At 68.1% G+C, this 56965-nt stretch carries 52 protein-coding genes (2 of these 52 running past the window's edge); 30 read left to right on the forward strand and 22 right to left on the reverse strand.

Annotated elements, in window-relative coordinates; genetic code table 11:
- From kdpB to ACN22W_RS12865, 6 genes are all read right to left on the reverse strand, one after another.
- On the reverse strand, positions 1-328 hold the start of the coding sequence (gene kdpB / locus ACN22W_RS12840) for a potassium-transporting ATPase subunit KdpB (RefSeq protein WP_419684683.1). The gene continues 1757 nt to the left of window position 1, outside the view; 328 of the gene's 2085 nt are visible here — the first part of the coding sequence; it begins with the start codon at positions 326-328; its stop codon lies off the left edge, out of view.
- A gap of 54 nt (positions 329-382) precedes the next feature.
- Positions 383-2188 (reverse strand): potassium-transporting ATPase subunit KdpA, encoded by a 1806-nt coding sequence (gene kdpA / locus ACN22W_RS12845; protein WP_193098777.1) that lies wholly within the window; start codon positions 2186-2188, stop codon positions 383-385.
- Entirely contained in the window at positions 2185-2277 is a 93-nt protein-coding gene (gene kdpF / locus ACN22W_RS12850; protein ID WP_006752209.1) for a K(+)-transporting ATPase subunit F, read from the reverse strand. The genes kdpA and kdpF overlap by 4 nt, the downstream gene beginning before the upstream one ends.
- 300 nt (positions 2278-2577) lie before the next feature.
- Complete coding sequence (locus tag ACN22W_RS12855; RefSeq protein ID WP_419684689.1) at positions 2578-3552, reverse strand: quinone oxidoreductase family protein; 975 nt, start codon at positions 3550-3552, stop codon at positions 2578-2580.
- Positions 3553-3723: 171 nt separating this feature from the next.
- A complete protein-coding gene (locus ACN22W_RS12860; RefSeq protein WP_129512633.1) occupies positions 3724-4116 on the reverse strand; it encodes a methylglyoxal synthase in 393 nt (130 codons plus the stop codon).
- Positions 4117-4168: 52 nt separating this feature from the next.
- Positions 4169-4948 (reverse strand): SDR family oxidoreductase, encoded by a 780-nt coding sequence (locus ACN22W_RS12865; RefSeq protein WP_129512634.1) that lies wholly within the window; start codon positions 4946-4948, stop codon positions 4169-4171.
- Positions 4949-5177: 229 nt separating this feature from the next.
- Between ACN22W_RS12865 and upp the strand changes: the two genes are divergently transcribed.
- The 13 genes from upp to ACN22W_RS12930 all read left to right on the forward strand — a co-directional run bounded on the left by upp (position 5178) and on the right by ACN22W_RS12930 (position 16829).
- Entirely contained in the window at positions 5178-5828 is a 651-nt protein-coding gene (gene upp, locus ACN22W_RS12870) for a uracil phosphoribosyltransferase (RefSeq protein ID WP_419684692.1), read from the forward strand.
- 217 nt (positions 5829-6045) lie between these two features.
- On the forward strand, positions 6046-6774 hold the full coding sequence (locus ACN22W_RS12875) for a YebC/PmpR family DNA-binding transcriptional regulator (protein ID WP_006478227.1): 729 nt from the start codon (positions 6046-6048) through the stop codon (positions 6772-6774).
- Between the two features lie 104 nt (positions 6775-6878).
- Entirely contained in the window at positions 6879-8159 is a 1281-nt protein-coding gene (purD, locus tag ACN22W_RS12880; protein WP_129512635.1) for a phosphoribosylamine--glycine ligase, read from the forward strand.
- A gap of 286 nt (positions 8160-8445) precedes the next feature.
- A complete protein-coding gene (gene hemF, locus ACN22W_RS12885) occupies positions 8446-9369 on the forward strand; it encodes an oxygen-dependent coproporphyrinogen oxidase (RefSeq protein ID WP_129512636.1) in 924 nt (307 codons plus the stop codon).
- A 14-nt stretch (positions 9370-9383) separates the two neighbouring features.
- Positions 9384-10109 (forward strand): nicotinate-nucleotide adenylyltransferase, encoded by a 726-nt coding sequence (locus ACN22W_RS12890; protein WP_419687419.1) that lies wholly within the window; start codon positions 9384-9386, stop codon positions 10107-10109.
- Between the two features lie 4 nt (positions 10110-10113).
- On the forward strand, positions 10114-10563 hold the full coding sequence (rsfS, locus tag ACN22W_RS12895) for a ribosome silencing factor (protein ID WP_129512638.1): 450 nt from the start codon (positions 10114-10116) through the stop codon (positions 10561-10563).
- A gap of 19 nt (positions 10564-10582) precedes the next feature.
- On the forward strand, positions 10583-11053 hold the full coding sequence (rlmH, locus tag ACN22W_RS12900; protein ID WP_048249282.1) for a 23S rRNA (pseudouridine(1915)-N(3))-methyltransferase RlmH: 471 nt from the start codon (positions 10583-10585) through the stop codon (positions 11051-11053).
- Positions 11054-11104: 51 nt separating this feature from the next.
- Positions 11105-11737 (forward strand): Maf family protein, encoded by a 633-nt coding sequence (locus ACN22W_RS12905; RefSeq protein ID WP_419684697.1) that lies wholly within the window; start codon positions 11105-11107, stop codon positions 11735-11737.
- An 8-nt stretch (positions 11738-11745) separates the two neighbouring features.
- Positions 11746-13215, forward strand: coding sequence for a ribonuclease G (rng, locus tag ACN22W_RS12910; RefSeq protein ID WP_129512639.1), 1470 nt, complete (start codon positions 11746-11748; stop codon positions 13213-13215).
- A gap of 126 nt (positions 13216-13341) precedes the next feature.
- Positions 13342-13677: a YggL family protein gene (locus ACN22W_RS12915; protein ID WP_419684699.1), complete on the forward strand. Its 336-nt coding sequence runs from the start codon at positions 13342-13344 to the stop codon at positions 13675-13677.
- Positions 13678-13990: 313 nt separating this feature from the next.
- Positions 13991-14953: a PRC-barrel domain-containing protein gene (locus tag ACN22W_RS12920; protein WP_419684701.1), complete on the forward strand. Its 963-nt coding sequence runs from the start codon at positions 13991-13993 to the stop codon at positions 14951-14953.
- Positions 14950-16218, forward strand: coding sequence for an MFS transporter (locus ACN22W_RS12925; RefSeq protein WP_419684703.1), 1269 nt, complete (start codon positions 14950-14952; stop codon positions 16216-16218). Before ACN22W_RS12920 ends, ACN22W_RS12925 begins: the two co-directional genes overlap by 4 nt.
- A 41-nt stretch (positions 16219-16259) precedes the next feature.
- On the forward strand, positions 16260-16829 hold the full coding sequence (locus ACN22W_RS12930; protein ID WP_193098783.1) for an FUSC family protein: 570 nt from the start codon (positions 16260-16262) through the stop codon (positions 16827-16829).
- 48 nt (positions 16830-16877) lie between these two features.
- On the opposite strand, the gene ACN22W_RS12935 is transcribed toward ACN22W_RS12930, so the two are convergent.
- Together ACN22W_RS12935 and msbA are read right to left on the reverse strand one after the other, a co-directional pair.
- On the reverse strand, positions 16878-17270 hold the full coding sequence (locus tag ACN22W_RS12935; protein ID WP_129512644.1) for an RcnB family protein: 393 nt from the start codon (positions 17268-17270) through the stop codon (positions 16878-16880).
- 97 nt (positions 17271-17367) lie between these two features.
- On the reverse strand, positions 17368-19119 hold the full coding sequence (msbA, locus tag ACN22W_RS12940; protein ID WP_419687421.1) for a lipid A export permease/ATP-binding protein MsbA: 1752 nt from the start codon (positions 19117-19119) through the stop codon (positions 17368-17370).
- Between the two features lie 225 nt (positions 19120-19344).
- Between msbA and ACN22W_RS12945 the strand changes: the two genes are divergently transcribed.
- The 3 genes from ACN22W_RS12945 to ACN22W_RS12955 all read left to right on the forward strand — a co-directional run bounded on the left by ACN22W_RS12945 (position 19345) and on the right by ACN22W_RS12955 (position 22478).
- Positions 19345-20097, forward strand: a complete 753-nt coding sequence (locus ACN22W_RS12945; protein WP_412023320.1) for a glycosyltransferase family 2 protein — start codon at positions 19345-19347, stop codon at positions 20095-20097.
- 124 nt (positions 20098-20221) lie between these two features.
- Positions 20222-21064: a glycosyltransferase family 2 protein gene (locus ACN22W_RS12950; RefSeq protein WP_419684706.1), complete on the forward strand. Its 843-nt coding sequence runs from the start codon at positions 20222-20224 to the stop codon at positions 21062-21064.
- Positions 21065-21197: 133 nt separating this feature from the next.
- Entirely contained in the window at positions 21198-22478 is a 1281-nt protein-coding gene (locus tag ACN22W_RS12955) for an O-antigen ligase family protein (protein ID WP_419684708.1), read from the forward strand.
- Positions 22479-22632: 154 nt separating this feature from the next.
- Here ACN22W_RS12955 and ACN22W_RS12960 read toward each other — a convergent pair whose 3' ends face one another.
- From ACN22W_RS12960 to dnaE, 3 genes are all read right to left on the reverse strand, one after another.
- Positions 22633-23811, reverse strand: a complete 1179-nt coding sequence (locus tag ACN22W_RS12960) for a glycosyltransferase family 9 protein (protein ID WP_419684710.1) — start codon at positions 23809-23811, stop codon at positions 22633-22635.
- A 174-nt stretch (positions 23812-23985) separates the two neighbouring features.
- The gene (locus ACN22W_RS12965) at positions 23986-25074 is read right to left on the reverse strand and encodes a glycosyltransferase family 9 protein (RefSeq protein WP_419687423.1); all 1089 of its coding nucleotides are present in this window, start codon (positions 25072-25074) and stop codon (positions 23986-23988) included.
- A 307-nt stretch (positions 25075-25381) separates the two neighbouring features.
- Positions 25382-28915, reverse strand: coding sequence for a DNA polymerase III subunit alpha (gene dnaE, locus ACN22W_RS12970; RefSeq protein ID WP_193098790.1), 3534 nt, complete (start codon positions 28913-28915; stop codon positions 25382-25384).
- A gap of 233 nt (positions 28916-29148) precedes the next feature.
- Between dnaE and ACN22W_RS12975 the strand changes: the two genes are divergently transcribed.
- Positions 29149-30003 (forward strand): sulfurtransferase, encoded by an 855-nt coding sequence (locus ACN22W_RS12975; RefSeq protein ID WP_193098791.1) that lies wholly within the window; start codon positions 29149-29151, stop codon positions 30001-30003.
- A gap of 22 nt (positions 30004-30025) precedes the next feature.
- Positions 30026-30919 (forward strand): tRNA glutamyl-Q(34) synthetase GluQRS, encoded by an 894-nt coding sequence (gluQRS, locus tag ACN22W_RS12980; protein ID WP_419684712.1) that lies wholly within the window; start codon positions 30026-30028, stop codon positions 30917-30919.
- Between the two features lie 189 nt (positions 30920-31108).
- Here the strand turns inward: gluQRS and ACN22W_RS12985 are convergent, their stop codons facing one another.
- The 4 genes from ACN22W_RS12985 to purT all read right to left on the reverse strand — a co-directional run bounded on the left by ACN22W_RS12985 (position 31109) and on the right by purT (position 34966).
- A complete protein-coding gene (locus ACN22W_RS12985) occupies positions 31109-32692 on the reverse strand; it encodes a DEAD/DEAH box helicase (RefSeq protein WP_419684714.1) in 1584 nt (527 codons plus the stop codon).
- A 394-nt stretch (positions 32693-33086) separates the two neighbouring features.
- On the reverse strand, positions 33087-33467 hold the full coding sequence (locus ACN22W_RS12990) for an MliC family protein (RefSeq protein ID WP_129512653.1): 381 nt from the start codon (positions 33465-33467) through the stop codon (positions 33087-33089).
- Positions 33468-33547: 80 nt separating this feature from the next.
- Entirely contained in the window at positions 33548-33733 is a 186-nt protein-coding gene (locus ACN22W_RS12995; RefSeq protein ID WP_412023313.1) for a DUF6726 family protein, read from the reverse strand.
- Positions 33734-33751: 18 nt separating this feature from the next.
- Positions 33752-34966: a formate-dependent phosphoribosylglycinamide formyltransferase gene (gene purT, locus ACN22W_RS13000; RefSeq protein WP_419684717.1), complete on the reverse strand. Its 1215-nt coding sequence runs from the start codon at positions 34964-34966 to the stop codon at positions 33752-33754.
- Between the two features lie 213 nt (positions 34967-35179).
- Here purT and ACN22W_RS13005 point away from each other — a divergent pair, with 213 nt between their 5' ends.
- Positions 35180-35725 (forward strand): META domain-containing protein, encoded by a 546-nt coding sequence (locus tag ACN22W_RS13005; protein WP_419684719.1) that lies wholly within the window; start codon positions 35180-35182, stop codon positions 35723-35725.
- Between the two features lie 177 nt (positions 35726-35902).
- Entirely contained in the window at positions 35903-40468 is a 4566-nt protein-coding gene (locus tag ACN22W_RS13010) for a DNA translocase FtsK (RefSeq protein WP_419684721.1), read from the forward strand.
- Between the two features lie 82 nt (positions 40469-40550).
- Here ACN22W_RS13010 and ACN22W_RS13015 read toward each other — a convergent pair whose 3' ends face one another.
- The gene (locus tag ACN22W_RS13015) at positions 40551-41795 is read right to left on the reverse strand and encodes a lactonase family protein (protein ID WP_419684723.1); all 1245 of its coding nucleotides are present in this window, start codon (positions 41793-41795) and stop codon (positions 40551-40553) included.
- Between the two features lie 163 nt (positions 41796-41958).
- Here ACN22W_RS13015 and ACN22W_RS13020 point away from each other — a divergent pair, with 163 nt between their 5' ends.
- Both ACN22W_RS13020 and ACN22W_RS13025 read left to right on the forward strand, forming a co-directional pair.
- On the forward strand, positions 41959-43788 hold the full coding sequence (locus ACN22W_RS13020) for a glycoside hydrolase family 15 protein (RefSeq protein ID WP_419684725.1): 1830 nt from the start codon (positions 41959-41961) through the stop codon (positions 43786-43788).
- A gap of 212 nt (positions 43789-44000) precedes the next feature.
- Positions 44001-45470, forward strand: a complete 1470-nt coding sequence (locus ACN22W_RS13025) for a polyhydroxyalkanoate depolymerase (RefSeq protein WP_419684727.1) — start codon at positions 44001-44003, stop codon at positions 45468-45470.
- A gap of 81 nt (positions 45471-45551) precedes the next feature.
- On the opposite strand, the gene ACN22W_RS13030 is transcribed toward ACN22W_RS13025, so the two are convergent.
- Positions 45552-46184: a TetR family transcriptional regulator gene (locus ACN22W_RS13030; protein WP_129512661.1), complete on the reverse strand. Its 633-nt coding sequence runs from the start codon at positions 46182-46184 to the stop codon at positions 45552-45554.
- Positions 46185-46435: 251 nt separating this feature from the next.
- Between ACN22W_RS13030 and rsxB the strand changes: the two genes are divergently transcribed.
- Positions 46436-47368, forward strand: a complete 933-nt coding sequence (gene rsxB / locus ACN22W_RS13035; RefSeq protein ID WP_419684729.1) for an electron transport complex subunit RsxB — start codon at positions 46436-46438, stop codon at positions 47366-47368.
- On the forward strand, positions 47365-48009 hold the full coding sequence (gene nth / locus ACN22W_RS13040; protein ID WP_419684731.1) for an endonuclease III: 645 nt from the start codon (positions 47365-47367) through the stop codon (positions 48007-48009). The genes rsxB and nth overlap by 4 nt, the downstream gene beginning before the upstream one ends.
- 75 nt (positions 48010-48084) lie before the next feature.
- Here nth and ACN22W_RS13045 read toward each other — a convergent pair whose 3' ends face one another.
- Entirely contained in the window at positions 48085-49014 is a 930-nt protein-coding gene (locus ACN22W_RS13045) for a DMT family transporter (protein WP_419684733.1), read from the reverse strand.
- 194 nt (positions 49015-49208) lie between these two features.
- Here ACN22W_RS13045 and ACN22W_RS13050 point away from each other — a divergent pair, with 194 nt between their 5' ends.
- Positions 49209-49676, forward strand: coding sequence for a DUF1841 family protein (locus ACN22W_RS13050; protein WP_319022273.1), 468 nt, complete (start codon positions 49209-49211; stop codon positions 49674-49676).
- Positions 49677-49748: 72 nt separating this feature from the next.
- Here the strand turns inward: ACN22W_RS13050 and ACN22W_RS13055 are convergent, their stop codons facing one another.
- Together ACN22W_RS13055 and ACN22W_RS13060 are read right to left on the reverse strand one after the other, a co-directional pair.
- A complete protein-coding gene (locus ACN22W_RS13055; protein ID WP_048249238.1) occupies positions 49749-50108 on the reverse strand; it encodes a c-type cytochrome in 360 nt (119 codons plus the stop codon).
- A gap of 39 nt (positions 50109-50147) precedes the next feature.
- Positions 50148-50507, reverse strand: coding sequence for a c-type cytochrome (locus tag ACN22W_RS13060; protein WP_048249237.1), 360 nt, complete (start codon positions 50505-50507; stop codon positions 50148-50150).
- 245 nt (positions 50508-50752) lie between these two features.
- Here ACN22W_RS13060 and ACN22W_RS13065 point away from each other — a divergent pair, with 245 nt between their 5' ends.
- The 5 genes from ACN22W_RS13065 (at position 50753) to ACN22W_RS13085 (ending at position 55883) form a co-directional block, all read left to right on the forward strand.
- Positions 50753-51595: an AAA family ATPase gene (locus ACN22W_RS13065; protein ID WP_021158556.1), complete on the forward strand. Its 843-nt coding sequence runs from the start codon at positions 50753-50755 to the stop codon at positions 51593-51595.
- Positions 51596-51622: 27 nt separating this feature from the next.
- Positions 51623-52798, forward strand: coding sequence for a vWA domain-containing protein (locus ACN22W_RS13070; protein ID WP_193098802.1), 1176 nt, complete (start codon positions 51623-51625; stop codon positions 52796-52798).
- Between the two features lie 57 nt (positions 52799-52855).
- The gene (locus ACN22W_RS13075; protein WP_419684738.1) at positions 52856-54067 is read left to right on the forward strand and encodes a benzoate/H(+) symporter BenE family transporter; all 1212 of its coding nucleotides are present in this window, start codon (positions 52856-52858) and stop codon (positions 54065-54067) included.
- A gap of 168 nt (positions 54068-54235) precedes the next feature.
- A complete protein-coding gene (tal, locus tag ACN22W_RS13080) occupies positions 54236-55189 on the forward strand; it encodes a transaldolase (protein ID WP_412023305.1) in 954 nt (317 codons plus the stop codon).
- Positions 55190-55430: 241 nt separating this feature from the next.
- Entirely contained in the window at positions 55431-55883 is a 453-nt protein-coding gene (locus ACN22W_RS13085; RefSeq protein WP_129512668.1) for a VOC family protein, read from the forward strand.
- 52 nt (positions 55884-55935) lie between these two features.
- Here the strand turns inward: ACN22W_RS13085 and ACN22W_RS13090 are convergent, their stop codons facing one another.
- Positions 55936-56448, reverse strand: a complete 513-nt coding sequence (locus ACN22W_RS13090) for a hypothetical protein (protein ID WP_343493672.1) — start codon at positions 56446-56448, stop codon at positions 55936-55938.
- A gap of 431 nt (positions 56449-56879) precedes the next feature.
- Positions 56880-56965 carry the 3' end of a monocarboxylate uptake permease MctP gene (mctP, locus tag ACN22W_RS13095; protein ID WP_419684741.1) on the reverse strand. Its footprint extends 1465 nt past the window's final position, so the window shows 86 of its 1551 coding nt (coding positions 1466-1551); its start codon lies off the right edge, out of view — the gene reads right to left on this strand; its stop codon occupies positions 56880-56882.

Consider the following 56965-nt stretch of genomic DNA (forward strand, 5'->3'; position numbering starts at 1 on the left):
TCTTCGCCATCACGTCTTTCTTCGCGCTGCGCAGCGATGCGGCCTGCGCCTTCGAGCGCCCTTCGGCGAGCGCCTCGGCGAAGTTCGCGAACAGCACCGTGAACCACAGCCACAGCGCGATCGCGAGGATGAAGCCCGACGGCGCCTCGGCCTGGCCGGAGAGCGCCGCGATCCACAGGATCGTGGTGAGGATGCTGCCGACGTACACGCAGAACATCACCGGATTGCGGAACTGCGTGCGCGGCGTGAGTTTCTTGAACGAGTCCACGATCGCCGGGCGCAGCAGCGCCGGATCGAACATGGACCGTGTTGCGGAATGTTGAGTCATTGCGATCTCTTCAATCTCTTCAGTCTTTTCAATGTGTCGCCATGCGGGCGCGCTTTACGCGCCCAGCCACATCATCAGGTGCTCGACGCCAGGGCCGAGCGCAAGCGCCGGCACGTAGGTCAGCGCGCCCACCAGCAGCACGGTGCCGAGCAGCAGCACGACGAACAGCGGACCGTGCGTCGGCAGCGTGCCGCTCGTTACCGCGATGCGCTTCTTCGCGGCGAGCGAGCCGGCGATCGCCAGCACCGGCACGATCGTGCCGAAGCGGCCGAACCACATCGCGATCGCGGTCATCCAGTTGTAGAACGGCGTGCCGACCGTCAGGCCCGCGAACGCGCTGCCGTTGTTGTTCGCGGCCGAGCTGAACGCGTACAGGATTTCCGAGAAGCCGTGCGGGCCCGGGTTCGCGATGCCGGCCTTGCCCGCATCGGCGAGCACGGCGATCGACGTGCCCACCAGCACGAGCAGCGGCGTGAGCAGCACGACGATCGACACCATCTTCATCTCGTACGACTCGATCTTCTTGCCGACGTATTCCGGCGTGCGGCCGATCATCAGGCCGGCGACGAACACCGCGAGCAGCGCGAACACGAGCATCCCGTAGAGACCCGAGCCGACCCCGCCGAAGATCACCTCGCCGAGCTGCATCAGCAGCATCGGCACGAGACCGCCGAGCGGCGTCAGCGAATCGTGCATCGTGTCGACCGCGCCGCACGACGCGGCCGTCGTCGCGACCGTGAAGATGCCGGTCTGCGCGATCCCGAAGCGCGTTTCCTTGCCTTCCATGTTGCCGCCCGGCTGCAGCGCGCTCGTCGACTGGTCGACGTGCAGCGCGGCGAGCGTCGGGTTGCCGCCCTGCTCGGCGCTCACCTCGAAGCCGACCGCGACCACGAACGCGACCGTCATCGCCGCGAGCACGGCGATGCCCTGCCGGCGGTCGCCGATCATGCGGCCGAACACGAGACACAGCGCGGCCGGGATGATCAGGATCGAGAAGATCTGCAGGAAGTTCGCGAACGGCGTCGGGTTCTCGTACGGGTGCGCGGAGTTCGCGTTGAAGAAGCCGCCACCGTTGGTGCCGAGCATCTTGATCGCTTCCTGCGATGCGACCGGGCCCATCGCGAGCGTCTGCTTCGTGAGCGGGGTCGGCACCGTCACCGGGTTGCCCTTGTCGTCCTTCACCGGGTTGCCCTGCGCGTCGAGCTTCGGCGCCGCATAGGTGCTCGCCTGCAGCACCGGCACGTCCTCGTACGACTTCATGTTCTGGATCACGCCCTGGCTCATCAGCAGCCCGGCGATGATCATCGACATCGGCACGAGCACGTACATCGTCACGCGCGTGAGGTCGACCCAGAAGTTGCCGATCGTCTGCGCGGTGTGACGCGCGAAGCCGCGGATCAGCGCGATCACGACGACGATGCCGGTCGCCGCCGACAGGAAGTTCTGCACGGTGAAGCCGAGCATCTGCGCCAGATAGCTGACGGTCTGTTCGGGCGTGTAGTCCTGCCAGTTCGTGTTGGTGACGAAGCTGACGGCCGTGTTGAATGCGCCGTCGACCGTCATCGCGCCGAACTGCTGCGGGTTGCCGGGCAGGAAGCCCTGCAGGCGCAGCAGGCCATAGAGGAACAAGGCGCCGAGCGCGTTGAACGCGATCGTCGCGATCGCGTACTGCTTCCAGCTCATCTCGCTGCCGGCATCGACGCCGGCGATGCGGTACAGCACGCGCTCGAGCGGCCCGAACACGCGCACGACGCGCGAAGTGCCGTCCATCACCGCCGTCAGGTAGCGGGCGACCGGAACGGCCGCCGCCAGCAGCACGACGATGAACAACAGCGATTGCAACAGGTTGTTCGCGTTCATTCGATGTCCTCCGCGCGCAGCAGCGCAAAGACGAGATACGCGAACAGCAGGGCCGTCGATGCGCCCGCCAGCCAAAGCATCCAGGTCATGCTCGCCCCCCGCGGCCGTATTGCACGAGCTTCTCGCAACCGGCGATCAAACCGAGGATCAGCGCGGTGAAAAGCACCAGGGCGCCGATAAATACCCCATCCATTTTTGTGTTCTCCGTCATCGAAGTGAGACGACTAGAACCTTATGGGAACGCACGTAAAGGACGGGTCAAAGGTATCGGGGCGGATATAAAAAACGCGTAAACGCGAGGGCGGGAGCGATTCGGGGGCGGGACGGGCGGCGCCGCAGCGCCGCCCGCGAAGGCGCGTGCCGGCATGGCGCCGGCACGGAGGGAACGGTCAGGGAACGAGGATCGTCGAGCCGGTGGTCTTGCGCGCTTCGAGATCGTCATGCGCGCGGCCGACTTCCGCGAGCGGATAGCGCTGGTTGATGCTCGTCTTCACCTTGCCCGACAGGAGCACGTCGAACAATTCGGCGGCGGCCGCTTCGAGATCGGCGCGCTTCGCGATGTACGAGAACAGCGTCGGCCGCGTGAAGAACAGCGAGCCGCGCGACGAGAACTCCTTCGAGTCGATCGGCGGCAGCGGGCCCGACGCATTGCCGAAGCTGACGAACAGCCCGAGCGGCGCGAGGCTGTCGAGCGAACCGATGTAGGTATCCTTGCCGATCGAATCGTAGACGACCGGCACGCCCGCGCCGTTCGTGATCTCCTTCACGCGCTGCGTGAAGTTCTCGCGCGTGTAGACGATCGGATGATCGCAGCCGTGCGCCTTCGCGAGCGCGGCTTTCTCGTCGGAGCCGACCGTGCCGATCACGGTCGCGCCGAGCGCCTTCGCCCATTGGCATACGAGCAGGCCCACGCCGCCGGCCGCCGCGTGGATCAGGATCGTGTCGCCGGCCTTCACCGGGTACGTGCGGCGCAGCAGGTAGTGCGCGGTCAGGCCCTGCAGCATCACCGATGCCGCGTCATCGTAGCTGATGCCGTCCGGCAGTTTCACGAGCCGCTCGGCCGGCATCACGCGCTCCTGCGCATACGCGCCCGGCGGCTGCCCGACATAGGCGACGCGGTCGCCGACCTTGAGCGCCGTCACGCCGTCGCCGACGGCCGTCACCTCGCCCGCCGCTTCCATCCCGAGGCCGCCGGGCAGCGGCTGCGGGTAGAGGCCCGTGCGGAAATACACGTCGATGTAGTTGAGACCGACCGCATGCTGCCGGATGCGGACTTCACCCGCCTTCGGCGCGCCGACCTCGACATCGACCCACTTCATCACGTCCGGGCCGCCGGGCTGGTCGTATCGGATTGCTTTCGGCATCGTTTTGCTCCTCTTCTGTCAGTCAGGGAAATCCGGGGCGTCGATGCGCAAGCCAGCCAATTCATGCCGGAACCTGGCGGCGGGTGCGCGTCGCGACGCACGATTCTCGCGCGCCGCGGCGGTCCGTGCATGGCCCTGCCGTCAGCAGGGGCAATCGGGCGCGGCAAGCGCCTAGCAAACGTCCTGCATGTTGCGCGCCAGATCGTCGAGCAGCATCCGCGCGGTGGCCACGTTGGTCGCGACCGGCACGTCGTGCACGTCGCATGCGCGCACCAGCGCGGTGATGTCGGGGTCGTGCGGCTGCGCGGTCATCGGGTCGCGCAGGAACACGACGATGTCGATGCGGCCGTCGGCCAGTTCCGCGCCGATCTGCAGGTCGCCGCCGAGCGGCCCCGACAGCTTGCGCTCGACCTCCAGCCCATGCGCGGCCGCGATGCGGCCGCCCGTCGTGCCCGTCGCGACCAGCCGGCATTGCGCGAGCGTCGCGCGGAATTGACCCGCGAGCGCGACGATCTCGTCCTTCTTCGCGTCGTGCGCAATCAGTGCGATGCGGGGTTTGCTCATCTCCAGTTCCTTCGTCGTTCGGTTATTGTCGTGATCGTGAATCGGGCGCGCGTCAGAACGTGCCCGGGTACGCGCCGCCGTCGAGCAGCCAGTTCTGCCCGGTGATATAGCCGGCATGCACGCTGCACAGGAACGCGCACGCCGCGCCGAATTCGTCGCGCGTGCCGAGGCGGCCGGCCGGGATGTCCTTCGTGCGCCGCGCGCGCATTTCGTCGACCGTCACGCCCTGCGCCTTCGCCGATGCGGTGAGCGTCGTCGCGATCCGGTCGGTGTCGAACAGTCCCGGCAGCAGGTTGTTGATCGTCACGCCCTGGCCGGCGACCTTGCGCGACAGCCCGGCGACGAAGCCGGTCAGCCCGGAGCGCGCGCCGTTCGACAGCGCGAGCACGTCGATCGGCGCCTTCACGGCCGAACTCGTGATGTTGACGATCCGGCCGAAGCCGCGCGCGATCATCGGGTCGATGGTCGCGCGGATCAGCTCGATCGGCGTCAGCATGTTCGACTCGAGCGCGCGGATCCAGTCGTCGTGCGAGAAGTCGCGGAAGTCGCCGGGCGGCGGGCCGCCGGCATTCGTCACGAGAATGTCCGGCTGCGGGCACGCGGCGAGCGCGGCCGCGCGGCCGTCCGGCGTCGTGATGTCGCAGGCGACCGCCGTGACCGTCACGCCGGACGCCGCGCGGATCGCGTCGGCCGTCGCGTCGAGCGTGTCGCGCGTGCGCGCGACGATCACGAGATTCACGCCTTCGGCGGCCAGCGCTTCCGCGCAACCGCGACCGAGCCCCTTGCTTGCCGCGCATACGAGCGCGGTCTTTCCTGCGATGCCGAGATCCATCGTCGACTCCTGGTTGGCGACGCGCGCCGGCGCGGCCCGGTCGCTTCGGCCCATGACCACGGGCGGGTCAGGCAGGCGAACGGGCGGGCGCAGGCGCGCGGATTGTCGTGAGACGTCGATATTATCCGGATCATGCGGCGCGCCTTGGTAAAATTGCGGGCATAAGCGCACGGCCGGCTTGCGCCCGCCCCCGCCCCCGATCCTCTTTTGCCGTAAAGGCGCCCCCGTCATGAAACAGGACAGCCGTTTCCCGAATCTCTTCATCACCGATCACCCGCTGATCCAGCACAAGCTCACGCACATGCGCGACAAGGACACGTCCACGCGCACGTTCCGCGAGCTGCTGCGCGAAATCACGCTGCTGATGGGTTACGAGATCACCCGCAACCTGCCGATCACGACCAAGCAGGTCGAAACCCCGCTCGTCGAGGTCGACGCGCCGGTGATCGCGGGCAAGAAACTGGCGATCGTGCCGGTGCTGCGCGCAGGTATCGGGATGTCGGACGGCCTGCTCGACCTGGTTCCGTCCGCGCGCGTCGGCCACATCGGCGTCTACCGCGCCGAGGACCACCGCCCGGTCGAATACCTGGTGCGCCTGCCTGATCTGGAAGACCGCATCTTCATCCTGTGCGACCCGATGGTCGCGACCGGCTACTCGGCCGTGCATGCGGTCGACGTGCTCAAGCGCCGCAACGTGCCGGCCGCGAACATCACGTTCGTCGCGCTGGTCGCCGCGCCCGAGGGCGTGCAGGTGTTCCAGGACGCGCACCCCGACGTGAAGCTGTTCGTCGCGTCGCTCGATTCGCACCTGAACGAGCATGCGTACATCGTGCCGGGCCTCGGCGACGCGGGCGACCGCCTGTTCGGCACCAAGAACTGACGGCCTGGGCCACCGCGCGGCGCGCGGCCCGGTCCGCGGCGGCCTGCCTGGCCGTTCGGCCATGCGCGGCGGCCCCGATCCGACGGTCGCCGCGTGATAAAATCTCGATCCACTCGACACGCGCGGCCCCGCGGCTTCATGCCCGCCGAAACGGCCGCCGATTCAACGACACATTGGCACAATCGCCCGCGCAGCGCGCCCGGGCACGGAGAAAGGTATGGCTGGTCATTCGAAATGGGCCAACATCAAGCATAAGAAGGCAGCGGCCGACGCGAAGCGCGGCAAGATCTGGACCCGCCTGATCAAGGAAATCCAGGTCGCGGCACGCCTCGGCGGCGGCGACGTCAACTCGAACCCGCGCCTGCGTCTCGCGGTCGACAAGGCGGCCGACGCGAACATGCCGAAGGACAACGTCAAGCGCGCGATCGATCGCGGCGTCGGCGGCGCGGACGGCGCGAACTACGAGGAAATCCGCTACGAAGGCTACGGCATCAGCGGCGCGGCGATCATCGTCGACACGCTGACCGACAACCGCACCCGCACGGTCGCGGAAGTCCGCCACGCGTTCTCGAAGTTCGGCGGCAACATGGGCACCGACGGTTCGGTCGCGTTCATGTTCGATCACGTCGGCCAGTTCCTGTTCGCCCCCGGCACATCGGAAGACGCGCTGATGGAAGCCGCGCTCGAAGCCGGCGCGAACGACGTGAACACGAACGACGACGGCTCGATCGAAGTGCTGTGCGACTGGCAGGCATTCTCGGCGGTGAAGGACGCGCTCGAAGCCGCCGGCTTCAAGGCCGAACTCGCCGAAGTGACGATGAAGCCGCAGAACGAAGTCGAATTCACCGGCGACGACGCGGCGAAAATGCAGAAGCTCCTGGACGCGCTCGAGAACCTCGACGACGTGCAGGACGTGTATACGAACGCCGTCATCGTCGAGGAATGAAATGCCGGCCGCCGTGCTCCTGTCGCGGCGGCGGCCCGACCGAATCCGCGGCCGGCGCGCCTGAGCGTGCCGGCCGCCCTGTTTTCTAGTCTGCGGGGAATCCCATGAAACTACTCGTCGTCGGTTCCGGCGGCCGCGAACATGCGCTGGCGTGGAAGCTCGCGCAGTCGCCGCGCGTCCAGATGGTCTACGTCGCACCGGGCAATGGCGGCACGGCGCAGGACGAGCGCCTGAAGAACGTCGACATCACGGCGCTCGACGAACTCGCCGATTTCGCGGAAAGCGAAGGCGTCGCGTTCACGCTCGTCGGGCCGGAAGCACCGCTCGCGGCCGGCATCGTCAACCTGTTCCGCGCGCGCGGCCTGAAGGTGTTCGGCCCGACCCGCGAAGCCGCGCAGCTCGAAAGCTCGAAGGATTTCGCGAAGGCGTTCATGAAGCGCCACGGCATCCCGACGGCCGACTACGAAACCTTCGCCGATGTCGCCGCCGCACACGCGTACATCGACGCGAAGGGTGCGCCGATCGTCGTGAAGGCCGACGGCCTCGCGGCCGGCAAGGGTGTCGTCGTCGCGATGACGCTCGAGGAAGCGCATGCGGCCGTCGACATGATGCTGTCGGGCAACAAGCTCGGCGATGCCGGCGCGCGCGTCGTGATCGAGGAATTCCTCGACGGCGAGGAAGCGAGCTTCATCGTGATGGTCGACGGCAAGCACGCGCTGGCGCTGGCTTCCAGCCAGGACCACAAGCGCCTGCTCGACGAGGACCGCGGCCCGAACACCGGCGGCATGGGCGCGTATTCGCCCGCGCCGATCGTCACGCCGCAGATGCACGCACGCGTGATGCGCGAGATCATCATGCCGACCGTGCGCGGGATGGAGAAGGACGGCATCCGCTTCACGGGCTTCCTGTATGCGGGCCTGATGATCGACAAGGAAGGCAATCCGCGCACGCTCGAGTTCAACTGCCGGATGGGCGACCCGGAAACGCAGCCGATCATGGCGCGCCTGAAGAGCGATTTCTCGAAGATCGTCGAGCAGGCGATCGCGGGCACGCTCGACACGGTCGAGCTCGACTGGGACCGCCGCACCGCGCTCGGCGTCGTGCTGGCCGCGCACGGCTACCCGGACGCGCCGCGCAAGGGCGACCGCATCAACGGGATCCCGGCCGAGACCGAACAGGCAGTCACGTTCCATGCGGGCACGACGCTCGGCGACGGCGACAAGCTGACGACGTCCGGCGGCCGCGTGCTGTGCGTGGTCGGCCTCGCCGATTCGGTGCGCGAAGCGCAGCAGCATGCGTACGACACGATCAACCAGATCAATTTCGAAGGCATGCAGTACCGCCGCGACATCGGCTTCCGCGCGCTCAACCGCAAGAACGCGTGACGTTCGCTTCGGCCGCGCCGATAGGCTGCGCGGCCGAAGGGGCCTGTTCCCGCTAATAACGGGCTTGCGCTGGCCACCAGAAGGGCCGAGCGCAAGGATTGCGACGAAGCGAATACTCGACGTATTCGCAAGGAGCATGACGCGGCGATCGGCCCTTCTGGTGGCCAGCCCCAGGGATGGAATTTTGTTAGTTTCGGGAACAGGCCCCTCTGCCGGGGTTCGATAGAATGCCCGGCAGATGCCTTTTTTACGGCTCCCGCTTCGGGCGGGGGCACCCAGTCCAGACATGACCGATTCGACCTACGACGTGGCGCGCGTGCGCACGTACCTCCAGGGCCTGCAGGCACGCATCGCCGACGCGCTCGGCGCGCTCGACGGCACGCCGCTCGCGACCGACGCATGGCAGCGCGGCCCGGCCGAACGCCTGCGCGGCGGCGGCTGCACGCGGATTCTCGAGGGCGGCCGCGTGTTCGAACGCGCGGGAATCGGCTTTTCCGACGTCGCGGGCGACGCGCTGCCGCCGTCGGCGAGCGCGGCGCGCCCGCAGCTCGCGGGCCGCGGCTTCGAGGCGCTCGGCGTGTCGCTCGTGCTGCACCCGCGCAATCCGTACTGCCCGACCGTGCACATGAACGTGCGGATGCTGATCGCGACGAAACCGGGCGAGGAGCCCGTGTTCTGGTTCGGCGGCGGCATGGATCTGACACCGGTTTACGGTTTCGAGGACGACGCGCGGCATTTCCACCAGACCTGCAAGGATGCGCTCGACCCATTCGGCGTCGAGCTGTACCCGCGATTCAAGAAGTGGTGCGACGAATACTTCTTCCTGAAGCACCGCAACGAGATGCGCGGCATCGGCGGGATCTTCTTCGACGATTTCTCCGAGCCCGGTTTCGAACGCTCGTTTGACATGATGCAAAGCGTCGGCGATGCGTTCCTGCAGGCCTACCTGCCGATCGTCGAGCGCCGCGTCGACCTGCCGTACGGCGAGCGCGAGCGCGATTTCCAGGCGTACCGCCGCGGCCGCTATGTCGAATTCAACCTCGTGTTCGACCGTGGCACGCTGTTCGGCCTGCAAAGCGGCGGCCGGACCGAGTCGATCCTGATGTCGATGCCGCCGGTCGCGAACTGGCGCTACAACTGGCAGCCCGAGCCGGGCACGCCCGAAGCGCGCCTGTACAGCGACTTCATCGTGCCGCGCGACTGGGTGTGAGCCCGCGCGCCCCGCTGCCCCAAGAAAAGGACGCGTTTCTGGACACCACCCTCCGCCCCGCCCCGCTGCCGCGTCGTATCGGCTTGCTGGGCGGCACTTTCGACCCGATCCACGACGGCCATCTCGCGCTCGCGCGCCGGTTCGCCGAGCTGCTCGGTCTGACCGAGCTCGTGCTGCTGCCCGCCGGGCAGCCGTACCAGAAGCGCGACGTGTCGGCCGCCGAGCACCGGCTCGCGATGACGCGCGCGGCCGCGGATGCGCTCGTGCTGCCGGGCGTGACCGTGACCGTCGCCACCGACGAGATCGAGCACGCCGGCCCGACCTACACGGTCGACACGCTCGCGCGCTGGCGCGAGCGGATCGGCCCGGACGCGTCGCTGTCGCTGCTGATCGGCGCCGACCAGCTCGTGCGCCTCGACACGTGGCGCGACTGGCGCAAGCTGTTCGACTACGCGCACATCTGCGCGTCGACGCGACCGGGCTTCGAGCTCGGCGCGGCGCCGCCGGACGTCGCGCGGGAAATCGCCGCGCGGCAGGCCGGCGCCGACGTGCTGAAGGCCACGCCGGCCGGCAGCCTGCTGATCGACACGGCACTCGCGTTCGACATTGCCGCGACCGACATCCGCGCGCACCTGCGCGAATGCATCGCGCGCCATGCGCAAATGCCCGACGCGTCGGCCGAGCATGTGCCGGCCGCCGTATGGGCCTATATTCTTCAACATCGCCTCTACCACACCTGATTCCATGGATATTCGCAAACTGCAGCGCGTGATCGTCGACGCCCTCGAAGACGTCAAGGCGCAAGACATCAAGGTGTTCAACACCAGCCACCTGACCGAACTGTTCGACCGCGTGGTCGTCGCCTCGGGCACCTCCAACCGCCAGACCAAGGCCCTCGCGTCGAACGTGCGCGACAAGGTCAAGGAAGCCGGCGGCGACGTCGTCAGCTCCGAAGGCGAAGACACCGGCGAATGGGTGCTGGTCGACTGCGGCGACGCCGTCGTGCACATCCTGCAGCCGGCCCTGCGCCAGTACTACAACCTCGAGGAAATCTGGGGCGACAAGCCTGTCCGGATGAAGCTCGGCGGCGGCAAGGGCACGAACGGCTTCGCGACCGCAAGCGAAGACGAGGACGACGAGGAAGAAGCACCGGCAGCCCGTCCGGCGCGCAAAACGGCCGCCCGCCGCCGCTAAGTCGTCACGAATCGTCCCGATGAAGCTTTTCATCCTCGCGGTCGGCCACAAGATGCCGGGCTGGATCGCATCCGGCTTCGACGAATACACGAAGCGGATGCCGCCCGAGCTGCGCATCGAGTTGCGCGAAATCAAGCCCGAACTGCGTTCGGGCGGCCGTAGCGCCGACAGCGTGATGGCAGCCGAGCGGCAGAAGATCGAGGCCGCGCTGCCGAAGGGCGCGCGCCTCGTCGCGCTCGACGAGCGCGGCCGCGACTGGACCACGATGCAGCTCGCGCAGGCGCTGCCCGGCTGGCAGCAGGACGGCCGCGACGTCGCATTCGTGATCGGCGGTGCCGACGGGCTCGATCCGGAACTGAAAGCACGCGCCGACGTGCTGCTGCGCATCTCGAGCATGACGCTGCCGCACGGGATGGTGCGCGTGCTGCTCGCCGAACAGCTTTACCGGGCGTGGAGCATCACGCAGAATCACCCCTATCACCGCGCATGACGTGTCGTCCTCGAGACGCGCGCCGCGCGCGCTCACCGAGATAACGACACCATGCCGTCCTGCACGTCCCCCGCGCTTTTCCCCACCCTTTACCTCGCTTCGCAAAGCCCGCGCCGCCAGGAGCTGCTGCAGCAGATCGGCGTACGCTTCGAGCTGCTGCTGCCGCGCCCCGACGAGGACGCCGAGGCGCTCGAGGCCGAACTGCCCGGCGAAGCCGCCGATGCGTACGTGCGGCGCGTGACCGTCGCGAAGGCCGAGGCCGCGCGTGCGCGCCTCCTCGCGAGCGGCAAGCCGGCCGCGCCGGTGCTGGTCGCCGATACGACCGTGACCATCGACGGCGCGATCCTCGGCAAGCCGGCCGACGCCGATGACGCACTCGCGATGCTGACGCGCCTTGCGGGCCGCGAACACGCGGTGCTGACCGCCGTCGCCGTGATCGATGCCGGCGGCGAACTGCTGCCGCCCGCGCTGTCGCGCTCGTCGGTGCGCTTCGCGGCCGCGTCGCACGACGCCTACGCGCGCTACGTCGAAACCGGCGAGCCGTTCGGCAAGGCCGGTGCGTACGCGATCCAGGGGCGCGCCGCCGAATTCATCGAGCGGATCGACGGTTCCCATTCGGGTATCATGGGTCTGCCCCTCTTTGAGACCGCCGCGCTGCTGCGTGCGGCGCGTGTCGCCTTCTGAATCCCACCATGAACGAAGAAATCCTGATCAACCTCACGCCGCAGGAAACGCGGGTCGCACTCGTCCAGCAAGGCGCGGTGCAGGAGCTTCACGTCGAGCGCACGCTGTCGCGCGGGCGGGTCGGCAACATCTATCTCGGCAAGGTCGTGCGCGTGCTGCCCGGCATGCAGTCGGCGTTCATCGACATCGGCCTCGAGCGCGCGGCGTTTCTGCACGTCGCCGATATCTGGCAGCCGCGCATCGCGGGCGAGCCGCAGTCGAGCGCGCCGCACCAGCCGATCGAAAAGACCGTGTTCGAAGGCCAGACGCTGATGGTCCAGGTGATCAAGGATCCGATCGGCACGAAGGGCGCGCGACTGTCGACGCAGGTCAGCATCGCGGGCCGCACGCTCGTCTACCTGCCGCAGGAGCCGCATATCGGCATCTCGCAGAAGATCGAGAGCGAGGCCGAGCGCGAGGCCGTGCGTGCGCGCCTGACGGCCGTGATCCCACCGGACGAGAAAGGCGGCTACATCGTGCGGACGATCGCCGAGGACGCCACCTCCGACGAACTGGCCGGCGACGTCACGTACCTGCGCAAGACCTGGGCGACCATCGTCGGCCTTGCGCAGCGGCTGCCGGCGACGAGCCTGCTGTACCAGGATCTCGATCTCGCGCAGCGCGTGCTGCGCGATTTCTCGAACGACGACACGACGCGCATCCAGGTCGATTCGCGCGAGACGTACCAGCGCCTCGCGGAATTCGCGTCCGAGTTCACGCCGGCCGTGGCCCCGAAGCTGCACCACTACACGGGCGAGCGGCCGCTGTTCGACCTGTACAACATCGAGACGGAGATCCAGCGCGCGCTGTCGCGCCGCGTCGACCTGAAGTCGGGCGGCTACCTGATGATCGACCAGACCGAGGCGATGACGACGATCGACGTCAACACGGGCGGTTATGTCGGCGCGCGCAACTTCGACGACACGATCTTCAAGACCAACCTCGAGGCCGCGCACACGATCGCGCGGCAGCTGCGGCTGCGCAACCTCGGCGGGATCATCATCATCGACTTCATCGACATGGAGAACGCCGAGCATCGCGACGCGGTGCTGTCCGAGCTGAAGAAAGCGCTGTCGCGCGACCGCACGCGCGTGACGGTCAACGGCTTCTCGCAGCTCGGTCTCGTCGAGATGACGCGCAAGCGCACGCGCGAATCGCTCGCGCACGTGCTGTGCGAACCGTGCCCGACCTGCCAGGGCAAGGGCCAGGTGAAGACGTCGCGCACCGTGTGCTACGACGTCCTGCGCGAGATCCTGCGCGAATCGCGGCAGTTCAACCCGCGCGAATTCCGCGTGATCGCCGCGCAACAGGTGATCGACCTGTTCCTCGACGAGGAGTCGCAGCATCTCGCGATGCTGATCGACTTCATCGGCAAGCCGGTATCGCTGCAGGTCGAATCGAACCTGAGCCAGGAGCAGTACGATATCGTGCTGATGTAAGGTTCCGCCCATCCCGCCGCCGGCATTGCCGCGCGGCGCTTCGATGCGGCGCCCGGGTCGCTCGCGCATGCCGCGTCAGCACCCGCCGCCGCCCTTTCACACCCCTTTTCGCATTCACGACATACCATGAGCCAAGGCCACAACCGCCGCCAGCGCAAGAAACTCCACATCGGCGAGTTCCAGGAACTCGCGTTCAACGCAACCGCGCATTACCGCAACGAGCTGACCGACCTCGAACGCGGCGAGCTGATCGACGCGTTCATCGATTTCGTCGAAGCGCACGGGCTCCTGACCGTCGCGTCCGCGGACGAAGGCATCGGTGCTTACGTGATCTCCGGCGCACCGCGCGGCACGACGACCGACGCCGATCGCGAGCTCGTGCGTGGCTGGCTGGTCGCACGGCCGGAACTGACCGACGTCAAGGTCAGCGAATTCACCGACGCGTGGTATCCGGACGCCTGATTTTCCGGCCTCTCGCTGTATCGGGCGGCGCCCGCGCCTGTCCGCCTTGAAGGCGGGTCAGGCCGGCGCCGCGTGAGGTACCCTCCCTCTCCGCCCCCGCTGCTCGGCACCCGTATCACCGGTACCGACTCCCACGAATCGCGTCGCGCCGATCCCTACCTTTTCCCGACAGTCTGCCTCCAACGGGCCATCGAAATCGGTCCTGAAAGCAAGACACGTTAAACTCTCACCTCGCGTGGTGCGCCGCCCGCACCCGCCATCCATCGCCAGCCGCGTGCCCTCGGGCCGCCCCCGACCCATGGAGTGAGTGTCAATGAGCGGCGGACTTCCGTTTCCCGCATCCCGCAAGTCGTTTCCGTCCTCGACGGTCTTCCTGATTCTCGCCGCCGCCGCGCTGCTGTCCGGCTGCGGGCTGCTGCCGACCCAGAATCCGCCCGCGCCGATCAGCGAAGCGCTCGTCGAGCCTGTCGAGGAAACGGCCGGCGAGCCGCTGACGATGCCGCCCGTGCCGGCGCCGACGCATCCGGAAGAACCGGAAGCGCCGAAGAAGCCGCACCGCGAGGTGACGCGGCCGAAGCCCGTGCAGCGCCCCGAAACGCCGACACCGCCTCCGCCGCCACCCGCGCCGCTCGTCGCGACGCGCCCGGTCGATCGCACCCAGATCCATGCGCTGCTCGACAGCGAAGTCGCGCGCCGCAACGGCAAGGTGATCGGCCGCGCGGTCGACATGGTGGTCGACGCGGGCGGCAAGCCGCGCGAGATGATCGTCAACCTGCAGGGCTTCATGGGCGTCGGCGACCGCAAGGTCATCTTCCCGTGGAACGTGTTCCGCTTCACGCCGGGCGGCAAACAGGAGCCGATCGTGCTCGACGTACCGTCGGGCGACCTGCCGCCGGCCGCGCGGCCGAAGGCCGTGCCGCTGTCGGGCTCGGCCGCGGCCTCGCCCACGTCGCGGCTACCGATGCTCGACAGCGATGTCGAGCGCCCGAACGGCACGAAGATCGGCCGCATCGTCGACGTGCTGATCGACCGAGGCGCCCAACCGCAGGCCGTCGTGCTCGACCTCGGCGGGCTCGTCAATACCGACCGCCGCTCGATCGCCGCGAGCTGGGGCGCACTGCGCTTCGTCACGCGCGACAAGGCGCTGCATCCGCAGCTCGACCTGAACGACGCGCAGATCAAGGCGTCGCCGCCGTACGCGGCAGACAAGCCGATCGTCGTGGTCTCGCCGCCTGTTGCCCCGGCGTCGGCTTCGTCTGCGAGTGTTGCCCGATGACGATCAAGCATTCCGTCAGCGTACGCAGTCTCCGGTCCCTCGACTGGCTCAACTTCTTCGTTGCAAACGTTCAAACAGGGTTCGGTCCGTTCATCGCGTCCTACCTCGCGTCGCACAAGTGGACGCAGGGCGAGATCGGCATGGTGCTGTCGATCGGCACGATCAGCGCGATGGTCAGCCAGGTGCCGGGCGGCGCGGCCGTCGATGCGCTGAAGAACAAGAAAGGCGCGGCCGCGTGGGCGATCGTCGCCATCATCCTGTCCGCGGTGCTGCTCGCGTCGAGCCCGACGATCGTGCCGGTGATCGCCGCCGAGGTGTTCCACGGTTTCGCGAGCTGCATGCTCGTACCGGCGATGGCCGCGATCTCGTTCTCGCTCGTCGGCCGAGCCGACCTCGGCGACCGGCTCGGCCGCAACGCGCGCTGGGCGTCGATCGGCAGCGCGGTCGCGGCGGGCCTGATGGGGCTCACCGGCGAATATTTCTCCGCGCGCGCGGTGTTCTGGCTGACCGCCGTACTGGCGCTGCCCGCGCTGTTCGCGCTTGCGATGATCCAGCCGACGCACGAAGTGATCCCGCAATCGTCGAAGCCCGACGATCACGGCGACCACGGCGAAGCCGGCGAGCGCGAAACGCTGCTCGAACTGCTGCGCGACCGTCGGATGCTGATCTTCGCGGCGTGCGTCGTGCTGTTCCACCTGTCGAACGCGGCGATGCTGAACCTCGCGGCCGGTGAAGTCACGGCCGGGATGGGCGAGAACGTGCAGCTCGTGATCGCCGCGTGCATCATCGTGCCGCAGGCGATCGTCGCGATGCTGTCGCCGTGGGTCGGCCGCTCCGCGCAACGCTGGGGCCGCAGGCCGATCCTGCTGCTCGGTTTCTCCGCGCTGCCGGTGCGCGCGCTGCTGTTCGCCGGCGTGAGCAGCCCGTACCTGCTCGTGCCCGTGCAGATGCTCGACGGCATCAGCGCGGCCGTGTTCGGCGTGATGCTGCCGCTGATCGCGGCGGACGTCGCGGGCGGCAAGGGCCGCTACAACCTGTGTATCGGGCTGTTCGGGCTCGCGGCCGGGATCGGTGCGACGCTCAGCACGGCCGTGGCCGGCTACGTCGCCGATCACTTCGGCAACGCGGTCAGCTTCTTCGGGCTCGCGGGCGCCGGCGCGCTCGCGGTGCTGCTGGTCTGGCTCGTGATGCCCGAAACGCGCGTCGAGAACGGCGACGCAGCCGCCGACGAAGCGGCCGCCGCATCGCCCGAACAGGCGCACTGAAGGCGGCGCGCCGCCGTTATCCGCTTCTTGGCCGACTCACGATGAATACGATCAGGACACTCAACGAAGCCCGCCAGCAGATCCAGCAGTCGATCTTCGATCTGTTCAAGGGGCTGACCTTCGGCGAACGGCTCACGCAAGGCGTGCTGATGGCCATCCAGGCCGTCTGCGGCGCGTGCCTCGCGTTCGTGATCGGCCGTGCGCTGCACACCGAGCAGGCCGTCTGGGCGGCCGTCACCGCGATCGCCGTCACGCAGCACAACTACTCGGACACGATGTCGCTGTCGCGCGACCAGTTCATCGGCGCGATGATCGGCGGCGTGCTCGGCTTCGCGGGCGCCGCGCTCGGCGGCGATCGCCTCGTTGCCTATGCGCTCGCGGTGGCGCTCACGATCGTCTGCTGCTGGTGCCTGAACGTCGGCAGCGCGGCACGGCTCGGCGGCGTGACCGCGACGATCGTGCTGCTGTTTCCGGGCAACGGCCCGCTGTGGGACATTCCGCTGATGCGGCTGGGCGAGGTCGCGCTCGGCACCGTGTGTGCGCTGGGCGTGTGCTGGGTGATGTCGAGAATCGAGCGGCGCTGGTTTCGCCGCGCGACGGCGGCAAAGTGACGCGGCTGCCGGGCACGCGCCCGGCAGCCGGATGAACGGCGGGAAACGTTACGGGTTGACCTGCAGCACGATGCCCGAGCCGATCTGCACGAGCAGGTGATCGCCGCCGACGCCGACCCACTGATAGCCGCGCGGCGGCGGGTTCAGGTGGTAGCCGCGCCAGTCGTCGATCACGTACTGGCGGTCGCGGAATTCGTTGGGCAGCCGATCGCCCTTGTGCCAGTCGCGGCGCGGCTGGTCGGCCCAGCGCTGCGGCACGTCGTCCTCACGGTGCATCGCCTGGCCGGGCGGCATGTGTTTCGGGCCGTGGCCGTGCTGCATGCCGTGATTGTCACGATTGTCGTGGTTGTCGTAGTTGCCGTGATCCTGCGCCATCGCGGCCGGCGCGGCGAAACCCGCCGCGATCAGCGCGGCCAGCATCATGCTGTGCATCTTCTTCATTGTGCCTTCCCTCCATGTAGTCAGGTCGGACGAAACGACTGGACCTGCCTCATCAAGACTAGCACACGGTGCATGACGCAAATGCGCGCGGCGCGCGTCAGGCCGCCTGCTGCTGGTACTGGATCCGGTGCAGGTGCGCGTACAGGCCGCCGTGGCGCAGCAGTTCGTCGTGACTGCCCTCTTCGACGATCTTGCCGGCCTCGAGCACGAGGATGCGATCCGCGCGCTCGATCGTCGACAGCCGGTGCGCGATCACGAGCGTCGTGCGGCCTTCCATCAGCCGTTCGAGCGCGGCCTGCACGTGGCGCTCCGATTCCGAATCGAGCGCCGACGTCGCCTCGTCGAGGATCAGGATCGGCGCGTCCTTGTAGATCGCGCGGGCGATCGCGAGCCGCTGACGCTGGCCGCCGGACAGCCGCATCCCGTTGCCGCCGACGAGCGTGTCGAGCCCGTCGGGCATCGCGGCGACCGCATCGGCGAGGTTCGCGGCCTCGAGCGCGGCCTGCACGCGCTCACGGTCGGGCGTCTGCCCGTACGCGACGTTCGCGGCGATCGTGTCGTTGAACAGCACGACGTCCTGACTGACCATCGCCATCTGGCCGCGCAGCGCGTGGAGGTCGTAGTCGGCAACCGGCACGCCGTCGACCAGGATCGCACCACCGGTCGGGTCGAAGAAGCGCGGCAGCAGGTTCACGAGCGTCGTCTTGCCGCTGCCGGACGGGCCGGCCAGCGCGATCATTTCACCCGGCGCGACCTTGAACGAGATGCGGTCGAGCGTCGGCCGCTCGGCCGCGCCGTAGTCGAACGTCACGCCGCGGAACTCGATCTCGCCGCGCGCCTGCGGCAGCGGCCGGCCGCCGCCCTGCGGCTCGAACGGCTCGTCGATCAGCCCGAAGATCAGCTCGGCGGCGGTCATCCCGCGCTGCAGCGGCTGGTTGACGTCGATCAGGTGCTTGAGCGGCGAGATCACCAGCAGCATCGACGTGACGAACGCGACGAAGCCGCCGACCGTCGTCTGGTCGTTCGTCGACTGCACGACCGCGATCGTGATCACGACCGCGAGCGCGATCGACGCGAGGAACTGCGTGAGCGGCTGCGCGAGGCCGCCCGAGATCGTCATGCGCATCGCGTAGCCGCGCAGGCGCTTGCTCATCGCGGTGAAGCGGTCCATCTCGTACGTCTCGCCGTTATGCACCTTGACGACCTTGTAGCCGGCGACCGTCTCCTCGACGATGTACGACAGCTCGTTGGTCAGCGTCTGGTGCTCGCGGTTCAGGCGGCGCAGGCGGCGGTTGATCTTGCTGACGAGCCAGCCGATGCCGGGCAGGATCACCGCGACGATCAGCGTGAGCCGCCAGTTCAGGTAGAACAGGTAGCCGAGCAGGAAGATCACGGTCAGCGAGTCGCGCACGAGCGTGACCATCACGCCGGTCAGCACCGACAGGATCTGGTTGACCTCGAACACGATCGCGTTGATCACCGTGCTCGCGGTCTCGCGCTGGAAGAACGACGCGCTCGTGTGGAGCATCCGCTGGAACATCTCGAGCCGCAGTTGCAGCAGGATGCGGTTCGACACGTAGTTGAGCAGGTAATTCGATGCGTACTGCGATACGCCGCGCACGAGCGCGAGGCCGATCACCGCGATCGGCACGTACCATTTCGCGTTGTCGCTGCCGTGCGCGCCGAAGCCGTGGTCGAGGAGCGGCTTGAGCAGCGCCGGAATGCCGGCCTCGGTGGCCGCGACGACGCCCATCGTCATCACGGCGAGCACCACGATGCCGATCAGCGGCCGGATGTACGGCCACAGGCGCTTGAGAACCGTGACCGGCGAGGTGCCGGTGCCGTCCATCGGTTTGCGAAGAGTGTTCTGGGTTTCCAAGGCAATCCTTCTTGAGCCGCGATGCGGCACCCGGCGCGTGACCGCCCGGGATTTCGCCCCTGTCGGGCGGGTGCCTCAAAGGGCCCAACATTATAGCCGCACCGCCCCCGCCGGCACGGCCATGGCCGATGGGGCCCGCAGCCGGGCCGCGGGTATACTGCCGCTCACCGTTTTCTCCGCCTTTCCAACGATTTCATGGCTGAACCCTCCCTCGGCGTCGCCCTCATCGCCCTCAACGCGTCCGCGCGGCTCGCGCAGTGCCTCGATGCGCTGTCGTTCGCCGACGATGTCGTCGTCATCGACGGCGGCAGCACCGACGACACCGTCGCGATCGCGCAGGCGCACGGCGCGCGCGTGATCGTCGAGCGCGACTGGCCGGGCTTCGGCCCGCAGAAGAACCGCGCGCTCGACGCGCTCGGCACCGACTGGATCCTGTCGATCGATACCGACGAGGTCGTCAGCCCCGCGCTCGCGCAGTCGATCCGCGATGCGATCCGCGCACCGGCCGCGCAGGTCTATGCGCTCGACCGGCTGTCGAGCTTCTGCGGCCAGTGGATCCATCACAGCGGCTGGTATCCGGACTGGGTGCCGCGCCTGTTCCGGCGCGGCGCCGCGCGTTTCTCGGACGATCTCGTGCACGAGCGCCTCGTGTTCGATACCGCCGCGCAGCGCCTGTCCGGCAAGCTGATGCACTACTCGTACGAGGATTTCGAAACCGTCGTGCGCAAGCTCGACGCGTATTCGACGGCCGGCGCGCGCCAGCGCCGTGCGGCCGGCCAGCGCGGCGGCTTCGGCAAGGCGCTCGCGCGCGGCGCCTGGGCGTTCGTGCGCACCTACGTGCTGCGGCGCGGGTTCCTCGACGGCCGCGCGGGCTTCATGATCGCCGTGTTCAACGCGGAAACCGTGTATTACCGCTTCCTGAAGCTCGGCCACGAACCGGCGCGCTGAACGCCCGCCCCGCGCGCCGCCGGCACGCGGCCGGCCCGGCGTTACAATGCCGGGCTGCCCGCGCCGCGCGCGCCCGCCCGAGAGGCCGCGCCGCCCGCCACGACGACCACCGAATCCGACCGCCATGTTCTCCATCATCATTCCGACCTGGAACAACCTGCCGTACCTCAAGCTCGTCGTCGACAGCCTGCGGCGCCACTCCGCGTACGACCACCAGATCATCGTGCACGTGAACGACGGCTCGGACGGCACGCTCGACTGGGTGCGCAGCGAAGGCATCGAGCACACCGCGTCGCCGACCAACATCGGCATCTGCCATGCGGTGAACCTGGCCGCCGCGCGCGCGACGCGCGACTACGTCGTCTACATGAACGACGACATGTACTGCTGCCCCGGCTGGGACGCGGCGCTCGTGCGCCGCATCGAACAGATGCCGACCGACCTCTTCATGCTGTCGGGCACGATGGTCGAGCCGGTCGACACGCGCAACCCGTGCGTCGTCGTCAGCAATTTCGGCCGCGACGCCGAGCAATTCGACGCGGCAGGCCTCGTCGACGCCACCCCGCGGCTCGCGCGCGCCGACTGGCTCGGCTCGACCTGGCCGCCGACGCTCGTGCACCGCGACTGGTGGAACCGCATCGGCGGCTACAGCAGCGAGCTGTCGCCGGGCATGAGCAGCGACAACGACTTCTCGATGAAATGCTGGGACGCCGGCTGCCGGATCTTCATCGGCGTCGGCGACAGCCTCGTGTACCACTTCCAGCAGAAGAGCACGGGGAAGATCGTCAAGAACGACGGCCGCCGCCAGTTTCTCAACAAATGGGGTATGACCCAGGCGACGTTCGACCGCTACTACCTGCATCGCGGCGAGCCGGCCGGCACGCGCGTCGCGCTCGATACGCCGGCCGTCGAAGGGCGCCTGAAACGCGCGCTGCTGCGCTCGCGGATCAAGCGCATCTTCAGCTGATCGAGCCCCGAAAACTGCACGGAAACACCCCCTGCTTCGCGTATACTGCGCCGTTCGTCCCGGGTCTCCCGCCGGGACGCGCGGCGCGCAGCACGATGCCCGCAAGCCGCATTCGTCCATTCGACAGGTTCCGATGCTTTCGTTTTCCGCTCCCGCCTCGCGGCGCCTGACCGCCGCCCGCGCATTCGCCGTCGCCGCGCTCTGCATGGTGCCCGTCTCGACGGCGCTGACCAACGTCTTCTGCGGGCTGTTCGCCGCCGCGCTCGTGATCTCCCCCGAATTCTGGCGCGACCTGCGCTCGTTCGTCACCGACCCGGCTTCGCTCGCGGCCCTGCTGATCCTTGCCGCGCTGGCCGTCAGCGTCACATACACGGTCGCGCCGCACAACAAGGCGTGGAACTGGGTCGCCAAGTACGACAAGCTGCTGCTGCTGCCATTCGCCGTGCTCGCGTTCCGTCATTCGAACTGGGCGCCGATCGTGCGGCGCTGCTGGTTCGGCACGCTGTGCGTAATCCTGCTGTTGTCGACGACCAACTATCTCGGACTGACTTCGATCGGGCCCGCGCACGCGACCGATCTGCCGGTGTCGCGCGCCTGGGTGTTCAAGAACCACATCGCCGCCGGCATGTTCGGCGCGCTGCTGTTCTACCAGGCAGCCGATCTCGCGCTGGCGACCCGCACGGCGCTATCCCGTGCCGCGTATGCGGGCATCGCCGTGTGGTCGCTCGTCAACGTGTTCGTGATGCTGCAAGGGCGCACGGGCCAAATCATCGCGCTGCTGCTGATCCTCGTCGTCGCCGTGCGTTTCGTGCTGCTGCTGCGCCGGCAATCGGCGCTGCGCGCGGGGCTCGCCGCCGGCGTGCTCGTCCTGTGCGGTGTCGCGCTCGTGGTCGCCGCGAGCACGATTCACAACGGCCGCCTCACGAAGGTCGTGACCGAAGTGCAGCAATACCGGCAGAGCGATGCGGCCACGTCGACCGGGCTGCGCCTCGAGTGGTACAAGAAGGGGCTCGAGCTGTATCGCCAGCGCCCCGTGATCGGCTACGGCGCGGGCGGCCTCGAATCCGAATTCGAGAGGCTCTCGGCCGGCAAGACGGCAGCCGAAGGCCAGCTCACGTCGAACCCGCACAACGAATACCTGCTGATGGCCGTGCAGCTCGGCTCGCTCGGCATGCTGCTGTTCCTCAACCTGATCGTGCAGATCGCGCGCGGCAGCCGCACGCTCGATCCGCGCTCGCGGCATTTGCTGCTCGCGTGGCTCGCGATCTTCACGATCGGCAGTCTCGCGAATTCGCTGCTGCTCGATTTCGCCGAAGGGCACCTGATTGTGCTGCTGGCCGGCATCCTGCTCGGTTGCGGCGCACGCAGCGAGGCGCTGCCGCGCGAGACGTCGGCGATCCGGCGCAGCGCGTAACGCGCAACGGCACACGCTCTGCTGCCGCCGGCTTCGGTGGCAGTGGAGCGCCCCTCCGCCTTCGCCGCCGTCAAAGCGAGCGAGCCGCACGGCTCGTCGCGAAACCAGCTCCCTGCGAACGAAGAAAAAACGCGCGGCTTCCGCGCGTCGGTCGTCAGTCGGATCCGGCGCGATGCAGTCGCGACGTGTCGACGACGGTTTCGGCCGGGCCCGGCGGAGTCAGCCCGAGCATCTCGGCCGCCGCGGCTTTCACGCGCTGCGCGCCGAGATGGTCGAGGCAGTCGCTGTGGCTATCGACCTTGCGCTCGCAGCCCTCGTGCCGGCACGGCACGCAATCGCCCTCCCCCTGCAGCAGCCACACATTCCCGTGCCGCCCCGAGCCGCGCAGCGGCCAAGGATTCTCGGTCGCGGGCCAGTGCTGCGGCCACGGCCCCCAGCGCACGGGGTCGGACGGGCCGAACAGCGCGATCGTGTCGGTGCCGGTTGCGGCCGCGACGTGCGTCGCGCCGGTGTCGGGCCCGATGAAGAGCCGCGCGCGCCGCACGAGCTCCGCGCTTTCGCCGAACGTGAGGCGGCCAACCAGGTTCAGCACGTCGCCGCCCGCTTCGGCCGCGACCTGCTCCGCATACGCGCGCTCGCCGTCGGCCGGGCCGCCCGACAGCGCGACCGCGAAGCCGTGCTCGCGCAGCCAGCCGATCATCTCGACCCAGCCGTCGAGCCGCCATTGCTTGTAACGGAACATCGGATACGGATGCAGGACGACCAGCGGCTTGCCGTCGCGGATCGCCGGCGACTCCGCGAGCCACGCGTCGAAACGGGCGCGCCGCGCGGGATCGTCGCCGATGCCGGGCGCGACGACCTCGGACACCGGTTCGATGCCGATCACGGGCGCGAGTGCGAGCGTACTGACGACCGTATGCGCGGATTCGTGGTGATTGATCGCGATCCCGTTCAGCATCATCCGCGTCAGCCACGTGACGCGGTTGGGATCGACGAGGCCGACCCGCTTGCGGCCCGCGAACCAGCTATAGAAACGCGGCCGGTCGGAGCTCAGTGCCGCGCATGCGAGATCGTAACGACGCCACATCGACAGCGCATCGCGCAGCCGCTCGCGGATTCCCGCGCGCTGCGCGACGACGATCACGCGCCGCACGTCCGGATTGTGCTCGAGCACGCCCTCGGTGCCGCGAAACACCAGCATGTCGATCTGCGCATCCGGCCAGCGGGCCTTCAGCGAGCGCACGAGCGGCGTCGTCAGCAGCACGTCGCCGATACGGCGCGGCGCGGCAACGAGGATGGTTCTGGGCGGGCGGGCGGAGGAAAACAGGGCCACGGCGATCGGTTTGTCTGGCTGGCTGAACAAGGCTGGCAATGTACAGGATTTTGCCGCAGCCGGCGCGGCATGGCGAACCGGCCGTGCCGTTGCCCTGATGGGGCCCCGCCGGCGGCACGCCGTGCGGCACGTGCTCGCGCGCCGGCGCTGTGGCCGTGCGCGGGACTTCCGGCGCTACGAAGCGATCGTCATGATCGCGGGCGCCGCAGCCGCCGCGGAACGCGTGCGACCCGCGTCAGCCACCGGCTTGTCACTATGGCCGGCCTCCGTCAGCAGATGACGCACAGCGCGCTCGACCGCGTCGACATCGATCGCATCGACGGTCGTACCGGCTCGCAGGATCACGTGCGGCACGCCAAGCGGATGCCAGCGCAGGTATTTCTCGGGACGGTCCTCGAACAGTGCCGCGACGGGCACGCCGAGTGCCGACGCGAGATGCACGGGTGCGCTGTCGGCCGACACGATCGTGTCGAGCAGGCTCGCGGCGGCCACCAGTTCGGCGACCGACGACGGCGCGACATGCCGCGCGCTCACATCGCGCCACGCATCGTCCTCGGCGGCATCGCGAACGGCCGGGTCGCGGAACACGATCACGTCGGCGAACGGCGCAAGCCGCTCGCCGAGGTCGCGCCAGCGGTCCGCAGGCCAGCGGCGCTCGACCGCCTTGTTCGACACGAACAGCCCGACGCGCGGCTTCGTACGCTCGCCAAGCAGGCGATACCACGCATCCTGCAGCGTGCGATCGGGATGAACCGACAGTTCCAGGCGGTCGAGATCGGCACGGCCGAGTTCGGGCACGAGCCGAAAACCCGACAGCGCCTCATGGCACATCGGCCGCTGTGCGACGTGCTCGGGCTTGCGATCGTCGAATTCGGTCTCGGCATCGTGCCAGCGGCAATCCTTCGCGCCGAGCTGGCGCGCGAACTGCATGCTGCTGCGATGCATGCCGCCGTTCGGCACGACCACGAGGTCGAACCGCAGGCGACGCAGGCGGCGGACGAGCCGCAGCCGGTCGACGAGCGCGCGCATCCGCCCGGGACGGTCGTTGCGTTCGCACTGGCGGCTGTACACGTAGGTGTGGATCTTGTGCACGTCCGGGTTTCCGGCCAGCGCGGCCGCGTTGTAGCGGTTCGCGACCACATGCAGTTCCGCACCGGGCCAGCGCTCCTTCAGCGCGCCGAGGAACGCCGTCGTGCACAGCATGTCGCCCAGAAAATCAATCCGGATCACGAGGATCCGCTGCGTCGGGTTCCCATTGGCCATGGTCATGTGGTGACTGTCAGTCTTTTATCGTCGCGACGGGCCGTTCCACGGCATCCGGTTCCGGGACGGCCTGGTGCAGGCTGCCGCGCGCTGCACCGATCCGCCCCCGTTTATGCGCGCAATATCGGCGCCGCCCGCCGGATGAACCGCGACCGGCGCCGCGTCCGTGCGGCTAGCGCCGGATTGTATAGCGTCCGGACGGCAGCCCCAAGACCCGATTACCCGCAGACGTGAAAACGGCCAGCCGCACCGCACGATGGCGATGCGACGGGCCGCGTATCGCGACAGCCGCTCGGTGAGGGCGAGATCAGTACGTGATTTCGACGATGCTGCCGCCGAACGCCGCGCGCAGTTCCGCGAGCAGCACGTCGCTCGGCTTCACGCGCCACGCGTCGCCGAGGCGCATTTCGCCCTGTGCCCGCGCGTTGCTGTAGTGGATCTGGACCGCGAGCCCGTTCGGCAGCGGCGCCTGCGGGCGCCGGCCGCCATCGCGCCCGCCGCCGCGCGGCGCGGGCGCTTCGACCGCGTTCGCGGCCGCCGGATCGTCCTTCGACACGTGCGGCTCGAGCACGCGGCGCAGCTCGGCCGCGTCGGCGTTGCCGTTCATCGTCAGCCGCACGGCCTGCGCATAACGGCTGCGCGCGCGTTCGAGATCCATCACCGTGTCGGTCGTGAAACGGATGCCGCCGGTGAACGCGTCGTTGCGCGCCTGCCCTTGCACGATCAGCAGCTCGTCTTCCTTGAACAGCGCCTTGTTCGCCTCGAACTGCTCGTTGAAGATCGTGATCTCGCACTGGCCCGAGCCGTCGTCGAGCAGCGCGATCAGCATCTTGCCGCGCTGCGTCATCTGCGTGCGCAGCGACGCGATGATGCCCGCGACCAGCTTGTCGCGCCCTTCCTTCAGGTCGCCGACCTTTTGCCGCACGAAGCGGCGCACCTCGTCGCGATACGCGTCGAACAGGTGGCCGGACAGGTAGAAGCCGAGCGCGCCCTTTTCTTCCTGCAGGCGGCGCTTGTCGTCCCACGCGGGCTCGTCGACGAGCGCATGCGCGTGCGGCGATTCGGCGCCCATGTCGAACAGGCCGGCCTGCATCGCGTTCGCCTCGGCCTGGTCGGCCGCTTCCATCGCGAGCGGCACCGACGCGAGCAACTGCGCGCGGTTCGGGTTCAGCGAATCGAACGCGCCGGCGCGGATCAGCGCCTCGACCGTGCGGCGGTTGACGACGCGCCGGTCGATCCGCTCGCAGAAATCGAACAGGTCGGTGAACGCCTTTTCCTCGCGGGCGCGCAGGATTTCCTCGATCGCGTTCTGGCCGCTGCCCTTCACGGCGCCGAGGCCGTAGCGGATCGTGCGCGAGCGCTTGCCGTCGGCTTCGGCGACGGGCTCGAACCGGTAATGCGACTGGTTGATGTCCGGCGGCAGCACGGCGAGGTTGTTCACGGCGCAGTCGTCGAACAGGATCTTCACCTTGTCGGTGTCGTCCATCGCGAGCGTCATGTTGGCCGCCATGAATTCGGCCGGATGGTGCGCCTTCAGCCACGCGGTGTGATACGCGAGCAGCGCGTACGCGGCCGCGTGCGACTTGTTGAAGCCGTAGCCCGCGAACTTCTCCATCAAGTCGAAGATCTCGTCGGACTTCTCGCGCGTGAGGCCGTTCGTCGCCGCACCCTCGGCGAAGATCTCGCGGTGCTTGGCCATCTCCTCGGGCTTCTTCTTGCCCATCGCGCGGCGCAGCAAGTCCGCGCCGCCGAGCGAGTAGCCGCCGATGATCTGCGCCATCTGCATCACCTGCTCCTGATAGACCATGATGCCGTAGGTCTCTTTCAGGACGGGTTCGACGCGCGGATCCGGATAGTCGACCTTCTCGCGGCCGTGCTTCCGCGCGCAGAAGCTCGGGATCAGGTCCATCGGGCCCGGACGGTACAAGGACACGAGCGCGATGATGTCCTCGAAGCGGTCGGGCTGCGCGTCCTTCAGCATGCCCTGCATCCCGCGGCTTTCCAGCTGGAACACCGCGACCGTGTTGGCCTTCTTCAGGATCTGGAACGACGCGGCGTCGTCGAGCGGCACCTGCGCGAGCGACCAGTCGGCCTTCGACGGATCGAGGCGGCGAATGTAGCGCTCGGCCCAGTCGAGGATCGTCAGCGTCGTGAGACCCAGAAAGTCGAACTTCACGAGGCCGACGGCTTCGACGTCGTCCTTGTCGTACTGGCTGACGACGCCGCCGTCGTCGCCCTGCGTGTACAGCGGACAGAAATCGGTCAGTTTGCCGGGCGCGATCAGCACGCCGCCCGCGTGCATCCCGACGTTACGCGTGAGCCCTTCGACGCGCTGCGCGAGATCGAGCAGCTGGTGGACTTCGTCCTCGTGGTCGTAGCGCTCCTGCAGCTGCGGCTCTTCCTTCATCGCGTCGGCGATCGTCACGTGCTTGCCCGGCTTGAACGGGATCAGCTTCGCGATGCCATCGGTGAACATGTAGCCGAGGTCGAGCACGCGGCCGATGTCGCGCACGGCCGCCTTCGCGGCCATCGTGCCGAAGGTGGCGATCTGCGACACGGCGTCCGCGCCGTACTTTTCCTTCACGTACTGGATCACGCGATCGCGGCCGTGCTGGCAGAAGTCGATGTCGAAGTCGGGCATCGACACGCGTTCCGGGTTCAGGAAGCGCTCGAACAGCAGGTTGTAGCGCAGCGGGTCGAGGTCGGTAATGCCGAGCGCGTACGCGACCAGCGAACCGGCACCCGAGCCGCGGCCCGGGCCGACCGGCACGCCGTTGTTCTTCGCCCAGTTGATGAAGTCCGCAACGATCAGGAAGTAGCCGGGAAAGCCCATCTTCGTGATGGTCCCGCACTCGAATTCGAGGCGCTTGTAGTACGTCTCGCGCTGCGCGTCGCGTTCGGCTTCGGCCGGATACAGCTGCGCGAGCCGCGTCTCGAGCCCTTCCTTCGACAGCTGGACCAGGTAGTCGTCGAGCGACATGCCGTCCGGCGTCGGGAACAGCGGCAGTTTCGGCTTGCCGAGCTCGAGCTTCAGGTTGCAGCGCTTCGCGATCTCGACCGTGTTCGCGACCGCGGACGGCAGGTCGGCGAACAGCGCGGCCATGTCGTCCTGCGTGCGGAAATACTGGTCGGTCGTGAAACGCTTCTGGCGACGCGGGTTCGCGAGCATGTCGCCTTCCGAGATGCACACGCGCGCCTCGTGCGCGGTGAAATCGTCGTCGGTCATGAACTGCGTCGGGTGCGTCGCGACGACCGGCAGCTGCAGCGACGCGGCGAGCGTCGCGACCTGCTGGATATACGCCTCGGCGCCCGGCTGGCCGTAACGCTGCAGCTCGATGTAGAAGCCGCCCGGAAACACCTTCGCCCAGCGCTCGGCGTGACGGCGCGCGGCTTCGTCGTTGCCTGCCGCGAGCGCGAGCCCGATATCGCCCTGCTGCGCGCCCGACAGCGCGAGCAGCCCCTGCGCGAGCTCGCCGTCGAGCCAGCTCGCGTCGAGTTCCGCGCGGCCGCGATACTGGTTCGTGAGCCATGCCTTCGACAGCAGCTCGCAGAGATTCAGGTAGCCGACCTTGTCCTTCACAAGCAGCAGCAGCCGCGACGGCTTGTCGCGATCGTCCGGATTGGCGATCCAGACGTCGCAGCCGGCGATCGGCTTGATGCCCTTGCCGCGGGCTTCCTGGTAGAAACGGACGAGACCGAATGCGTTGCCGAGATCGGTGAGCGCGAGCGCGCCCTGGCCGTCGGCGGCCGCCGCCTTGACGATGTCGTCGAGACGCACGATGCCGTCGGCAATCGAGAATTCGGAGTGAACGCGGAGATGGACGAAGCGAGGATCTGACATGGGCGTTATTGTAGCCGCCCCGCCGCACAGGCTGCCCAAAAAATCCCCGCGCCGGCCGTTCGGCCGATGCGCGCGACGACGCGTCGCGCCGCTGGCCAAATGGCCAGATGCCGATGCGCGCGCCGTTTGCGGGATAATACGGTTTTTCGAATCTCCGCCCCGGCTTCGCACCCTTTTTTGCGGGCCGCCGTGCGCCCGCCGCACGGCCGCGGCCGTTTTCCCGTCGGACCATCATGACCATCGTCAACCTCGCCGCCTACCACTTCGTGTCGCTCGACGCGACCGAACAATGGCGCCCGCTCGTCACCGCCCGCTGCAACGAACTCGGCCTGCGCGGCACGATCCTGCTCGCGCCGGAAGGCATCAACCTGTTCATCGCCGGCACGCGCGAAGCCGCCGACGCATTCATCGCGTACATCCGCCACGATCCGCTGTTCGAAGGCAAGTTCGCGACGCTGCAGTTCAAGGAAAGCCTGTCCGACTCGCAGCCGTTCCGCCGCATGCTCGTGCGCCTGAAGCGCGAGATCATCACGATGAAGAAGCCGGCGATCAAGCCGGAACTCGGCCGCGCGCCGTTCGTCGACGCACGCACGCTGAAGGCATGGCTCGACCGCGGCCACGACGACGCGGGCCGCCCGGTCGTGATGCTCGACACGCGCAACGCGTTCGAGGTCGACGTCGGCACGTTCGACGACGCGCTCGACTACCGGATCGACAAGTTCAGCGAATTCCCGGAAGTAATCGACGCGAACCGCGCCGATCTCGAAGGCAAGACGGTCGTCTCGTTCTGCACCGGCGGCATCCGCTGCGAGAAGGCCGCGATCCACATGAAGGAAATCGGCATCGACAACGTGTATCAGCTCGAAGGCGGGATCCTGAAGTACTTCGAGGAAGTCGGCGGCGCGCACTATCACGGCGACTGCTTCGTGTTCGACTATCGCACCGCGCTGAACCCGCAACTCCAGCCCACCGAGAACGTCACGTGCTTCGCGTGCCGCGCGGTCGTCACGCCGGACGCGCAACAATCGCCGAGCTACGTGCCCGGCAAGTCGTGCCCGGCCTGCGCGCAGGCAGCCAGCGCCGCGTAACCGCGCGTCGCTCCGCGCTCCGATGAACGGCTATCGCGGCCGCTTCGCGCCGTCGCCCACCGGTCCGCTGCACTTCGGCTCGCTGGTCGGCGCGCTCGCGAGCTGGCTCGATGCACGCGCGCACGGCGGCGCATGGCTCGTGCGCATCGAGGACCTCGACGGCCCGCGCACGGTGCCGGGAGCTGCCGACGACATCCTCGCGACGCTCGCGCATTTCGGCATGACACCCGACGAACCGCCCGTCTGGCAAAGCACACGCGATGCCGCGTACACGGTCGCGCTCGAGCAGTTGGTCGCGGCGGGGCTCGTCTATCCGTGCGGCTGCACACGCAAGGAAATCGCCGATTCACTGCGCGCCGCGCACGAGCGCCACACGACACTCGCGTATCCGGGCACCTGCCGCACCGGCCTGCACGGCAAGCCCGCGCGCGCGTGGCGGCTGCGCGTGCCGGACGGCGACGACGCGATCGTCACGTTCGACGACCGCTGGCAGCACACGCAATCGCAGAACCTCGCGACCGACGTCGGCGATTTCGTGCTGAAGCGCGCGGACGGGCAATGGGCCTATCAGCTCGCGGTCGTCGTCGACGATGCCGACGCGCGCATCACGCACGTCGTGCGCGGCGCCGACCTGCTCGATTCGACCGCGCGCCAGATCCATCTGCAACACTGTCTCGGCGTGCCGACGCCACGGTATCTGCACGTGCCTGTCGTCGTCGATGCAAACGGCGAGAAGCTCAGCAAGCAGACGGGCGCCACCGCGCTCGAACGCGACGATCCGCTGCCGGCGCTGCGGGCCGCGGCCGCGCATCTGGGCCTCGCGCCCGATGGCGCGCTGGCGGGCACGACGCTGGATGCGTTCTATGCGGCCGCGACGGCTGCGTGGGCGCGAAGCTTCGGGCCGTTGGCCGGCTAACGCTCACTCCGAGCCGATTTCGCGGCGATCGATGGCCGCTCGCGTACCGGTTGCATCGCCCGCCGGCGCCCCGCGCCCTTTCCCGATCACCCACGAAACCACGGCCCAAACAAAAAACGGGCACATGCTCATCGCATGCACCCGTTTCTCCGGCAACGCTCGCGCGCTGCCTCGCCAGTCTCGCCGAACTTACGCCGACGGCTTGCGCGGCATCCCGAACCCGCCGAGCAGCGCGGCAACCTGGCGCTTCGGCCCCTTCTTCTCGGGCTGGTGCGCGTGCTGCACGTCGTCCGCCTGCTTCGCCTGCGCCGACGGCTCGTACGGCTTCAGGAAAAAATCGTCGACCGGCGCTTCATGACGACGGGGACGGCCGCCGCGCTCGGCACCGGCGGACCGGTGCCCCGACGCACCGCGATGCTCGTCGCGCTCGCGCCGACCACCGCGTTCGCCACCGCGCTCGCTGCTGCGATCGCCGCTACGGTCACCGCCGCGCTCACCACCGCGCTCGCTACCACGGTCGTCGTGACGCTGGCGCGCCGGCTTGTCGAGCGCGAGCGTCTGCACTTCGAGCGGACGCTTGATCAGCTTCTCGATATCGGCGAGCTGCTTGCGCTCGTTCGGGCTGCACAGCGACAGCGCGTCGCCGGTCGCACCCGCGCGGCCCGTACGGCCGATCCGGTGCACGTAGTCTTCGGCGCTGAACGGCAGGTCGAAGTTGATCACGGCCGGCAGCTCGGCGATGTCGAGGCCGCGCGCAGCCACGTCGGTCGCGACGAGCGCCTCGATTTCGCCGCGCTTGAATGCGTCGAGCGCCTGCATCCGTTCGATCTGCGTCTTGTCGCCGTGGATCGCCGATGCGACCACGCCATCGCGTTCCAGATTGCGCGCGAGCCGGCTCGCGCCGATCTTGCTGTTGCAGAACACGATCACCTGCTTGAGCCCGCGATCGCGCAGCAACTGCACGACGGCCGCCTGCTTGTCGCCTTCCGCGACGTCGTAGACGATCTGCGTGACGTTCGCGTTCGTCGAGTTGCTGCGTGCGACCTCGATCGTCTGCGGGTTGCGCAGGTAGGTCGACGCGAGCTTCTTGATTTCCGGCGAGAAGGTGGCCGAGAACAGCAGCGTCTGGCGCTCCTTCGGCAGCAGGTTCAGGATGCGCTGCAGATCGGGCAGGAAGCCCATGTCGAGCATCCGGTCGGCTTCGTCGAGCACGAGGATCTGCACCTGGCCGAGGTTCGCCGTCTTCTGCTGCACGTGGTCGAGCAGGCGGCCCGGCGTCGCGATCAGGATCTCGACGCCGCGGCGCAATTCGGCCATCTGCGGGTTCATGTCGACGCCGCCGAACACGACCGCGCTGCGCAGCGGCGTGTGCTTCGCATAGGCGTGCACGTTCGCGGCGACCTGGTCGGCAAGTTCGCGGGTCGGTGTGAGGATCAGCGCGCGCACCGGGTGGCGCGCCGGTGACGCGCTCGTGTTGGCTTGCGGCAGCAGGCGCTGAATGATCGGCAGCGAGAAACTCGCGGTCTTGCCGGTACCCGTTTGCGCGGCGCCCATGACGTCGCGGCCGGCGAGCACGACCGGAATGGCCTGCGCCTGAATCGGCGTCGGCGTCGTATAACCCTGCTCCGCAATGGCTTTCAGGATATCGGCGGCAAGGCCGAATTGATCGAAGTTTGCGTCGACGGGCTTGGCGACAGAATCGGACATGGTGGCGTTTCGCTCAAAAGGCGCGGCGGGGACATCGTGCGTCAGGCCAGCCGGGCCTGCGCTCATCACAATTCGGAAGTAGACGGAGCCGCGGCGCGCCGCGCGGCGCCGCTCTGGCGCTTGGGACCGGTTCAATTCGAACACCGGGCATCAGGCCGTGCGGACTCCGTTCGGCGCGAATGCCGGCGGAAAGGGGCGTATTGTAGCACTGCGCGGCCATCTGTCCGTGACAACGCCGCGAACGGCCGCAACGGTGGTTCGCGCGGCGGCCGGCAAGGCCCCGCGCGGTCGACGGCCGGCCCGGTCAGGCTATCCCGTTCGACCAAGGAGTGATATCCGGGGTCCGATCGCCAATTCATCTTGCCCGGACGTCCGCTGCCGGCCCGGATGCCGGGCTTCAGATCCGGCAGCCGGCCGCCAGCAAGCACCGTCGGGCAAGATTCGCGATCGTGCCCGGCGTTCAGCCCTTCTTCTTTTTCTTCTCGACCTGTACGCAGTCGCCGAGCAGCGGCGGCGCGTTCTGGTCGGCGATCTCGTCGCGCAGCGTCGCTTCCTTGCCCTTCGTCCACCACGTATAACGGCCGGCCTGGTAGCGCGCGCCCGACGCCGACACGGTATCGACGAACAGCATCTGCCGCCCGTTGACCGGCACGAGCGCGAAGCTCTGGCCGTTGCCGGCAAGCCAGTACGACACGCGCACGGGTTGCTTCTGGTTCGCGCACTGGTAGACGGTCATCTGGCGCGAATCGGCGTCGATTTCCTCAACGGTCAGTTGCGCGGCATGCGCGACCGAAACGGCGGTGCCGGCAAGCGCGAGCGCGGCGAGGGTTTGACGAATCATGCAGGTCCTCTCACGAGACGGGTGGAAACGCGCCCTCGCGGGGCGCGCGGTTATTGTTGGTTTCGCGTCGGGTCGCGCTGTCAGGGATCGATGACGTCAGCACACGCGTCGGTCGGCGCGGCCGCGAGATGGCCGACGAGCGGCACGATCTTGAGCCCGGCAGATGCAACCCGGCACGGCGCGGCCGCGACGCCGCAACCCGCGAGACTCGCGGCCAGCGCCAGTACGACACCCAGTTTTCCGATACGCAGCCACATCGGCGCCATCGTCCTCTCCTTGTTCCGTCAACGGGCCGACACGGGCCGGACGGCCGCGGCGGCGCGCTTCGCGCGTTCGCGGGCTTCGTCGACGGTCGCGCCGGTGGCCAGCGCGACGCCCATGCGCCGCTTCGCAAAACTTTCCGGTTTGCCGAACAGGCGCAGGTCGGCGCCCGGCACCGCGAGCGCGTCACGCACGCCTTCGAACGCGATCCCGCGTTCGTCGAGCCCGCCGTAGATCACGGCCGACGCGGCCGGCGTACCGAGCGCCGGATCGACCGGCAGCCCGAGAATCGCGCGCGCGTGCAGCTCGAATTCCGACTGGCGCTGCGATGCCAGCGTGACGAGGCCCGTATCGTGCGGCCGCGGGCTCACCTCGGAGAACCACACGTCGTCGCCGCGCACGAACAGCTCGACGCCGAACAATCCGCGCCCGCCAAGCGCCTCGGTGACCTTGTGCGCGATCTCGCGCGACTTCTCGAGCGCCACCGCGCTCATCGGCTGCGGCTGCCACGACTCGACATAGTCGCCCGCGACCTGCACGTGGCCGACCGGCTCGCAGAAGTAGGTGCGCGTGCCGAGCGTCGCCGGGTCGATCGCGCGCACGGTCAGCTGCGTGATCTCGTATTCGAAATCGATGAAGCCCTCGACGATCACGCGGCCGTGATTCACGCGCCCGCCCGCCATCGCGTAGTCCCATGCAGACTTCACGTCGGCTTCGGTCTTCACGACCGACTGCCCCTTGCCCGACGACGACATCACGGGCTTCACGACGCACGGCATGCCGATCTTCGCGACGGCCGCGCTGAACGCTTCGAACGAATCCGCGAACGCATACGGCGACGTCGGCAGGCCGAGCTCCTCGGCCGCGAGCCGGCGGATCCCTTCGCGATTCATCGTGAGCTGCGTCGCGCGCGCGGTCGGGATCACTTCCGCGAGGCCGGCCGCCTCGATCGCCGCGAGCGCGTCGGTCGCGATCGCCTCGATCTCGGGCACGATCAGGTGCGGGCGCTCGGTCTCGACGATCGCCCGCAATGCGGCGGCGTCCGTCATGTCGATCACGTGCGCGCGATGCGCGACCTGGTGGCCCGGCGCGTCCGGATAGCGGTCGACCGCAACGACTTCGACGCCGAGCCGCTGCAACGCGATGATGACTTCCTTGCCGAGTTCGCCGGCGCCGAGCAGCATGACGCGCGTGGCCGAGGGTGAAAGCGGCGTACCGAGCCGCTGACCGATCTGCATGTGATTTCCCGCTTCTGGTGGAGGACGAAAACGGCATCGATGTTAACACGCGCCACGGCGCCGGTTTGGCGCGTTTGGCTGCGTCGATGGCCGGCCTCGAACGGCGCGCGGGCGGGCCGCGAACGTTTTCACGTGTGAAGTGTCGGCTCGCCTGCCGTGGCGCGGGTGCGTTACTCTTACGCCTTGATCAGAATCCGATGAGGAACGAGGCTCATGTCCCACCTGTCCGCAGCCGCACGCGCACGCACCGGCCTGCTTCGCCCGTTGCGCGCGCCGCTGTGCGCGTTGACGCTTGCCACGCTTCTCGCCGCCTGCGCGATGCCGACCCATCCCGATTCCGCCGCCCCCGCGCCCGACCCGTACAACCCGGCCGCCGTCCAGCTGCTCGACGATACGAGCTGGGAACTCACCAGCTGGGTGAACGCCGACGGCACGCAACGCGCGATCCCGCACGGCGACAACGGCGAACCGATCAAGCTCGCGCTGTCGACCGAATCGGGCATCCGGAACGCCAGCGGGTTCTCGGGCTGCAACCGCTACATGGGCACCTACGCGATCAAGAACGGCCTGCTGAGCTTCGGGCCGCTCGCCGGCACGCGAATGGCCTGCCCGAATACGCTCGGCGGCCAGCTCGAACACGCGTACCTCGACGCGCTCGCCCACGTCGCGAAGACCGGCGTGCAGATGCGCGAGCCGCAGCAGCTGCAGATCGTGACCGATGCCGGCGCCACGCTGACCTTCACGCACCGGAGCCCCTGATGCACGGCGCGCGCGAAGGCCGACCGACCGCCTTCGCGTTGCGCGCCACGCGCGTGTGCCGCGCACACGCGTCGCGCGGCGTGAATCGAATTCATGCCGCGTTAGAGTCTTGTTCGCCGGCCGGTTAAACTCGGCGGGTCGCGCCCCGCGCGCCCCTCCCCACTCCTGTTTCAAAGCATGCACACGGTTGTCTTCGGCTGGTTCGGCATCTCCGCCGTCTGGTTCCTCCTTCTCTTCTGGCGTCTCGTGCAGGCGATGCTGCCCGGCGGCGGCGGGCTCGCCGGCCGCGGTTCGATCCGCCTGTGGCTCGGCTTCGCCGCGGTGTTCGTTGCAAGCTGCACGCTGACGAGCCCGCTGTCGGGCCCCGACACGAATGCGCTCGGCCATGCGTTCTCGGCCGGCTTCGCACACGTGCTCGGCCCGATCGGCACGCCGGTCGCGATGGTCGTGCTGTTCCTGGCCGGGCTGCCCTGGCTGACCGGCATTGGCTGGCGGCAGTTCTCCGCGTGGGTCGACACGTCGTTCGGCGTCAAGCTGTCGCGCGACGGCGGCGACGACGACGCGCGCGGCATCGCCGACCTGCCGCGCAGCGCGCTGCATCGCGACGACGACATCGTGCAGCCGACCACCGCGCATACCGTCAACTCGATGGCGCCGCGCCAGAACGGCCGGTATTCGCGCCCGACGCTGTGGAAACCCGACCCGCAGGCGCGGCCGAAGCCGCGCAGCAAGACACCCGCGCGTCCGCTCACGGAGCCCGTCGCGCCGTCGGGCTGGCTGAAGCCGACCGCGACCCAGCGCGTGCCGGCACCGCCCGCGCCGATCCCGGCCAGCGCGATGCCGCCCCCCACGACCGGCAGCACCGCCAGCCTCGCGCGCGCGGCGGCGAACACGCACGTGCCGCGCCCCGATCCGGCCCCGCTTCCTGTCGGATTCGAACCCGTCCGGCCGCGGCCGACTGCCGTGCGACCGGCCACCGCTGCGTTGAAGCAGGCTGCGCCGCGCGCTACGGTCACACCGCGGCCGGCCAGCGCGCCGCCGCCCCGCCCGCCCGTGCGCCCGGTCGCTGGAACGGCTGCGGCCAGCCTGCCGCCGGACACGGCGCGCCGCCGTCCGTCGCCGCAAACGCCGGCGCGTGCGCCGCTCTATGCATGGACGGAAAAGCCCGCGGCGCCGATCACGCCGGCGCCGAGCGTTCACGACACGTTGCGTTCGATCGAGGCCAGCACTGCGCAATGGGCCACGCTGGGCGGTGCACAGGCGGCCAATGCGGCTGCCGCAGCCGCAACCGCGGCCGGTGTGGCGACGGCCGCGGGCAGCATTGCCGCGCCGGCATCGGCAGCCGCGTCGAACGGGTTTGCCCCGGCAACGCACGGCATCGCGGCCCATGACGCCGGTACGCCGATCGAACACGATGCAGCACCGGCGTACGACGACAGCGCGCCGATCGTGCTGGACGCGTTCATGCCGGCAGAACCCGCTATCCACGTGTCGATTGCCGATTGGGGCGCCACGGCGCTCGACGACGCCGCACCGCGCACGCTGTCGAACCCCGGCATCGACGAGGCCGCGTCGGCACATCACACCGACCACCCGATCCCGCACGTCGACGAGGCACCCTCCGCGCCGGCATTCGGAATCACGCCCGCACCGTCGCCGGACGCGCCCGTCGACCTCGCTCCGTGGGAAGACGTCGACAGCACGCCGGTTTCCGCATTCGACGTATCGACCGGGAACGGACTTACCTTGCCGACGACGCACGCGACGGAATCCGGGCCTGCCCATGCCGCCTCCGTGCAACCGGACGGCGAAGCGGCTCACGACATCACTGCAAGCGAACCGGCTGCGCCAGTCGATTCCGACGACGAGTACGACGCGCAACCGGCTCCTGCCATCGATCGCCCCGCATCGGCCCGTATGCCGCAGGGTGTCGCCGATGCGCACACCGACGTAAAACCGGCCGGGGGCATCGCGCCGTTCGCTGCCCTCCCCTCTTCGTCGATCGCCGCAACGTCGGCGCATGCAATTTCCGAGGCCATGCCGCTTGCGGCAGTGTCGGCACTGGCTGCATCGAGTACCGCAGCGCAAGCGGCCAAACCGGTCGCGACGGAACCTGCGGCACCGCTGTTCGCGATCGCACCAGGCGCCACGCCCGCGACGGATTGGGCGCGGACGCCGTCGACTCCGCCGATGGTGCAACCTGCGGCGACCAATACGGCCGTCTCCGCGGAATTGCCAAAATCGTCGGCAGTTCAACCGTTTGCCGCAGCACCGATGGCGCCGGCCGCCGCTGCGTCGCCGCTCGTCGGCACCGCCCATGGTTCGACTGCGCAAGCACCCGCGTCCGCATCGAGCATTGCACCTGTCACCGCTGCGGGTGCATCTGTCGGCGTGACCGGCACGGCATCCGCTTCGCTTTCGCAGCCGGCCACATCGACATCGACCGTTACATCCGTCGCGTCGGCGGCGCCGGCCGGTGTCACGGGATTGACTTACGGTTCGTTCACCCGCGCGTCGACGCCCGCCTCAACCGTTGCGCCCGCAGTCGCACCGTCGATAACCGGCGCTTCGGCTTCGGCAGCCGGTTCGACCGCTAACGAGCCCGCACCGGCGGCAACTCCGGCAACCGCTACCGCGACGCCCGTGAATTTCACGTCCGGCTCGATCGCGGCACAGCCGTCCGCGCCCGTTTCGACGCTTCCGATCAACACGGAAATCTCGTCGACCGGCACGGCATTCAACGCAGCCGGCACATCCAGCGCATTCGCACCGCAGCCGGCAGCCAGCTTGCCTGTACCGCCTGCCGCTTCGGTCGTGACGACAACGCCCACCGGCGCAGTCGCCCCGATAAGCACGGCCCCGGCGACTTCCGCTCCCCCGGTCACCAGCTCGCCTGTCACCGCAGTCGGATCGCTGGCATCCATCGGTGCAACAACCGCGATGCAGGCTCCGTCGATCGCTTCCGCACCCGCCGCAATCGCAACCCCGACGTTCGTAACGCCGCCCGCCCCCGCCGCATCGCCGGCGAGCTGGTCCGTGTCGAATGTCTCCGCAACACCGGTTGCCGCACCGGCCACAGCCTCGCAGCCGCCGGCAACCATCCCCGGGGCGGGCCTGCCCACGCCGGCGACTCCCGTTGCCCCGCCAGCCTACGCAACCGCCACCGAGACAACCGAACCGGCCGAGCCGGCCGCAGCCGCCCCCGACACCCCGGTGCGCCAGCCGCGCCCGAACGCGTTCGAATTCCACGCGCCGGTGGCGTTCAACGTCGAACTGCCGACGCTCGACCTGCTCGAGCCCGCGTCCGACGACGTCGAAATGATCACCGAGGAACACCTCGCCCAGACGGCGCAGGTGATCGAACAGCGGCTGCAGGAATTCAAGGTGCCGGTGACGGTCGTCGGCGCGTCGGCCGGCCCCGTGATCACGCGCTTCGAGATCGAACCCGCGCTCGGCGTGCGCGGCAGCCAGATCGTCGGCCTGATGAAGGATCTGTCGCGCGGCCTCGGCCTCACGTCGGTCCGCGTCGTCGAGACGATTCCCGGCAAGACCTGCATGGGCCTCGAATTGCCCAACGCGAAGCGCCAGATGATCCGCCTGTCGGAAATTCTTGCCTCGCGCGAGTATCAGCATTCGCCGTCGCAACTGACGATCGCGATGGGCAAGGACATCACGGGCCGTCCGGTCGTCACCGATCTCGCGAAGGCGCCGCACATGCTCGTCGCGGGCACGACGGGCTCGGGCAAGTCGGTCGCGATCAACGCGATGATCCTGTCGCTGCTGTACAAGGCGACGCCCGAGGACGTGCGGCTGATCATGATCGACCCGAAGATGCTGGAACTGTCGGTCTACGAAGGCATCCCGCACCTGCTCGCGCCGGTCGTCACCGACATGAAGCTCGCGGCGAACGCGCTGAACTGGTGCGTCGGCGAAATGGAGAAGCGCTACCGGCTGATGTCGGCCGTCGGCGTGCGCAACCTTGCGGGCTTCAACCAGAAGATCCGCGACGCGGAAGCGAAGGAAAAGAAGATCGGCAACCCGTTCTCGCTGACGCCCGACGATCCGGAGCCGCTGTCGACGCTGCCGCTGATCGTGGTCGTGATCGACGAGCTGGCCGACCTGATGATGGTCGCCGGCAAGAAGATCGAGGAGCTGATCGCGCGCCTCGCGCAGAAGGCACGCGCGGCCGGCATCCACCTGATTCTCGCGACGCAGCGTCCGTCCGTCGACGTGATCACGGGCCTCATCAAGGCGAACATCCCTACGCGCGTCGCATTCCAGGTGTCGTCGAAGATCGACTCGCGCACGATTCTCGACCAGATGGGTGCCGAATCGCTGCTCGGGATGGGCGACATGCTGTTCCTGCCGCCGGGCACGGGTTATCCGCAGCGCGTGCACGGCGCGTTCGTCGCCGACGAGGAAGTGCACCGGATCGTCGAGTACCTGAAGCAGTTCGGCGAGCCGCAGTACGAGGAAGGGATCCTCGAGGGCCCTGCCGCCGACGGCGCGACGCAGGACCTGTTCGGCGAAGCGCCGGACGCGGAAGCCGATCCGCTGTACGACGAAGCCGTCGCGTTCGTCGTCCGCACGCGGCGCGCGTCGATTTCGTCGGTGCAGCGGCAGTTGCGCATCGGCTACAACCGCGCCGCGCGTCTCGTCGAGCAGATGGAAGCGGCCGGGCTCGTATCGGCGATGGGCATCAACGGCAGCCGCGAGGTGCTCGTCCCGGCCGCGGCCGACTGAGCACGGCGGCCGGCGCGGACACCCCGCACAATCGGCTGCCCCGGAACACGAAGGGCGCTGCATCGGCAGCGCCCTTTTTCATTTACTGCACCGGCACCAGCTTGAAGTCGACCGGCTTGCCGACCGCGACCTTGCGCGGATTCGCGCCGAGCTGCCCCGTTTCGACATCGCGACTGAACACGTAGAACGTGTCGCTGTCCTGGTTGCCGACGATCAGCCACTTGCCGGTCGGATCGATCAGGAACTCGCGCGGCGTCTTGCCGAGGCTCGACTGGCGGCCGACGTTCTTCAGCCGGCCATCGGCCTGGTTCACCGCGTAGATCACGAGGTCGTTCGCGTCGCCGCGGTTGCTCACGTACAGGAAACGACCGTCAGGCGACAGGTGGATCGCGCCGCCGCCGACCTTGCCCTTGAAGCCCGGCGCCGTCATCGGCACGGTCTCGACCGGCGTCAGCTTGCCGTCGTGGTAACCGAACACCTCGACCGACGCGTTGAGCTCGCTCGTCACGTACGCGAACCGGCCGTCAGCGCCGAACACCATGTGACGCGGGCCCGAGCCGGCCTTCACCGGCGTGTAGCGCGTGTCGGTCGGGCCGATCAGGCCGCGGCTGCCGTCCACCGTGTAGCGGTAGCCGTAGATCTTGTCCGCGCCGAGATCCTGCACGAACAGATAACGGCCGTCCGGCGAAAACACCGTCGAGTGCACGTGCGCGCCGTCCTGGCGGCCCTTCACGGGACCCGTGCCTTCATGGTGCACGGTCAGCACGGCCTGGCCGACCGCGCCGTCGTCGCGCAGCGGAAACACCGCGAAGCTGCCGCCCGGATCCGCCGCGACCGAGTAATTGGCCGTCACGAGATATTTGCCGTCCGGCGACAGCGCGAGATAGCAAGGATCGTTCCCTTCCGACGACACGCGGTCGATGAAGGTCAGCGCGCCCGTCTTCGCGTCGAAGCGGAATGCGCTGACGCCGCCGCGCTGCGTCGCCGGCCCGTCGTCGCCGGGCAGTTCGTTGACCGCGTAGACGGTGCGACCGTCGCGGCTCGGCAACAGGTACGACGGATTCACGGTCTTCGCCGACGACACGGGCGCGACGCTGCCGGTTTTCGTATCGAAGCGGTAAACATAGATCCCGTCGCTGCCGCCGCCCGTATAGGTGCCGACGAGCAGGTTGTAGACGCCGTCGGCCGCGGCGGGCGATTGCTGCGCAAATGCGTGGGTCGCGGACAGGGAGAGCACGATCGCGAAACCTTTCATCCAGTGAGCGAGCCTAAGCGGGAACCCTCGTGTCGAAGCGCGTGCGTCACGCTCGCGTAAACGGTTGGGCATTGAATCCTCCTTGCATCGAGTCGCTTCAAGTGTTGAGATAGGACGAAACGCCTGCCGTACCTGCGCTCCGCCGCCCGGCCGAGTATACGGGGCGGGGTGCCGGCACGTGAAGTTCGGCCGCCGCCGCCCGCATTGTGAACTCGAAACCAAGGATCGCCTGCCCATGCCCGCCCTGATCGAAGACTACGCCCTCGTCGGCGACGGCCACACCGCCGCGCTGATCGCGAAAGACGGCTCCGTCGACTGGCTGTGCTGGCCCCGCTTCGATTCGGGCGCCTGCTTCGCGGCGCTCGTCGGCACGCCCGAGCACGGCCGCTGGCTGCTCGCGCCGGCCGCCGACGCCGCGATCACGCACACGACCCGCCGCTATCGCGGCGACACGCTGATTCTCGAAACCGATTACGAAAGCGCCGACGGCGCCGTCACCGTGATCGACTTCATGCCGCCCGGCAACGGCTGGTCCGAACTCGTGCGGATCGTCGTCGGCCGCCACGGCACGATGAAGATGCGCATGGAACTCGTGCTGCGCTTCGACTACGGCTTCTCGGTCCCGTGGGTCACGCAACTGACCCGCGAGGACGGCATGAAGGCGATTGCCGGCCCCGATACCGTCGTGCTGCGCACACCGGTGCCGCTCGCCGGTAAAAACCTCCATACGCTCGCGGAATTCACGGTGAGCGCCGACGAGCGCGTGCCCTTCTCGCTCAGCTACGCGGCGTCGCACCTGCGGCTCCCGCCCGCGCGCGATCCGCTGTCGATGCTCGCGCGCACCGAGAACTACTGGCTCGAATGGTCGGGCCGCTGCCAGGTGCAGGGCCGCTACGCGCCCGCCGTGCGCCGTTCGCTGATCACGCTGAAGGCGCTCGCGTACGAGCCGACCGGCGGCGTCGTCGCGGCGCCGACCACGTCGCTGCCCGAGAAGATCGGCGGCAACCGCAACTGGGACTACCGCTATTGCTGGCTGCGCGACGCGACGATCACGCTGCTCGCGCTGATGCGCGGCGGCCACTACGACGAGGCGCGTGCGTGGCGCACGTGGCTCGGCCGCGTGATGGCCGGTTCGCCCGAGCAGATCCAGATCATGTACGGGATCGCCGGCGAACGCCGGCTGCCGGAAATGGAGCTCGACTGGCTGCCCGGCTATCAGGATTCGAAGCCGGTACGCATCGGCAACGGCGCCGCGAACCAGCTCCAGCTCGACGTGTTCGGCGAGGTGATGGCCGCGCTGCACCTCGCGCGCGTGGGCGGACTGCAGGCCGACGACACGGTCTGGTCCGTGCAGTGCGCGCTGCTCGACCATCTCGAGAAGATCTGGCGGGAACCCGACGAGGGCATCTGGGAAACGCGCGGCGGGCGCCGCCATTTCACGTTCTCGAAGGTGATGGCGTGGGTCGCGTTCGACCGCGCGATCAAGTCCGCGGAGATGTTCCGGCTGCCCGGCTCGCTCGACCGCTGGCGCACGCTGCGCGAGCAGATCCACGCCGACGTATGCGACAACGCATGGCATGAGGGCAAGCAGGCGTTTGCGCAGAGCTACGGCAGCGACGAACTCGACGCGAGCGTGCTGCTGATGCCGCTGCTCGGCTTCCTGCCGCCGGAAGACCCGCGCATCGTCGGCACGGTCGACGCGATCGAGCGGGAATTGCTGCACGACGGCCTCGTGATGCGCTACCGCACGACCGACTACGACGACGGCCTGCCGCCCGGCGAAGGCACGTTTATCGCGTGCAGCTTCTGGCTGGTCGACAACTACGCGCTGCTCGGCCGGATCGACGACGCGCACCGCCTGTTCAGCCGGCTGCTGGCGCTGTCGAACGACCTCGGGCTGCTCGCGGAGGAATACGACCCGGTCGCCGGGCGGCTCGTCGGCAACTTCCCGCAGGCGTTCTCGCACGTGGCGCTCGTCCATACCGCGATGAACCTGATGCACCACGAGGACGCGATGGCGCGCGCGGCCGGCCAGCCCGCGCCGGCGATGGCCACGGGGCGCTGAACGGGGGCGCGAGCGGCTTCTTCAGAGAACGTCAAATCGCAAAATTTTGATGAAAAATCGGGGAAATGTTGCATTGCACCACCCATCGTTGTCCGATATGATCGACGCGATTGTCCGGCTGCAGTGCAACATGGCCGGCCGCTGACCCCCACGGCACGCCGCGACGCCCCACGCCGCCCTTGCGCACCGTCCCCCACGCGGGAGTAGTCTGCATGCTTTACCAACTGCATGAATTCCAGCGGGCCATGCTGAGCCCGCTCACGGCCTGGGCCCAGGCCGCCTCCAAATCGTTCGCCAATCCGTCCAGCCCGTTCTCGCTGATGCCCGGCGCGACGCGGATGGCCGCCGCCTACGAACTGATGTACCGGCTCGGCAAGGATTACGAGAAGCCCGAATTCAACATTCATCAGATCGTCAAGGACGGCCACAACATCCCGATCGTCGAGCAGACGATCGTCGAGAAGCCGTTCTGCCGCCTGCTGCGTTTCAAGCGCTATTCGGACGACGCCGACGCCGTCACGCAACTGAAGGACGAGCCGGTCGTGCTGGTCTGCGCACCGCTGTCGGGCCACCACTCGACGCTGCTGCGCGACACCGTGCGCACGCTGCTGCAGGATCACAAGGTCTACATCACCGACTGGATCGACGCGCGGATGGTGCCGGTCGAGACCGGCCCGTTCCACCTGCACGACTACATCGCATACATCCAGGAATTCATCCGCCACATCGGCGCGCGCAACCTGCACGTGATCTCGGTGTGCCAGCCAACGGTGCCGGTGCTCGCGGCGATCTCGCTGATGGCGAGCCGCGGCGAGGAAACGCCGCTCACGATGACGATGATGGGCGGCCCGATCGACGCGCGCCGCAGCCCGACGTCGGTGAACTCGCTCGCGACGCAGCACTCGACCGCGTGGTTCGAGAACAACGTGATCCATACGGTGCCCGCGAACTATCCGGGCGAAGGCCGCCAGGTGTATCCGGGCTTCCTGCAGCACACGGGCTTCGTCGCGATGAACCCGGAACGGCACGCGCAATCGCACTGGGATTTCTACCAGAGCCTGCTGCGCGGCGACGAGGACGACGCCGAGGCGCACCGCCGCTTCTACGACGAGTACAACGCGGTGCTCGACATGGCCGCCGAGTATTACCTCGAAACGATCCGCGTCGTGTTCCAGGAATTCCGGCTGGCCGAGGGCACGTGGGATGTCGAAGGCGAACGCGTGCGTCCGCAGGACATCCAGCAGACCGCGCTGATGACGATCGAGGGCGAACTCGACGACATCTCGGGCAGCGGCCAGACGCACGTCGCGCACGAGCTGTGCACGGGCATCCCGCAAGACCAGCGCCGCAGCCTGACCGCCGAGAAGTGCGGTCACTACGGGATCTTCTCGGGCCGCCGCTGGCGCACGATCATCTATCCGCAGCTGCGCGACTTCATCCGCGAGCATGCGCCGGAACCGAAGCAGGGCGCGACGAAGGATCGTCCGGATGCGCCGGCGGCCACGACGCTCGCCGCCGTGCCGACCGTCGTCACGCCGGCCGAATCGCGCACCACCGCGGCGAAGCGCACGCGCACGAAGGCTCCGGCCACGGCCGCCGCTCCCGCCAAGGCCGCACCGGCCGCGAAACGCGCAAGCAGCAGCCCGCGCGCAAAAACCGTTCGCGCGCGCAAGGCCGCCTGACGCACCGCGTTCCGACGAAAAAACGCCGCCGTTGCCTGCGCACGGCGGCGTTTTTGCATCCGGCGGCCGCGAATCAGCGCATCAGCGCCGCAGCAGATACGCGAGCAGTACCTCGGTGTTCATCCGGACCATCTCCGCGCGCTCGTCGGTGTCGGTGAAGTCGCGGCCGAGCGTCGCGGCGAGCGTGAAGCGGTTCGATACGATGTAGTAGCCGAGCCCCGACAGCGTCACGTAGAAGCGCAGCGGATCGACGTCGGTGCGAAACAGCCCGGCCTTCTGGCCGCGCGTCAGCACGTTGCCGAGCTTCGCGACGATCGGCGACATCATCTCGCGGATCCGCGTCGACTTGTGCAGGTAGCGCGCTTCGTGCAGGTTCTCGTTGTTGATGAGCCTGAGCAATTCCGGATGGTCGCGGTAGTAGTCCCAAACGAAATGCGCGAGCCGCGTGACCGCTTCGACCGGCGCGACGCCGTCGAGATCGAGCACGCGCTCGGCCTCGGTCAGCGCGGAGAACGCGTGTTCGAGCACGGCCGTAAACAGCTGCTCCTTGCTGCCGAAGTAGTAATAGAGCATGCGCTCGTTGGTTTCGGCCCGGCGCGCGATCTGATCGACACGCGCGCCGAACAACCCGCCACTCGCGAACTCTTCGGCTGCCGCCATCAGGATGCGGCGGCGCGTACCTTCAGGATCTCTTTTGATTTTTGGCTGATTCATGTGGCGTTTTGCTATGTGAGCCGCGTGATCCGGACCGGCACCCCCACTGCCTCGGCGCCGGCCGCCCTGGAACGGGCGCGCCGCGTGCGGCCGCCCTCCTGCTGAGCCCCTGCAAAAAAGCGGTTCGATTATGCGCACAGACGGCGTCCAGCGCAATGCGGGAAATCGGCGATAATCGAGCTTTGGCAAACCTTTCCGGCCGCGCCCGACGCGGCCGAGAGCCATTCGGCGCCGCTGCGCCCGTTGTCACCGTGACCGACTCCAAAACACTTGCGGATCGCATCGAAGATCTGCTGCCCCAGACGCAATGCACGAAGTGCGGCTACAACGGCTGCCGTCCGTACGCCGAGGCGATCGCCGCCGGCGATGCGAACTACAACCAGTGTCCGCCCGGCGGCGCCGAAGGCATCGCACGCCTCGCGGGCCTGCTCGGCAAGCCGGTGATTCCGCTGAACCCCGTCAACGGCAGCGAGCATCCGCGCGCGGTCGCATTCATCGATGAAAGCCTGTGCATCGGCTGCACGCTGTGCATGCAGGCATGCCCGGTCGATGCGATCGTCGGCGCACCGAAGCAGATGCACACGATCATCGAGTCGCTGTGCACGGGCTGCGACCTGTGCGTGCCGCCCTGCCCCGTCGACTGCATCGCGATGCTGCCCGTGACCGGCGATCGCACGGGCTGGGACGCGTGGTCGCAACAGCAGGCGGATGCCGCGCGCGAACACCATGACCTGCGGCTCGCCCGCCAGCGCCGCGAACGCGAGGCCGCCGAAGCGCGCGCCGCCGCACGCCGCGCGGCCAGTGTCGCGAAGCCCGCAGCGGGACAACCCGACACGCCACCCGGAACGCAGCCCGATCCGCAGCCCGGCGCGCCGGCCATCGCACCGGCCGCCGAGGACGCCGATGCGAAGAAACGCGCGATCATCGCCGCCGCGCTCGAACGCGCACGCAAGAAGAAGGAAGAACTCTCCGGGCAGGGCGCCGGGCCGAAGAACACCGAAGGCGTGAGCGCGGCCGTCCAGGCGCAGATCGACGCGGCAGAGGCCCGCCGCAAACGAGTTGCCGAACAGCAGGCGCAGCGCGACGCCGAAGCCGCGGCGACGGGTCGCAACGGCAACGACAGCGACGCAGGCAACGACGACCAAGGCGGCCCGTCCGCGCCGCCCGACCACAACACTCCATGAACGCCAGCAAACGACGCGCGATCTACGAAACGCTGCAGAGCCTCAATCCGCATCCGACCACCGAGCTCGAATACACGTCGCCGTTCGAGTTGCTGATCGCCGTGATGCTGTCCGCGCAGGCGACCGACGTGTCGGTCAACAAGGCGATGCGGAAGATGTTTCCGATCGCGAACACCCCGCGACAAATCGTCGCGCTGGGTGAGGAAGGCGTTACCGAGTACATCAAGACGATCGGTCTTTACCGCACCAAGGCGAAGAGCGTGGTCGCGACGTGCCGAATCCTGCTCGACCAGTACGACGGCGAGGTGCCGGCCGATCGCGAAGCGCTCGAAAGCCTGCCCGGCGTCGGCCGCAAGACCGCGAACGTCGTGCTGAACACCGCGTTCGGCCAGCCGACGATCGCGGTCGACACGCATATCTTCCGGGTCGCGAATCGCACGGGACTCGCGCCGGGCAAGGACGTGCGGGCCGTCGAGGCCGCGCTCGAGAAGTTCACGCCGAAGGAATTCCTGCAGGACGCGCATCACTGGCTGATCCTGCACGGGCGCTATGTGTGCAAGGCGCGCAAGCCCGAATGCTGGCACTGCGCGATCGAGCCGCTGTGCGAATTCAGGCCGAAGACGCCGCCGCCCAACGAGTAAGCATCAGGCACGGCTGAAACGCGCGAAGCCTGTCCGACGGAGCCCGGCCTGCAGGCTCCCCGTTCCCCTCCCCGACTACGCGTTGGACGTCGCGGTGGCATCGTCGGCCGCCGCGCCGCCCGCGCGCACGAGCGCCAGTACGGCCGCGAGGATCGCGACGCCGCCCGCCCACTGCAGCGGCGACAGCGCTTCACCGAACAGCAGCGCGGCGAGCGCGACCGTCACGACCGGTTCGAGCGTCGACAGCATCGACGTGCGCGCGGCCCCGAGCCGCTCGAGCCCGGCGAAGAACGCGAGCATCGCCGCGACCGTCGACACGAGCGCAATGGCGAGCATCGACGCCCAGCCGCCGGCCGTCGCGGGCCAGCGCGGCGGCGCGCCGAACGCCGCGGTCCGCACGACGGCGATCGCCACCAGCGTCGCGGTCGCCGACAGGCAGATGATCGCGGTGGTCGCGAGCGGATCGACGCCGCGCGTCGCCTTGGTGCCGCCGACGATGTACAGCGAATAGATCACCGCGGCGGCCAGCGCGAGCGCGATCCCGAGCGGCTCGCCGTGCCCGCCGCCGACCATCAGCGCCGAGCCCGCGACGCACAGCACGAGCGCGACGGCCTTCGCGCGCGTGAGACGCTCGCCGAGCCACCACGCAGCCAGCAGCGTGACGAAGGCCGGATACAGGTACAGCAGCAACGCCACGAGGCTCGCCTGCGCGTGCTGCAGCGCGCTGAAATAACAGAACGACTGCCCGACGTAGCCGAGCGCGCCCATCGCCACCAGCGGTGCGAGTGCACGCCCGCGCGGCCACGCGACGCCGCGGTGCCGCGCGATCGCGGCGAGCACCGCACCGCCGATCGCGAAGCGCACGATCAGCAGCCCGAGCACGTCGACGCCGGCCGCATACGCGTAGCGGCCGAAGATCGCCATCGCGCCGAACGCGGCGGCGGACAGCGCGACGTAGAGCGTGCCCTGCAGGGCGGCGGACGATGAGCGGGCGGTGGCGGTCATGACGGGACGGGCGGGAACGGCACGGTAACGGGAATCGTCGGAGTGTAGCGGCGCGGCGGCCACGAGCCTAGCCCGCGCTTACCCGTCCGGTACGGCACGGGGTAGCCGCAGCCCGCCCCCGTCGCGCAAGCCCAAACCGCCACAGGCCGCCTCCAGCACCGTCCGCCGACCCGGCGTACAATGCGCGACGCGGCATGACGCCGCCCGAATCACGACGTTCCCCCACCATGTTCAATCCAAGCCGCGACGAAGTGCGTCGCTTTTTCACCGAGACCTGGCGCAAGCAGCGCGCGGGCGAGATCCTGACGCCGCTGGAAGCGATCGCAGCCGACTGGATCGTCGAGCATCCCGAATACCACGCCGAACTCGACGATGCCGACGGCGCGGCCGCGCGCAACTACACGCCCGAGGAAGGTCGCACGAACCCGTTCCTGCACCTGTCGATGCACCTCGCGATCAGCGAGCAGTTGTCGATCGACCAGCCGCCCGGCATCCGCGCCGCGCACGACAAGCTGGCGGCGAAGCTCGACTCGACCCACGATGCGCAGCACGCGATCATGGAATGCCTCGGCGAGACGATCTGGGAAGCGCAGCGCACCAACACGCCGCCCGATACCGACGCGTACCTGCAGCGCATCCTGCGCCGCGCGTCGCGCGACTGAGCGCCGCGGACAAAAAAATACCCCGCCGAGGCGGGGTATTTTTGCTGCGCGGGCCGGCTGGGCCCGTCGCGCTTACTTCTTGAATACGAGGTCGGTCTCTTTCAGCGATTCGATGTAGGACGCGATGTCCTTCATGTCGCTGACCGACAGGCTCTGCACCTGCGCCTGCATGATCGCGTTGTTGCGACCGAGCAGCGGGTTCGTCAGGCCCATCTGGTACTGGCGCATCGCCCACACGAGGTAGTCGGCATGCTGGCCGGCGAGGCGCGGATATTCGGCGTTGATCGGCTTGTTCATCTGCGCGCCGTGGCAGGCGGCGCAGTTGTGCGATTCGACCAGTTCCTTGCCCTTCGTGGCGTCCGCCGCGTGCGCGGTACCGATCGCGAGGCCGGCCGCCAGTGCAACCGCCGCCGTCTTGAATGCGTTGTTCATGAATGCTCCTGTCCCGCCGGCGAGATCGGCGGCGCGCGCTTACTTGTAGGGATTGTCCTTCGAGTCGGCCTTCTGGGCGGCGTAGTAGGCCGCCAGATCCGCGATGTCCTGGTCCGTCAGCGAACCGGCGACCGCATTCATCGACGGGAAGTGACGATCCTTCTTGCGGTAGGCCTTCAGCGCGTTCTCGAGGTATTGCTGGTTCTGGCCGCCGAGGACGGGCACCCGGTAGACCTCCGGGTAAGCCGTGCGGTAGTCCTGGATGCCGTGGCAGCCGATGCACATGGCGACCTTGCTCGCCCCGTCCTTCGGGTTGCCGACCACACCGGCCGCCTGCGCGCTGCCCGCGAGCGCCACGAGCGCTGCGACAACGACGTGTTTGCCGACGAATTTGTTCATAGCTCTTGTAACCTAGCTTGAGGGGAAACTGGCGCCAAAGCGGCAACGGCCCGCGCCGTATTGCTTATCGGATCGCCACGCAGGCCAAAAAAAACGGCCAGATTGTACCGCGTCGGCGGGGAACGCGTCCATAAGACGCCCCGGTTCGCCCCGCCACAGCCCTGCAACGATACGCGGGCGCGGCCCAACCGGACAGCCCTTCTGACTTATACTGGGTTTTTTTCCCGATGAAGAAGAGCGCCGCCATGCGTTTCGAAGGGTCCTCGCACTACGTCGCCACCGACGATCTGAAGCTCGCGGTCAATGCCGCGCTGACGCTGCAACGCCCGCTGCTGATCAAGGGCGAGCCCGGCACCGGCAAGACCATGCTCGCCGAGGAAGTGGCCGCCGCGCTCGACATGCCGCTGCTGCAGTGGCACATCAAGTCGACGACGAAGGCACAACAGGGCCTGTACGAATACGACGCCGTCTCGCGGCTGCGCGACTCGCAGCTCGGTGACGAGCGTGTGAAGGATATCTCGAATTACATCGTCAAGGGCGTGCTGTGGCAGGCATTCGATGCCGAGCACCCGAGCGTGCTGCTGATCGACGAGATCGACAAGGCCGACATCGAATTCCCGAACGACCTGCTGCGCGAGCTCGACCGGATGGAATTCCACGTGTACGAGACGCGCGAGACCGTGCGCGCGAAACACCGCCCGCTCGTCATCATCACGTCGAACAACGAGAAGGAACTGCCCGACGCGTTCCTGCGCCGCTGCTTCTTCCACTACATCCAGTTCCCCGACCCGTCGACGATGCAGAAGATCGTCGCGGTCCACTTCCCGGACATCCGCGAGGAGCTGCTGCGCGCGGCGCTCGAGAGTTTCTTCGAATTGCGCGGCGTGTCGGGCCTGAAGAAGAAGCCGTCGACGTCCGAGCTGCTCGACTGGCTGAAGCTGCTGCTCGCCGAGAACATCCCGGCCGACGCGCTGCGCGGCGCGGACGCGAAGCAGATCGTGCCGCCGCTCGCGGGCGCGCTGCTGAAGAACGAGCAGGACCTGAGCCTGCTCGAACGGCTCGTCTACATGAACCGGCACAACCGGTAATCCTCCCCCACCCGCGAAGGCCCGGCCATGCTGCTCAATTTCTTCTACGCGCTGCGCGCAGCCAAGCTGCCCGTCTCGGTGAAGGAATACCTGACGCTGCTCGAATCGCTGAAGGCCGGGCTGATCTCGCCGTCGATCGACGCGTTCTACTTCCTCGCGCGGATGACGCTCGTCAAGGACGAGCAGTACTTCGACAAGTTCGACCAGGCGTTCGGCGCGTATTTCCACGGCGTGTCCGCGCTGCCGTCCGAAGCGTTCGACATTCCGCTCGACTGGCTCGAGAAGCGCCTCGAGCGCGAGCTGTCGCCGGAGGAAAAGGCGCAGATCGAAGCGATGGGCGGGCTCGACAAGCTGATGGAGCGTTTGAAGGCACTGCTCGACGAGCAGAAGGAACGCCACGAAGGCGGCAACAAGTGGATCGGCACCGGCGGCACGTCGCCGTTCGGGCACGGCGGCTTCAACCCGGAAGGCGTGCGCATCGGCGGCCCGTCGAACGGCAACCGCACCGCGGTGAAGGTGTGGGAAGCACGCGCATACCGCGACTACGACGATTCCGTCGAGATCGGCACGCGCAACATCAAGGTCGCGCTGCGCCGGCTGCGCCGCTTCGCGCGCGAAGGCGCCGCCGAGGAACTCGACCTGCCCGGCACGATCCGCAGCACGGCCGCGAACGCGGGCTGGCTCGACCTGCGGATGGTGCCCGAGCGCCACAACAACGTGAAGGTGCTGATGCTGCTCGACGTCGGCGGCTCGATGGACGACCACATCAAGCGCACCGAAGAGCTGTTCTCGGCCGCGAAGGCCGAATTCAAGCACCTGGAATTCTTCTACTTCCACAACTGCGTGTACGACCACCTGTGGAAGAACAACCGCCGCCGCCACTCGGAACGCACCGCGACGTGGGACGTGCTGCACAAGTTCACGCCCGACTACAAGCTGATCTTCGTCGGCGACGCGACGATGAGCCCGTACGAAGTGCTGCAGCCCGGCGGCTCGGTCGAATACAACAACCCGGAAGCCGGCGCCGTGTGGCTGCGCCGCCTCGCCGACCAGTTCCCCCATCATGCATGGCTGAACCCCGAGCCCGAGCGGCTATGGGAATACCGGCAGTCGGTCGCGGTCATCCGCGACCTGCTCGGCCATCGCATGTATCCGCTCACGCTCGCGGGCCTCGAAACCGCGATGCGCGCACTCAGCAAATAACGCAACCCACCAGCAGACACGCAGGCCGCGTCCGAGCGGCCTCCCCCCGGAGATAGCATGAACCCTTCGCCCACCGCGAGCGCTGGCCGCGCCGGCGGCCGCCGCTTTTTCACCGACACTTCCGTCTCCGCGCTCGTCGCCGGCTTCGTCGCGATGATGACCGGCTACACGAGCTCGCTCGTGCTGATGTTCCAGGCCGGCCGCGCCGCACACCTCACCGATGCGCAGATCTCGTCGTGGATCTGGGCGCTGTCGATCGGCATGGCGCTGACGACGATCGGCCTGTCGCTGCGCTTTCGCGCGCCCGTCGTCGTCGCATGGTCGACGCCCGGCGCCGCGCTGCTGATCGCGTCGCTGCCCGGCGTGCCCTACCCCGAGGCGATCGGCGCGTTCGTCGTGTGTGCGCTGCTCCTGACGGCCGTCGGCGTGAGCGGCCTGTTCGACACGCTGATGCGCAAGATCCCGGCCGGCATCGCCGCCGCGCTGCTCGCGGGCATCCTGTTCGAGATCGGCATCGAGATCTTCCGCGCCGCGCAGTTCCAGACCGCGCTCGTGCTCGCGATGTTCTTCACCTACCTGATCGTCAAGCGGCTCGCGCCGCGTTATGCGATCGTGACGACGCTGATCGTCGGCACGGTGGTGGCCGGCGGCCTCGGCCTGCTCGACTTCAGCCGGTTCCACATCGCGCTCGCGAAACCCGTGTTCACGATGCCGGCGTTCTCGATCGCGTCGATCGTCAGCATCGGCATTCCGCTGTTCGTCGTCGCGATGGCGTCGCAGAACGTGCCGGGCATCGCGGTGCTGCGCGCGGACGGCTACGCGACACCGTCGTCGCCGCTGATCGCAACGACCGGCCTCGCGTCGCTGCTGCTCGCGCCGTTCGGCTCGCACGGCGTGAACCTCGCGGCGATCACGGCCGCGATCTGCACCGGCCCCGAAGCGCACGAGGATCATGCAAAGCGCTACACGGCCGCCGTGTGGTGCGGCACGTTCTACCTGGTCGCCGGCATCTTCGGCGCGACGATCGCCGCGCTGTTCGCGGCGCTGCCGAAGGCGCTCGTCGTGTCGGTCGCCGCGCTCGCATTGTTCGGCTCGATCATGAGCGGGCTCGCGAACGCGATGCAGGACGTGAAGCAGCGCGAAGCCGCGCTCGTCACGTTCATGGTCACCGCGTCGGGCCTCACGCTGCTGTCGATCGGCTCGGCGTTCTGGGGGCTCGTCGCGGGCATCGTCACGCAGGTGATCCTGAACGCGCGGCGTCCCGCGTGACGCGGTTCACCGCCCGCCGTGGCGGCCGGCGGGCACGCCAAAACGTGCTCGACACGAATCGGGCCTAAAATGATGGATCGAAAGCGGCGCCCGGCGCCGCTTCGCTTCGCCGCCGCGCTCGCGCGGCCCGTGAGAACCCGGCGCCCCGCGCCCTTCTTCCGAATCGCCATGACTACCGCACTCGACCAGCTGAAGCAGTACACGACCGTCGTCGCCGACACGGGCGACTTCCAGCAGCTTGCGCAATACAAGCCGCAGGACGCGACCACGAACCCGTCGCTGATCCTGAAGGCCGTCCAGAAGGATGCGTACAAGCCGATCCTCGAGAAAACCGTCCGCGATCATCGCAACGAAAGCACCGACTTCATCATCGACCGCCTGCTGATCGCGTTCGGCACCGAGATCCTGAAGCTGATCCCGGGCCGCGTGTCGACCGAGGTCGACGCACGCCTGTCGTTCGACACGCAGCGCTCGATCGACAAGGGGTTGGAACTGATCAAGCTGTACGAAGCAGCCGGCATCGGCCGCGATCGCATCCTGATCAAGCTCGCGTCGACGTGGGAAGGCATCCGCGCGGCCGAGGTGCTGCAGAAGGAAGGGATCAAGTGCAACATGACCCTGCTTTTCTCGCTCGTGCAGGCCGCCGCGTGCGCGGAAGCCGGCGCGCAGTTGATCTCGCCGTTCGTCGGCCGCATCTACGACTGGTACAAGAAACAGGCCGGCGCGGAATGGAATGAAGCGACGGACGGCGGCGCGAACGATCCGGGCGTGCAGTCGGTGCGCCGCATCTACGCGTACTACAAGACGTTCGGCTACCACACCGAAGTGATGGGTGCCAGCTTCCGCACGACCAGCCAGATCACCGAGCTGGCCGGCTGCGACCTGCTGACGATCAGTCCCGACTTGCTGCAGAAGCTGCAGGACAGCAACGAGACGGTCGCGCGCAAGCTGTCGCCGGAAGCGCTGCAGGACAAGCCGTCCGAGCGCGTCGCAATCGACGAGGCCGCGTTCCGCTTCCAGCTGAACGACGACGCGATGGCCACCGAAAAGCTCGCCGAAGGCATTCGCGTCTTCGCCGCCGATGCGGTGAAGCTCGAGAAGCTGATCGACGGGCTGCGCTGAAGCGTGCCGCGCGTCAGCGGCTGTCAGCAGCACTGACAACAGCCGTCAGCAAGCGCGCCGCACACGGCCGCGAACGTCATGTTCGCGGCCGTTTTTATTTTTCACTCCATCGTCAATCTCGCGCACTACAATCCACGTCACGGGTGCGCCGGCCGCCTCTCGACGTGCCCTTTCCCAGTCAATCTTGCACGAACCCGAACCCGCGCCGACGCACGGGTCCGGCCCATCACAGGAGACAACGATGCAAGTTCAACCGTACCTGACGTTCTACGGTCGCGCCGACGAAGCCCTTCAGTTCTACGAAAAGGCACTCGGTGCGAAGACGATGTTCAAGATGCACTTCAAGGATGCGCCGCCGAACCCCGAACACGCGATCACGCCCGAGATGGCCGACAAGGTGATGCATGCGAGCTTCACGATCGGCGACTCGATGATCATGTGCTCGGACGGCGACTGCAGCCAGCCGGGCGGCACGCACGCCGGTTATTCGCTGTCGCTGAACCCGGCGACGGTCGAGGAAGGCCAGAAGCTGTTCAATGCGCTCGCCGACGGCGGCGAAGTGACGATGCCGTTCGGCAAGACGTTCTGGGCGCTCGGCTTCGGGATGACGAAGGACCGTTTCGGCGTGCACTGGATGGTCAACGTCGAAGACCTGTCGCAACGCGAGGATCTCGCGAAGCGCGCGGGACAATAACGCGCACGGATGCCGCCCGGATCGTGCGGTCGCGACGATCCGGGCAGGCCCGCTACTTGCGCAGCACCTCCGCCAGCGCCTGTTCCAGCGTGCCGTTCGAGCGGCACGCGACGCGCGCGCCCTTCTGCTTGCCGGCCGCGATCACACCGGCCATGCCCGCGACGTCGATCGACACGCTCACGCCTTGCGTCGCCTCGTCGATGCGCGTGACGACTTTCAGCGTGTGCGTCACGTTCGACGTCTGCTTCAGTTCGGAACAGTCCAGAAAGTTGCCCGCGTTCGGATAATCGGCATACGCGGCGGCAACGAGCCCCGCGTCGCGATCGCTGACGCGCGCCGCGAGCTTGTGGTCCGCATAGAACTGCGCGACCGCCGCCCACACTTCGTCGTACTTGCGATTGCCGATCACGATGCGCGATGCATCGTCGGCGCCGTGCGCGCCATCGGCCGTGTCGTGTTGCGCCGGCGGCGCATCGCGAGCCGCGTATCGCTGCCCGGGGCCGTACACCGAAATGCAGCCGGCCAGCGCCGCACACAGCACGGCGGCCGACAATATCGTTTTCATCGCGGCCCGCCGTCAACGGTAATACATGTTCGCGCAGCCGGCGAGCAGGATCGGCGCGACGAGCGCCCACATCAACAGGACTCTCATGCCGCGCCTCATCGGTAGTACGCGTTCACGCAACCGGCGAGCGCGACGCAGCACATGCCGAGCACCAACAACCAAATCTTCATCATTGCATCCCTCATATAATCGAATCGTGTCGAGATCGAATCACCCGGCACAGGCCGGGCGGGACGCATTATTGGCAACCCGGCAGCGCGCCTCCCAATCGGTCTTTCACCGATTTTCGCCACGCCGCGGCCACCCTAGAATCACTTGAAGATCCGCGTAAACGGACGCACCGCCACACGGGCTTTCGCGGCGCACCATGCAAAACGCCCGCGACTTGCGTCGCGGGCGTCGTGTCGAAACTGCAACAGAAACGGCGGCGATCAGCTCTCGACGACGTCGAGATAGTCCTCCGGCCGCGTGCGATCCTCCGCATGCGCCATGCCCATCACGCGCACCAGTACGCTCA

The sequence above is a fragment of the Burkholderia theae genome (genome assembly GCF_048565265.1).
Lineage (GTDB): Bacteria > Pseudomonadota > Gammaproteobacteria > Burkholderiales > Burkholderiaceae > Burkholderia > Burkholderia theae.

Excerpts from the sequence above, each read along its gene's own strand:
- kdpA (WP_193098777.1), bottom strand. The coding sequence starts at position 2,188 with ATGAACGCGAACAACCTGTTGCAATCGCTGTTGTTCATCGTCGTGCTG.
- kdpF (WP_006752209.1), bottom strand. The coding sequence starts at position 2,277 with ATGACCTGGATGCTTTGGCTGGCGGGCGCATCGACGGCCCTGCTGTTC.
- ACN22W_RS12855 (WP_419684689.1), bottom strand. The coding sequence starts at position 3,552 with ATGCCGAAAGCAATCCGATACGACCAGCCCGGCGGCCCGGACGTGATG.
- ACN22W_RS12860 (WP_129512633.1), bottom strand. The coding sequence starts at position 4,116 with ATGAGCAAACCCCGCATCGCACTGATTGCGCACGACGCGAAGAAGGAC.
- ACN22W_RS12865 (WP_129512634.1), bottom strand. The coding sequence starts at position 4,948 with ATGGATCTCGGCATCGCAGGAAAGACCGCGCTCGTATGCGCGGCAAGC.
- upp (WP_419684692.1), top strand. The coding sequence starts at position 5,178 with ATGAAACAGGACAGCCGTTTCCCGAATCTCTTCATCACCGATCACCCG.
- ACN22W_RS12875 (WP_006478227.1), top strand. The coding sequence starts at position 6,046 with ATGGCTGGTCATTCGAAATGGGCCAACATCAAGCATAAGAAGGCAGCG.
- purD (WP_129512635.1), top strand. The coding sequence starts at position 6,879 with ATGAAACTACTCGTCGTCGGTTCCGGCGGCCGCGAACATGCGCTGGCG.
- hemF (WP_129512636.1), top strand. The coding sequence starts at position 8,446 with ATGACCGATTCGACCTACGACGTGGCGCGCGTGCGCACGTACCTCCAG.
- rsfS (WP_129512638.1), top strand. The coding sequence starts at position 10,114 with ATGGATATTCGCAAACTGCAGCGCGTGATCGTCGACGCCCTCGAAGAC.
- rlmH (WP_048249282.1), top strand. The coding sequence starts at position 10,583 with ATGAAGCTTTTCATCCTCGCGGTCGGCCACAAGATGCCGGGCTGGATC.
- ACN22W_RS12905 (WP_419684697.1), top strand. The coding sequence starts at position 11,105 with ATGCCGTCCTGCACGTCCCCCGCGCTTTTCCCCACCCTTTACCTCGCT.
- rng (WP_129512639.1), top strand. The coding sequence starts at position 11,746 with ATGAACGAAGAAATCCTGATCAACCTCACGCCGCAGGAAACGCGGGTC.
- ACN22W_RS12915 (WP_419684699.1), top strand. The coding sequence starts at position 13,342 with ATGAGCCAAGGCCACAACCGCCGCCAGCGCAAGAAACTCCACATCGGC.
- ACN22W_RS12920 (WP_419684701.1), top strand. The coding sequence starts at position 13,991 with ATGAGCGGCGGACTTCCGTTTCCCGCATCCCGCAAGTCGTTTCCGTCC.
- ACN22W_RS12925 (WP_419684703.1), top strand. The coding sequence starts at position 14,950 with ATGACGATCAAGCATTCCGTCAGCGTACGCAGTCTCCGGTCCCTCGAC.
- ACN22W_RS12930 (WP_193098783.1), top strand. The coding sequence starts at position 16,260 with ATGAATACGATCAGGACACTCAACGAAGCCCGCCAGCAGATCCAGCAG.
- ACN22W_RS12935 (WP_129512644.1), bottom strand. The coding sequence starts at position 17,270 with ATGAAGAAGATGCACAGCATGATGCTGGCCGCGCTGATCGCGGCGGGT.
- msbA (WP_419687421.1), bottom strand. The coding sequence starts at position 19,119 with ATGGACGGCACCGGCACCTCGCCGGTCACGGTTCTCAAGCGCCTGTGG.
- ACN22W_RS12945 (WP_412023320.1), top strand. The coding sequence starts at position 19,345 with ATGGCTGAACCCTCCCTCGGCGTCGCCCTCATCGCCCTCAACGCGTCC.
- ACN22W_RS12950 (WP_419684706.1), top strand. The coding sequence starts at position 20,222 with ATGTTCTCCATCATCATTCCGACCTGGAACAACCTGCCGTACCTCAAG.
- ACN22W_RS12955 (WP_419684708.1), top strand. The coding sequence starts at position 21,198 with ATGCTTTCGTTTTCCGCTCCCGCCTCGCGGCGCCTGACCGCCGCCCGC.
- ACN22W_RS12965 (WP_419687423.1), bottom strand. The coding sequence starts at position 25,074 with ATGGCCAATGGGAACCCGACGCAGCGGATCCTCGTGATCCGGATTGAT.
- dnaE (WP_193098790.1), bottom strand. The coding sequence starts at position 28,915 with ATGTCAGATCCTCGCTTCGTCCATCTCCGCGTTCACTCCGAATTCTCG.
- ACN22W_RS12975 (WP_193098791.1), top strand. The coding sequence starts at position 29,149 with ATGACCATCGTCAACCTCGCCGCCTACCACTTCGTGTCGCTCGACGCG.
- gluQRS (WP_419684712.1), top strand. The coding sequence starts at position 30,026 with ATGAACGGCTATCGCGGCCGCTTCGCGCCGTCGCCCACCGGTCCGCTG.
- ACN22W_RS12985 (WP_419684714.1), bottom strand. The coding sequence starts at position 32,692 with ATGAGCGCAGGCCCGGCTGGCCTGACGCACGATGTCCCCGCCGCGCCT.
- ACN22W_RS12990 (WP_129512653.1), bottom strand. The coding sequence starts at position 33,467 with ATGATTCGTCAAACCCTCGCCGCGCTCGCGCTTGCCGGCACCGCCGTT.
- ACN22W_RS12995 (WP_412023313.1), bottom strand. The coding sequence starts at position 33,733 with ATGGCGCCGATGTGGCTGCGTATCGGAAAACTGGGTGTCGTACTGGCG.
- purT (WP_419684717.1), bottom strand. The coding sequence starts at position 34,966 with ATGCAGATCGGTCAGCGGCTCGGTACGCCGCTTTCACCCTCGGCCACG.
- ACN22W_RS13005 (WP_419684719.1), top strand. The coding sequence starts at position 35,180 with ATGTCCCACCTGTCCGCAGCCGCACGCGCACGCACCGGCCTGCTTCGC.
- ACN22W_RS13010 (WP_419684721.1), top strand. The coding sequence starts at position 35,903 with ATGCACACGGTTGTCTTCGGCTGGTTCGGCATCTCCGCCGTCTGGTTC.
- ACN22W_RS13015 (WP_419684723.1), bottom strand. The coding sequence starts at position 41,795 with ATGCCCAACCGTTTACGCGAGCGTGACGCACGCGCTTCGACACGAGGG.
- ACN22W_RS13020 (WP_419684725.1), top strand. The coding sequence starts at position 41,959 with ATGCCCGCCCTGATCGAAGACTACGCCCTCGTCGGCGACGGCCACACC.
- ACN22W_RS13025 (WP_419684727.1), top strand. The coding sequence starts at position 44,001 with ATGCTTTACCAACTGCATGAATTCCAGCGGGCCATGCTGAGCCCGCTC.
- ACN22W_RS13030 (WP_129512661.1), bottom strand. The coding sequence starts at position 46,184 with ATGAATCAGCCAAAAATCAAAAGAGATCCTGAAGGTACGCGCCGCCGC.
- nth (WP_419684731.1), top strand. The coding sequence starts at position 47,365 with ATGAACGCCAGCAAACGACGCGCGATCTACGAAACGCTGCAGAGCCTC.
- ACN22W_RS13045 (WP_419684733.1), bottom strand. The coding sequence starts at position 49,014 with ATGACCGCCACCGCCCGCTCATCGTCCGCCGCCCTGCAGGGCACGCTC.
- ACN22W_RS13050 (WP_319022273.1), top strand. The coding sequence starts at position 49,209 with ATGACGCCGCCCGAATCACGACGTTCCCCCACCATGTTCAATCCAAGC.
- ACN22W_RS13055 (WP_048249238.1), bottom strand. The coding sequence starts at position 50,108 with ATGAACAACGCATTCAAGACGGCGGCGGTTGCACTGGCGGCCGGCCTC.
- ACN22W_RS13060 (WP_048249237.1), bottom strand. The coding sequence starts at position 50,507 with ATGAACAAATTCGTCGGCAAACACGTCGTTGTCGCAGCGCTCGTGGCG.
- ACN22W_RS13065 (WP_021158556.1), top strand. The coding sequence starts at position 50,753 with ATGCGTTTCGAAGGGTCCTCGCACTACGTCGCCACCGACGATCTGAAG.
- ACN22W_RS13070 (WP_193098802.1), top strand. The coding sequence starts at position 51,623 with ATGCTGCTCAATTTCTTCTACGCGCTGCGCGCAGCCAAGCTGCCCGTC.
- ACN22W_RS13075 (WP_419684738.1), top strand. The coding sequence starts at position 52,856 with ATGAACCCTTCGCCCACCGCGAGCGCTGGCCGCGCCGGCGGCCGCCGC.
- tal (WP_412023305.1), top strand. The coding sequence starts at position 54,236 with ATGACTACCGCACTCGACCAGCTGAAGCAGTACACGACCGTCGTCGCC.
- ACN22W_RS13085 (WP_129512668.1), top strand. The coding sequence starts at position 55,431 with ATGCAAGTTCAACCGTACCTGACGTTCTACGGTCGCGCCGACGAAGCC.
- ACN22W_RS13090 (WP_343493672.1), bottom strand. The coding sequence starts at position 56,448 with ATGAAAACGATATTGTCGGCCGCCGTGCTGTGTGCGGCGCTGGCCGGC.